The 56,827-nt window shown below is 70.1% G+C and carries 46 protein-coding genes, 3 rRNA genes and 5 pseudogenes (1 of these 54 cut by a window edge); 28 read left to right on the top strand and 26 right to left on the bottom strand.

The features are described 5' to 3' along the window. Positions 1–6 precede the first annotated feature (6 nt). Entirely contained in the window at positions 7–420 is a 414-nt protein-coding gene (locus N8I84_RS10215) for a VOC family protein (RefSeq protein ID WP_263229223.1), read from the bottom strand. Between the two features lie 453 nt (positions 421–873). Here N8I84_RS10215 and abc-f point away from each other — a divergent pair, with 453 nt between their 5' ends. The 3 genes from abc-f to N8I84_RS10200 all read left to right on the top strand — a co-directional run bounded on the left by abc-f (position 874) and on the right by N8I84_RS10200 (position 3,984). Further along, on the top strand, positions 874–2,472 hold the full coding sequence (gene abc-f / locus N8I84_RS10210) for a ribosomal protection-like ABC-F family protein (RefSeq protein WP_263229222.1): 1,599 nt from the start codon (positions 874–876) through the stop codon (positions 2,470–2,472). A 367-nt stretch (positions 2,473–2,839) separates the two neighbouring features. Then, positions 2,840–3,061 carry a helix-turn-helix domain-containing protein gene (locus N8I84_RS10205; protein ID WP_030578326.1) on the top strand — a complete coding sequence of 74 codons (222 nt, stop codon included), beginning with the start codon at positions 2,840–2,842 and terminating at the stop codon, positions 3,059–3,061. A 131-nt stretch (positions 3,062–3,192) separates the two neighbouring features. Further along, entirely contained in the window at positions 3,193–3,984 is a 792-nt protein-coding gene (locus tag N8I84_RS10200; RefSeq protein ID WP_263229221.1) for an enoyl-CoA hydratase/isomerase family protein, read from the top strand. A 188-nt stretch (positions 3,985–4,172) separates the two neighbouring features. On the opposite strand, the gene N8I84_RS10195 is transcribed toward N8I84_RS10200, so the two are convergent. Genes N8I84_RS10195 through N8I84_RS10175 form a run of 5 tightly spaced genes read right to left on the bottom strand, consistent with a single transcriptional unit; the run spans position 4,173 to position 9,227 of the window. Further along, positions 4,173–4,928, bottom strand: a complete 756-nt coding sequence (locus N8I84_RS10195) for an SDR family oxidoreductase (protein WP_263229220.1) — start codon at positions 4,926–4,928, stop codon at positions 4,173–4,175. 5 nt (positions 4,929–4,933) lie between these two features. Beyond that, positions 4,934–6,718: a glycoside hydrolase family 15 protein gene (locus N8I84_RS10190; RefSeq protein ID WP_263229219.1), complete on the bottom strand. Its 1,785-nt coding sequence runs from the start codon at positions 6,716–6,718 to the stop codon at positions 4,934–4,936. 33 nt (positions 6,719–6,751) lie between these two features. Further along, entirely contained in the window at positions 6,752–7,084 is a 333-nt protein-coding gene (locus tag N8I84_RS10185; protein WP_263229218.1) for a hypothetical protein, read from the bottom strand. Next, positions 7,081–7,668, bottom strand: coding sequence for a sigma-70 family RNA polymerase sigma factor (locus N8I84_RS10180; RefSeq protein ID WP_390898873.1), 588 nt, complete (start codon positions 7,666–7,668; stop codon positions 7,081–7,083). The genes N8I84_RS10185 and N8I84_RS10180 overlap by 4 nt, the downstream gene beginning before the upstream one ends. Further along, positions 7,665–9,227, bottom strand: a complete 1,563-nt coding sequence (locus N8I84_RS10175) for a sodium:solute symporter family protein (RefSeq protein WP_263229217.1) — start codon at positions 9,225–9,227, stop codon at positions 7,665–7,667. Before N8I84_RS10175 ends, N8I84_RS10180 begins: the two co-directional genes overlap by 4 nt. Positions 9,228–9,455: 228 nt before the next feature. On the opposite strand from N8I84_RS10175, the gene N8I84_RS10170 reads away from it, so the two are divergent. Next, positions 9,456–11,609 (top strand): carbon starvation CstA family protein, encoded by a 2,154-nt coding sequence (locus N8I84_RS10170; protein ID WP_263229216.1) that lies wholly within the window; start codon positions 9,456–9,458, stop codon positions 11,607–11,609. Beyond that, on the top strand, positions 11,606–11,794 hold the full coding sequence (locus tag N8I84_RS10165; RefSeq protein WP_263229215.1) for a YbdD/YjiX family protein: 189 nt from the start codon (positions 11,606–11,608) through the stop codon (positions 11,792–11,794). Before N8I84_RS10170 ends, N8I84_RS10165 begins: the two co-directional genes overlap by 4 nt. A 127-nt stretch (positions 11,795–11,921) precedes the next feature. On the opposite strand, the gene N8I84_RS10160 is transcribed toward N8I84_RS10165, so the two are convergent. The 3 genes from N8I84_RS10160 to N8I84_RS10150 all read right to left on the bottom strand — a co-directional run bounded on the left by N8I84_RS10160 (position 11,922) and on the right by N8I84_RS10150 (position 14,106). After that, the gene (locus N8I84_RS10160; protein WP_263229214.1) at positions 11,922–12,746 is read right to left on the bottom strand and encodes an SURF1 family cytochrome oxidase biogenesis protein; all 825 of its coding nucleotides are present in this window, start codon (positions 12,744–12,746) and stop codon (positions 11,922–11,924) included. A 47-nt stretch (positions 12,747–12,793) separates the two neighbouring features. Beyond that, the gene (locus N8I84_RS10155) at positions 12,794–13,027 is read right to left on the bottom strand and encodes a hypothetical protein (RefSeq protein WP_103845200.1); all 234 of its coding nucleotides are present in this window, start codon (positions 13,025–13,027) and stop codon (positions 12,794–12,796) included. A gap of 101 nt (positions 13,028–13,128) precedes the next feature. Continuing rightward, a complete protein-coding gene (locus tag N8I84_RS10150; protein ID WP_263229213.1) occupies positions 13,129–14,106 on the bottom strand; it encodes a DEDDh family exonuclease in 978 nt (325 codons plus the stop codon). Between the two features lie 192 nt (positions 14,107–14,298). Between N8I84_RS10150 and N8I84_RS10145 the strand changes: the two genes are divergently transcribed. Beyond that, positions 14,299–15,009, top strand: a complete 711-nt coding sequence (locus N8I84_RS10145) for a VIT1/CCC1 transporter family protein (protein WP_263229212.1) — start codon at positions 14,299–14,301, stop codon at positions 15,007–15,009. A gap of 39 nt (positions 15,010–15,048) precedes the next feature. Here N8I84_RS10145 and N8I84_RS10140 read toward each other — a convergent pair. From N8I84_RS10140 to N8I84_RS10130, 3 genes and pseudogenes are all read right to left on the bottom strand, one after another. Further along, positions 15,049–16,115, bottom strand: a pseudogene (locus N8I84_RS10140) (CopD family protein). 140 nt (positions 16,116–16,255) lie between these two features. Then, entirely contained in the window at positions 16,256–17,653 is a 1,398-nt protein-coding gene (locus N8I84_RS10135) for a CoA transferase (protein ID WP_263229211.1), read from the bottom strand. Positions 17,654–17,722: 69 nt separating this feature from the next. Further along, positions 17,723–19,252, bottom strand: a complete 1,530-nt coding sequence (locus tag N8I84_RS10130) for a S8 family serine peptidase (RefSeq protein WP_263229210.1) — start codon at positions 19,250–19,252, stop codon at positions 17,723–17,725. A 287-nt stretch (positions 19,253–19,539) separates the two neighbouring features. Between N8I84_RS10130 and N8I84_RS10125 the strand changes: the two genes are divergently transcribed. The 3 genes from N8I84_RS10125 to moaA all read left to right on the top strand — a co-directional run bounded on the left by N8I84_RS10125 (position 19,540) and on the right by moaA (position 22,673). Then, a complete protein-coding gene (locus tag N8I84_RS10125) occupies positions 19,540–19,896 on the top strand; it encodes a DUF485 domain-containing protein (protein WP_200423169.1) in 357 nt (118 codons plus the stop codon). Then, entirely contained in the window at positions 19,893–21,512 is a 1,620-nt protein-coding gene (locus tag N8I84_RS10120; RefSeq protein ID WP_263229209.1) for a solute symporter family protein, read from the top strand. Before N8I84_RS10125 ends, N8I84_RS10120 begins: the two co-directional genes overlap by 4 nt. 171 nt (positions 21,513–21,683) lie before the next feature. Beyond that, positions 21,684–22,673, top strand: coding sequence for a GTP 3',8-cyclase MoaA (gene moaA / locus N8I84_RS10115; RefSeq protein WP_263229208.1), 990 nt, complete (start codon positions 21,684–21,686; stop codon positions 22,671–22,673). Positions 22,674–22,774: 101 nt separating this feature from the next. Here the strand turns inward: moaA and N8I84_RS10110 are convergent, their stop codons facing one another. After that, positions 22,775–22,993 (bottom strand): hypothetical protein, encoded by a 219-nt coding sequence (locus N8I84_RS10110; RefSeq protein ID WP_263229207.1) that lies wholly within the window; start codon positions 22,991–22,993, stop codon positions 22,775–22,777. A gap of 213 nt (positions 22,994–23,206) precedes the next feature. After that, complete coding sequence (locus tag N8I84_RS10105) at positions 23,207–23,605, bottom strand: DUF3099 domain-containing protein (RefSeq protein ID WP_263229206.1); 399 nt, start codon at positions 23,603–23,605, stop codon at positions 23,207–23,209. 266 nt (positions 23,606–23,871) lie between these two features. On the opposite strand from N8I84_RS10105, the gene N8I84_RS10100 reads away from it, so the two are divergent. Next, positions 23,872–24,147, top strand: coding sequence for a GlsB/YeaQ/YmgE family stress response membrane protein (locus N8I84_RS10100; RefSeq protein WP_263229205.1), 276 nt, complete (start codon positions 23,872–23,874; stop codon positions 24,145–24,147). Between the two features lie 66 nt (positions 24,148–24,213). On the opposite strand, the gene N8I84_RS10095 is transcribed toward N8I84_RS10100, so the two are convergent. Next, positions 24,214–25,608 carry a TldD/PmbA family protein gene (locus tag N8I84_RS10095; protein ID WP_263229204.1) on the bottom strand — a complete coding sequence of 465 codons (1,395 nt, stop codon included), beginning with the start codon at positions 25,606–25,608 and terminating at the stop codon, positions 24,214–24,216. Further along, positions 25,605–27,167 (bottom strand): TldD/PmbA family protein, encoded by a 1,563-nt coding sequence (locus N8I84_RS10090; protein WP_390898872.1) that lies wholly within the window; start codon positions 27,165–27,167, stop codon positions 25,605–25,607. Before N8I84_RS10090 ends, N8I84_RS10095 begins: the two co-directional genes overlap by 4 nt. 219 nt (positions 27,168–27,386) lie before the next feature. On the opposite strand from N8I84_RS10090, the gene fabG reads away from it, so the two are divergent. From fabG to N8I84_RS10075, 3 genes are all read left to right on the top strand, one after another. Beyond that, on the top strand, positions 27,387–28,106 hold the full coding sequence (gene fabG, locus N8I84_RS10085) for a 3-oxoacyl-[acyl-carrier-protein] reductase (protein ID WP_200423161.1): 720 nt from the start codon (positions 27,387–27,389) through the stop codon (positions 28,104–28,106). Positions 28,107–28,111: 5 nt separating this feature from the next. Further along, positions 28,112–28,879, top strand: a complete 768-nt coding sequence (gene fabI / locus N8I84_RS10080) for an enoyl-ACP reductase FabI (RefSeq protein ID WP_200423160.1) — start codon at positions 28,112–28,114, stop codon at positions 28,877–28,879. 242 nt (positions 28,880–29,121) lie between these two features. After that, a complete protein-coding gene (locus N8I84_RS10075) occupies positions 29,122–29,490 on the top strand; it encodes a hypothetical protein (protein ID WP_263229202.1) in 369 nt (122 codons plus the stop codon). 7 nt (positions 29,491–29,497) lie between these two features. Here the strand turns inward: N8I84_RS10075 and N8I84_RS10070 are convergent, their stop codons facing one another. Next, positions 29,498–30,187 carry a FadR/GntR family transcriptional regulator gene (locus N8I84_RS10070; protein WP_263229201.1) on the bottom strand — a complete coding sequence of 230 codons (690 nt, stop codon included), beginning with the start codon at positions 30,185–30,187 and terminating at the stop codon, positions 29,498–29,500. An 85-nt stretch (positions 30,188–30,272) separates the two neighbouring features. Here N8I84_RS10070 and N8I84_RS10065 point away from each other — a divergent pair, with 85 nt between their 5' ends. The 4 genes from N8I84_RS10065 to N8I84_RS10050 all read left to right on the top strand — a co-directional run bounded on the left by N8I84_RS10065 (position 30,273) and on the right by N8I84_RS10050 (position 32,821). Then, positions 30,273–31,589, top strand: coding sequence for a CynX/NimT family MFS transporter (locus N8I84_RS10065; protein ID WP_263229200.1), 1,317 nt, complete (start codon positions 30,273–30,275; stop codon positions 31,587–31,589). A 53-nt stretch (positions 31,590–31,642) separates the two neighbouring features. Next, a complete protein-coding gene (locus N8I84_RS10060) occupies positions 31,643–31,759 on the top strand; it encodes an SGM_5486 family transporter-associated protein (RefSeq protein WP_263229199.1) in 117 nt (38 codons plus the stop codon). Positions 31,760–31,945: 186 nt separating this feature from the next. Next, on the top strand, positions 31,946–32,158 hold the full coding sequence (locus tag N8I84_RS10055; protein WP_263229198.1) for a hypothetical protein: 213 nt from the start codon (positions 31,946–31,948) through the stop codon (positions 32,156–32,158). A gap of 144 nt (positions 32,159–32,302) precedes the next feature. Further along, the gene (locus N8I84_RS10050) at positions 32,303–32,821 is read left to right on the top strand and encodes a SixA phosphatase family protein (RefSeq protein WP_263229197.1); all 519 of its coding nucleotides are present in this window, start codon (positions 32,303–32,305) and stop codon (positions 32,819–32,821) included. 85 nt (positions 32,822–32,906) lie between these two features. Here N8I84_RS10050 and serB read toward each other — a convergent pair whose 3' ends face one another. Then, entirely contained in the window at positions 32,907–34,118 is a 1,212-nt protein-coding gene (gene serB / locus N8I84_RS10045; protein WP_263229196.1) for a phosphoserine phosphatase SerB, read from the bottom strand. Between the two features lie 158 nt (positions 34,119–34,276). Further along, positions 34,277–36,154: a streptophobe family protein gene (locus N8I84_RS10040; protein ID WP_263234722.1), complete on the bottom strand. Its 1,878-nt coding sequence runs from the start codon at positions 36,152–36,154 to the stop codon at positions 34,277–34,279. 239 nt (positions 36,155–36,393) lie between these two features. Between N8I84_RS10040 and N8I84_RS10035 the strand changes: the two are divergent. Further along, a pseudogene (locus N8I84_RS10035) lies at positions 36,394–38,936 on the top strand (FHA domain-containing protein). Between the two features lie 106 nt (positions 38,937–39,042). On the opposite strand, the gene N8I84_RS10030 reads toward N8I84_RS10035, so the two are convergent. From N8I84_RS10030 to N8I84_RS10020, 3 genes and pseudogenes are all read right to left on the bottom strand, one after another. Next, complete coding sequence (locus N8I84_RS10030; RefSeq protein ID WP_263229195.1) at positions 39,043–39,777, bottom strand: transglycosylase SLT domain-containing protein; 735 nt, start codon at positions 39,775–39,777, stop codon at positions 39,043–39,045. Positions 39,778–40,084: 307 nt separating this feature from the next. Then, a pseudogene (locus N8I84_RS10025) lies at positions 40,085–41,214 on the bottom strand (S-adenosylmethionine:tRNA ribosyltransferase-isomerase); the annotation flags it as partial. Further along, a pseudogene (locus tag N8I84_RS10020) lies at positions 41,211–41,913 on the bottom strand (SDR family NAD(P)-dependent oxidoreductase). The pseudogenes N8I84_RS10025 and N8I84_RS10020, both read right to left, overlap by 4 nt. Positions 41,914–42,101: 188 nt before the next feature. Here N8I84_RS10020 and N8I84_RS10015 point away from each other — a divergent pair. The 3 genes from N8I84_RS10015 (at position 42,102) to N8I84_RS10005 (ending at position 44,240) form a co-directional block, all read left to right on the top strand. Further along, positions 42,102–43,247, top strand: a complete 1,146-nt coding sequence (locus N8I84_RS10015) for a GAF domain-containing sensor histidine kinase (RefSeq protein WP_263229194.1) — start codon at positions 42,102–42,104, stop codon at positions 43,245–43,247. Beyond that, a complete protein-coding gene (locus N8I84_RS10010) occupies positions 43,240–43,881 on the top strand; it encodes a response regulator (protein WP_263229193.1) in 642 nt (213 codons plus the stop codon). Before N8I84_RS10015 ends, N8I84_RS10010 begins: the two co-directional genes overlap by 8 nt. A gap of 116 nt (positions 43,882–43,997) precedes the next feature. Then, the gene (locus N8I84_RS10005; RefSeq protein WP_103844364.1) at positions 43,998–44,240 is read left to right on the top strand and encodes a chaplin; all 243 of its coding nucleotides are present in this window, start codon (positions 43,998–44,000) and stop codon (positions 44,238–44,240) included. A 597-nt stretch (positions 44,241–44,837) separates the two neighbouring features. Here the strand turns inward: N8I84_RS10005 and N8I84_RS10000 are convergent. Next, positions 44,838–45,620 (bottom strand): hypothetical protein, encoded by a 783-nt coding sequence (locus tag N8I84_RS10000; protein WP_263229192.1) that lies wholly within the window; start codon positions 45,618–45,620, stop codon positions 44,838–44,840. On the opposite strand from N8I84_RS10000, the pseudogene N8I84_RS09995 reads away from it, so the two are divergent. From N8I84_RS09995 to N8I84_RS09985, 3 genes and pseudogenes are all read left to right on the top strand, one after another. Further along, positions 45,584–46,303, top strand: a pseudogene (locus tag N8I84_RS09995) (ABC transporter ATP-binding protein); the annotation flags it as partial. The gene N8I84_RS10000 and the pseudogene N8I84_RS09995 overlap by 37 nt on opposite strands. Before the next feature lie 350 nt (positions 46,304–46,653). Then, on the top strand, positions 46,654–47,082 hold the full coding sequence (locus N8I84_RS09990) for an NfeD family protein (RefSeq protein WP_263229190.1): 429 nt from the start codon (positions 46,654–46,656) through the stop codon (positions 47,080–47,082). Positions 47,083–47,211: 129 nt separating this feature from the next. Next, on the top strand, positions 47,212–48,186 hold the full coding sequence (locus N8I84_RS09985) for an SPFH domain-containing protein (RefSeq protein WP_263229189.1): 975 nt from the start codon (positions 47,212–47,214) through the stop codon (positions 48,184–48,186). Between the two features lie 76 nt (positions 48,187–48,262). Here N8I84_RS09985 and N8I84_RS09980 read toward each other — a convergent pair whose 3' ends face one another. The 3 genes from N8I84_RS09980 to N8I84_RS09970 form a co-directional block, all read right to left on the bottom strand. Then, on the bottom strand, positions 48,263–48,769 hold the full coding sequence (locus N8I84_RS09980; RefSeq protein WP_263229188.1) for an HNH endonuclease: 507 nt from the start codon (positions 48,767–48,769) through the stop codon (positions 48,263–48,265). A 165-nt stretch (positions 48,770–48,934) separates the two neighbouring features. Continuing rightward, positions 48,935–49,474 carry a YbhB/YbcL family Raf kinase inhibitor-like protein gene (locus tag N8I84_RS09975; RefSeq protein ID WP_263229187.1) on the bottom strand — a complete coding sequence of 180 codons (540 nt, stop codon included), beginning with the start codon at positions 49,472–49,474 and terminating at the stop codon, positions 48,935–48,937. Between the two features lie 45 nt (positions 49,475–49,519). Beyond that, complete coding sequence (locus N8I84_RS09970; protein WP_263229186.1) at positions 49,520–50,302, bottom strand: sporulation protein; 783 nt, start codon at positions 50,300–50,302, stop codon at positions 49,520–49,522. A gap of 182 nt (positions 50,303–50,484) precedes the next feature. Here N8I84_RS09970 and N8I84_RS09965 point away from each other — a divergent pair, with 182 nt between their 5' ends. The 4 genes from N8I84_RS09965 to rrf form a co-directional block, all read left to right on the top strand. Beyond that, positions 50,485–51,135 (top strand): DNA-3-methyladenine glycosylase, encoded by a 651-nt coding sequence (locus tag N8I84_RS09965; RefSeq protein ID WP_263229185.1) that lies wholly within the window; start codon positions 50,485–50,487, stop codon positions 51,133–51,135. A 531-nt stretch (positions 51,136–51,666) separates the two neighbouring features. Continuing rightward, positions 51,667–53,192, top strand: a 16S ribosomal RNA gene (locus N8I84_RS09960). A gap of 310 nt (positions 53,193–53,502) precedes the next feature. After that, positions 53,503–56,621, top strand: a 23S ribosomal RNA gene (locus N8I84_RS09955). A gap of 103 nt (positions 56,622–56,724) precedes the next feature. Next, positions 56,725–56,827: ribosomal RNA gene (gene rrf / locus N8I84_RS09950) — 5S ribosomal RNA — on the top strand (it continues 14 nt past the right edge of the window). The 16S, 23S and 5S rRNA genes sit together here, the layout of an rRNA operon.

The following is a 56,827-nucleotide window of genomic DNA, read 5'->3' as shown; positions in this document are numbered from 1 at the left end:
AGGCCGTCAGGCGGCTGCCTCGGGGGCGTACGTGCCGAAACTCCAGATGTTGCCCTCGTCGTCCCGGGCCATGTAGTCCCGCGATCCGTAGTCCTGGTCCGTCGGGGGCATCAGGATCTCCGCGCCGTGCTCCACGGCCCGCTGGTGGTGTGCGTCGACGTCGTCCACCACGACGTACACCCCGCAGGGACCCGCCCCCCTCATCGCCTCGTCGAAGGGGCCGCCGCGGCCCTTCGAACCCAGCATCACCACGCCGTTGCCCTGCACCAGCTCGGCGTGCAGCACCGAGCCGTCCTCGCCCTCGTACACCGACAGCTCCGTGAAACCGAAGGCCTCCGTGAGCTGCCTGATCGCCGCCTTCGCGTCCGCGTACAGCAGCGTCGGGCAGATGCTCGGACGCCTGCCGTCCATGCCCGCCATCGCCGTCACTCCCTCCGGTGTCCGGCCCGAATCCCGGCCCGTCGCTCAGTCTGGCACCGGCCACTGACAACGCTGCTGACGACGGGAGTTCGACGACAGGGCCTGGCGCCGGGAGTGCCAGCCTGGCACCGCCCCACGGCACGACGCCCGGCCGTGGCCCGAACGGGGGACGCACCGGCCGCGTCGCGCCCCGGTGTGCCGTGCCCACGCGTATCCTCCGCCGCCGCGTAGTGAACGTCACACCACCGCCGTCACGCTGGCGCGAAGGACGGACGGCACAGCGCGGGACGCCGCGCACGGAAAAAGTGCTTGCACCGCCCCGTTAGACTGGGGCCCATGGCCATTCTCCTCGCGCATTAGACGGCGGGAACGTCCTCAGCCGCCCATCCCGCCGCCCTCCCCCGAGCTCTCGACTCCGTTCGAGCAGGGGACCCCCAGCCCAGGAGTCTGTCCGTGATCTCCGCCTCCGGCATCGAGCTGCGCGCCGGTGCCCGCATCCTCATCGAGAACGCCACCTTCCGCGTCACCAAGGGCGACCGCATCGGCCTCGTCGGCCGCAACGGCGCCGGGAAGACCACCCTCACCAAGGTCCTCGCGGGCGAGGGCATCCCCGCCGCGGGCACCGTCACGCGCTCCGGCGAGGTCGGCTACCTCCCGCAGGACCCGCGCACCGGCGACCTCGACGTCCTGGCCCGCGACCGCATCCTCTCCGCGCGCGGCCTCGACGTCCTGATCCGCAAGATGCGCGAGAACGAGCAGCGCATCGCCACCGGCAAGGGGTCCACCCGCGAGAAGGCCCTTCGGCAGTACGAGCGCCAGGAGACCGAGTTCCTCACCAAGGGCGGGTACTCCGCCGAGGCCGAGGCCGCCACCATCGCCGCCGCGCTCAACCTGCCCGACCGGGTGCTCGGCCAGCCCCTGCACACGCTCTCCGGCGGTCAGCGCCGCCGTATCGAGCTGGCCCGCATCCTGTTCTCCGACGCGGACACCCTGCTGCTCGACGAGCCGACCAACCACCTCGACGCGGACTCGATCATCTGGCTGCGGGACTACCTGAAGACCTACCGCGGCGGCTTCATCGTCATCTCGCACGACGTCGACCTGGTCGAGACGGTCGTCAACAAGGTGTTCTACCTGGACGCCAACCGCGCCCAGATCGACGTCTACAACATGGGCTGGAAGCTCTACCAGCAGCAGCGCGAGGCCGACGAGAAGCGCCGCAAGCGTGAGCGTGCCAACGCCGAGAAGAAGGCCGCCGCGCTCAACGCCCAGGCCGACAAGATGCGCGCCAAGGCCACCAAGACGGTCGCCGCGCAGAACATGGCCCGCCGCGCCGAGAAGCTGCTGGCCGGCCTGGACGAGGTCCGCCAGCAGGACAAGGTGGCCAAGCTCCGCTTCCCCGAGCCGGCCCCCTGCGGCAGGACCCCGCTGATGGCCGAGGGGCTGTCGAAGTCGTACGGCTCCCTGGAGATCTTCACCGACGTCGACCTGGCCATCGACAAGGGCTCCCGGGTCGTCATCCTGGGCCTCAACGGCGCGGGCAAGACCACCCTGCTGCGCCTGCTCGCGGGCGTCGAGCAGCCGGACACCGGCAAGGTCGTCCCCGGTCACGGCCTCAAGCTCGGCTACTACGCGCAGGAGCACGAGACCCTCGACCCCGACCGCACGGTGCTGGAGAACATGCGCTCCGCCGCGCCCGACATGGACCTGGTCGAGGTCCGCAAGGTGCTCGGCTCGTTCCTGTTCTCCGGCGACGACGTGGACAAGCCCGCCGCCGTTCTGTCCGGTGGTGAGAAGACCCGTCTCGCCCTCGCCACGCTCGTGGTGTCGTCCGCGAACGTGCTGCTGCTCGACGAGCCGACCAACAACCTCGACCCGGCCAGCCGCGAGGAGATCCTCGGCGCGCTGCGCACCTACAAGGGCGCGGTCGTGCTCGTCACCCACGACGAGGGCGCGGTGGAGGCGCTCCAGCCGGAGCGGATCATCCTGCTGCCGGACGGGGTCGAGGACCTGTGGGGCGCGGACTACGCCGACCTCGTCACGCTCGCCTGACCGCCCCGCGCCGGGCGGTCAGGGGCGCTTGATCGAACGGCTGATCCACTGCGTATGGATCATTCGGCCGATCCGTGATCCATCATCTGTGTGAGGTCTCCTCGTACCCGGGTGTGTCCTGCATCGATTCGACGGCCGAGCTGCTCCGTGGGGCGGGCTCGGCCGTCGCGCGTCGCTGACCTGGTGATTCCCCGATGAACCCGTTCGGGTGTACGGACACGACCGGGCGGAATCCCGGATTCCACTCGTGGGGATGCGCTCCTGTCGTCACAACCTTGTCGCACGGACCTTGCCGAATGGGTGGCCATCGCGCCCCGGAGGGGTGATCATGAGGAGACCAGAGCGCACTTCCCATGAGGAGGCACGGGTGGCCGAGACTCTGAAGAAGGGCAGCCGGGTGACCGGCGCCGCGCGCGACAAGCTCGCGGCAGACCTGAAGAAGAAGTACGACTCCGGTGCGAGCATCCGGGCGCTGGCCGAGGAGACCGGCCGCTCGTATGGCTTCGTCCACCGGATGCTCAGCGAGTCGGGCGTCACGCTCCGAGGGCGTGGCGGGGCGACGCGGGGCAAGAAGGCCCAGTCGGCCTGACGCCGGGCGGCCCATCGGCTTCGGTGGTGGCCACCCGGTCGGTCAGGCGACCGATCGGGTGGTTACTGTGCAGTCACTTAGGATGCCGTGCCACGGCATCCGCTGCTGACCGCACCCATCGGAGGCGCCCCATGGCTTCGCTCGACCCGGTACTCGACAAGGACGGCGTACGGCTCACCGTCGACGAGGCGATCGCCACGGTGACGCTGACCAACCCGGCCAAGCGCAACGCGCAGAGCCCCGCTCTGTGGCGGGCGCTGACGGAGGCCGGGCGGGCGCTGCCCGGTTCGGTCCGCGTGGTCGTGCTGCGTGCCGAGGGTCAGTCGTTCTCGGCCGGGCTGGACCGTCAGATGTTCACGCCCGAGGGGATCGAGGGCGAACCGACCTTCATCGACCTCGCGCGCAGCGGCGACGCGGAGCTGGACGCCACCATCGCCGGGTACCAGGAGGCGTTCACCTGGTGGCGGCAGAGCGACATCGTGTCGATCGCCGCTGTCCAGGGACATGCGATCGGAGCGGGGTTCCAGCTCGCCCTCGCTTGTGACCTGCGCGTCGTCGCCGACGACGTGCAGTTCGCCATGCGCGAGACGAGCCTGGGCCTGGTACCGGACCTCACCGGCACGCATCCGCTGGTGGGCCTGGTCGGCTATGCCCGCGCGCTGGAGATCTGCGCGACGGGCCGCTTCGTCGGGGCCGAGGAAGCAGTGACCACCGGACTCGCGAACATCGCCGTGTCGCACGACCAGCTCGACGAGACGGTACGGGACCTGGCGACCGCCCTGCTCGCGGCGCCCCGCGACGCCGTGATCGAGACCAAGGCGCTGCTGCGCGGCGCGCAGGAGCGGACCTACGAGGCCCAGCGCGCGGCGGAACGAGCCGCCCAGGCCCGGCGGCTGCGGGATCTTGCGGGCGTCGGCGAATAGACGTGCCTCGAACCAGGCCCGCGACGCGCGGGCCTGGCGACTCGGCCTGCCCGGATACGCCTGCGGCGCGTTCGGCATCGACCAGGGCGCCGTCGGTCGGCTGCGCGCGGGGTCCGGGGCGGCCCGAGGCCCGTGGACGGCTGCGTGGCCTCCGGCGCCGGCGCCCGAGCGCCGTGGGTCGGCCCTGCTCAGAAGCCGTGGAGCGCCCCGCCGTCCACCGGGAGCATGATGCCGGTCAGGTACGACGCCGCCGGGGACAGCAGGAACGCGGCCGTGCGGCCGAACTCGTCCGGGGTGCCGTAGCGGCGCAGCGGGATGCGGGACTCGTTGGCCGCGCGGGCCGCCTCCGGGTCGGGGGACAGGGCGTCCAGCTCGCGCACCCGGTCGGTGTCGATGCGGGCCGGGAGCAGGCCGACGACCCGGATGCCGCGCGGGCCCAGCTCGTCCGCGATGGACTTGGCGAAGCCCGCGAGCCCGGGGCGCAGCCCGTTGGAGATGGTCAGCCCCGGGATCGGCTCGTACACGGAACCGGACAGCACGAACCCGATGACGCCGCCCTCGGTCAGCTCCGCGGCGGCCCCGCGGGCCAGCCGCACCGCGCCCAGGAAGACCGACTCGAACGCCGCGGTCCACTGCTCGTCCGTGTTGTCGGCGACCCCTCCGGCCGGCGGCCCGCCGACGCTGATGAGGATGCCGTCGAAGCCGCCGAAGTGCTCACGGGCCGTCGCGATCAGCCGGGCCGCCGCCTGCGGGTCGGAGTTGTCGGCGGACACGCCCACGGCGTTCGCGCCCAGCTCCGCCGCCGCCGCCTCGGCCCGCTTCCCGTCGCGGCCGGTGATCACCACCTTCGCCCCGTCTGCGACGAGTTCCCGCGCGGCCGCGTTGCCCAGCCCGCGGGTCGCCCCGGTGACGACGTACACCCGGTCCTTCAGTCCAAGATCCATGGCCCCTATCCTGCCTTCTCGCCCCCGTCCAGGGCGAGGGCGGTCCCCACCAGGCCGAGATGGCTGAACGCCTGCGGGAAGTTGCCGAGCTGCCGGCCGGTCACCGGGTCGTACTCCTCGGCGAGCAGACCGACGTCGTTGCACAGCCCGACCAGCCGTTCGAACAACTCCCGGGCCTCGTCCGTGCGGCCGGTGAGGTGCAGGGCGTCCGCGAGCCAGAACGAGCACGCGAGGAACGCGCCCTCCTCGCCCGGCAGCGGGTCCACGTCCGTGTGCCCCAGGTCGTACCTGAGCAGGAGACCGTCGCAGGACAGCTCCGCGCGCACGGCGTCGATCGTTCCGGTCACCCGCGGGTCGTCCGGCGGCAGGAAGCCGACGAGCGGGATCTGCAGCAGCGAGGCGTCGAGCGCCCGTGAGCCGTAGTACTGGGTGAACGTGTTGCGGTCGGGGTCGTAGCCCCGCTCGCACACCTCCCGGTGCACCTCCTCCCGCATGGCCCGCCAGCCGTCGAGGTCGCCGTCGAGGTGCGGATGCTCCTCCAGGGTGCGGACGGCGCGGTCGGCGGCCACCCACGCCATCACCTTCGAGTACACGAAGTGGCGGCGCCGCCCGCGCACCTCCCACAGCCCCGCGTCCGGTTGCCGCCAGGCCGTCCGCAGGAACTCCAGCAGCGCGCACTGCACCCGCCACATGTGCGGCCGCACCGGCAGTCCCGCGCTGCGGGCCACCGACAGGGAGTCGATGACCTCGCCGTACACGTCCAGCTGGAACTGCTTCACCGCGTCGTTGCCGACCCGGACCGGCGCCGAGCCGTGGAAACCGGGCAGCCAGGGCAGCTCGTACTCGGGCAGCCGTCGCTCGCCCGAGATGCCGTACATGATCTGCAGGTCCGCCGGCTTGCCGGCGACCGCGCGCAGCAGCCAGTCGCGCCAGGCCTCGGCCTCCTCGTGGTAGCCGGCCGCCAGCAGGGCCTGGAGGGTGAGTGTGGAGTCGCGCAGCCAGCTGTAGCGGTAGTCCCAGTTGCGTACGCCGCCCAGGGACTCCGGCAGGGAGGTCGTGGGGGCCGCGACGATACCGCCGGTGGGCGCGTAGGTGAGCGCCTTCAGGGTGATCAGGGAGCGGACCACCACCTCCCGGTGCGGGCCGCGGTAACGGCACCGCGCCGCCCACGCGCGCCAGTCCTCGACACTGCTGTCCAGCGCCTCGAACGGGTCGACGAGGGCGGGGCGGGGCTCGTGCGAGGGATGCCAGGTCAGGACGAAGGCGACCCTGTCCCCCTTGCCCACCGTGAACTCGGAGTGGGTGGCGAAGTCCTCGCCCCAGATGCGCACGGGGGGCTCACTGCGCAACCACACCGAGTCCGGTCCTGCCACGGCCACCCGGTGACCGTCGCTCCGCCGCATCCACGGCACGATCGAGCCGTAGTCGAAACGCAGCCGGAGCTCACCGTGCACGGTGACCCGGCCGGCCAGGCCCTCGATGACGCGTACGACGTCGGGGGCGCGGTCGCGCTGGGGCATGAAGTCGGTGACGCGGACCGTGCCGTCCGGGGTGTCCCAGTCGGAGTCGAGGACGAGGGTGTCGGGGCGGTAGGCCCGGCGCGTGCACAGGCGGGCGCCCCTGGGCGCGATCCTCCAGTGGCCGTGCTCCTCGGTGCCGAGCAGCTTGGCGAAGCAGGCGGGCGAGTCGAAGCGGGGCAGGCACAGCCAGTCGATGGACCCGTCCCGGCCGACCAGGGCGGCGGTCTGTTCGTCGCCGATGAGTGCGTAGTCCTCGATCCGCGGATGCACGGGAAGCGGGTTCCCGATGGGCCGACGGGGCAATCAGGGGGTGGGCCGGGGGAGTGACGCCGCGTGGTGTGTGGCGCTGCCCGTGCTCGTGGCACCCGCGCCGGAGAAGATCACCCCCGGGTGCGACGGGGTCTGGTTGAGGACCCACAGGCCGATCAGCGTGGCCAGGGTGAAGACGACCGCGACCAGCACGGTGAGGACGAGCCGGCGTCGGCGCTCGCGGCGCAGCCACGTGCCGCGCGCCGTCCGGTAGGCGTCGGGGGCGGCGTGCACCCCGTCCGCCAGCGCGGCGAGGGCCTCGCGCAGCTCCCGCTCCGTACGGTCCGGACCGGTGCCACGCGACGGAGTCGCATCTCGATGCGTCATCGCCGGGCCTCCATCGCCTGGGTCAGGGCGGCGATGCCGCGCGCCGTGTGGGTCTTGACCGATCCGCAGGAGATCCCCATCGCCGCGGCGATCTCCTGCTCCTTCAGTCCGAGCCAGTGCCGCAGCACGAGCGCCTCCCGTTGCCGGGCGGGCAGCTGCTGGAGGGCGCGGATCAGCACCCGCTGGTCGTCGTGGAGGAGCGCGGTGCTCTCGGCGGAGGCGACGACCTCCTCCGTGGGCTTCTCCTCGTGCTTGCGGGCCACTTGGAGGTGGCGTATGCGCATCCGCGTCAGATTGCAGACGGTGGAGCGCAGGTACGCCTCCGCCGCCTCGGTGTCCTTCAGACGCCGCCACTTCCGGTAGATCTGGTAGTAGGCCTCGGCCACCACGTTCTCCGGGTCGTCGGCGCCCAGCAGCACCGCCAGGCGCAGCATCGAGGCGTAGTGCCGCTCGAACAGGCGGGCCACACCGGCCTCGCGCTCCAGCTCCGCCGGGTCGCTCACCGCGGGGGCGAGGGCCTCGGGCGGCCCGGCGGGCTGTGGCGCGGGGGCCAGCGTGACGGGGGTGTGCTGTCTGCGTCTCACGGGTTGTTCGCTCCCGTCTCGGGGCGCCGTCTGACGGTCAGGCGCGACGGCAGGTCGGTCGCGTCGGCGCCGCGCGGGACGCCGAGGCGTTCGAGGGCCGCGGTCCCCACCACGGCGACGATCAGGTTGAGGAGCAGGGCGGCGAGCCCCGCGTAGATCTCCAGCGGCGGTCGGCCGGTGGCGAAGGGCACGATCGAGGAGAACCCCTCCCGCACCACCAGGAAGGTGCCGGCCACCATGCCCGCGCCCCACCCGGCGAGCAGCGCCCGGGGGTGCAGCCGTCCGGTGAACAGGCCCACGGCCACCGCGGGGAAGATCTGCAGGATCCACACCCCGCCCAGCAGTTGGAGGTTGACGGCGTCCTGGTCGCGCAGCCCGAACACGAACGCCACCGCGCCCACCTTCGCGGTGAGCGACACCGCCCGCGCGATGCGCACCTGCCGCTTGGGCGTGGCCGTCGGATGCACGTACTCGACGTACACGTTGCGTACGAAACTCGTGGCGGCCGCGATCGACATCACCGAGGCGGGGACCAGTGCGCCCACCGTGATCGCGCCGAACACCAGTCCGGCCAGCGGCCCCGGCATCAGCCGGTCCACCAGCATCGGCACGGCCGCCTCGGCACCGCCCGCCGGCGCCCGCACCCCGGCCGCGAGGGCCGCGATGCCGAGGAAACCGAAGAGCGCGAGCAGCCCCGTCCAGGCGGGCAGCGCCACCGCGGTCTTGCGCAGGGTGCGCGGGCCGTCGGCGGCGAAACCGGCGGTGAGCACGTGCGGGTACATCAACAGGGCCAGCGCGGAGCCCAGGGCGAGGGTGGCGTAGGCGGGCTGCTGGGCAGGGGTGAGCAACAGCGCGGAGTGCGCCGTGTCCGTGCCGCTGAGGCGCCGGGCCGCGCCGTCGAAGACCGGGCCGGGACCGCCGAGCCGGTCGAGGACGAGCCAGGTGACGGCGGTGAGCGAGACGAACACGGCCACCGCCTTCAGTGCGGCGATCACGGTGGGCGCCCGCAGCCCGTGCCGGTAGGTCGCCACGGCGAGCCCCGCGAAGAGCGCCACCATCACCAGGTCGCCCGTGGCGCCCCGCGGATACACGCCCCCGGCCGTCAGCACGGCCCGTATGCCGAGCAGTTGCAGCGCGAGGTACGGCATCGTCGCCAGGATCCCGGTCAGCGCCACCACCAGGGCCAGCGGCGGCGAGCCGTACCGGCCGCGCACGAAGTCGGCTGCGGTGATGTAGCCGTGCCGGCGGGCCACGGTCCACAGGCGGCTCAGCAGGACGAAGGCGAGCGGACAGACGATCACCGTGTACGGCACCGCGAAGAAGGCGGGCGCGCCGTTGCCGTACGCCAGTCCGGGCACGGCGGTGAAGGTGTACGCGGTGTAGATCGTGCCGCCGAGCAGCATCCAGGTCCACACGGGGCCAAGGCTCCGGTCGGCCAGGGCCCAGCCCTCCAGGGAGGGCAGCCGGTCGTTCGGCCGCAGACGGCGCGCGGTGACGGCGAGCAGGGACGCTCCGCCGATCACGGCGAGGAACGTCGCGGTCATGGCGCCGTCGGCCATGGGTCACCGTCCTTGGTGTGCCTGTGCCCTCGCAGGAGAGTTGCGCGGACGGCCGGTTCGGAGGACAGGGAACCGAGAGGAAATCTTCCGGACATTCGCTGTCAACCGTCTCCGGCGGGTGGGCAACTCTTGCACGAACCGACAGCGAGCGGGAGAGCCGCGCGCACCGCGCACGTCCTGTCACGAGTGTCACGAATTCTCACACCACCCTCGAGGTGAGGAGCCGCCATGCCCGCATCACCCCTGGCCGAATCCGGACTCCGGGCGCCCGAGAAATCACGTACATCCCCCCGGGCGGTTCTCGTCTGGACCGCCGTCTCACTGCTCGGTGCCGTCGCCTGGGGCGTCCTCGCGCTCGCCCGCGGGGAGAAGATCTCCGCGGTCTGGCTGGTGGTGGCCGCGCTCGGCTCGTACGCCATCGCCTACCGCTTCTACTCCCGCTTCATCGCCCGCCGCGTACTGCGACCGGACGACCGCCGGGCCACCCCCGCCGAACGGCTGGAGGACGGCGTCGACTTCCACCCGACGGACCGCCGGGTGCTGCTCGGCCACCACTTCGCCGCGATCGCCGGCGCCGGGCCGCTGGTCGGTCCGGTGCTCGCGGCGCAGATGGGATACCTGCCCGGCACCCTGTGGATCGTGGCCGGGGTGATCTTCGCCGGGGCGGTGCAGGACATGGTCGTGCTGTTCCTGTCCATGCGGCGGGACGGAAAGTCGCTCGGGCAGATGGCCCGTGACGAGATCGGCCGGGCGGGCGGGGCCGCAGCCCTGATCGCGGTCTTCGCCATCATGATCATCCTGTTGGGTGTGCTGGCCCTGGTCGTGGTCAACGCGCTCGCCCACTCCCCGTGGGGCACCTTCTCCGTCGCCATGACCGTCCCCATCGCCCTGCTCATGGGCTTCTGGCTGCACCGCATCCGCCCCGGCCGGGTCGTGGAGACCAGCCTCATCGGCGTCGCGCTGCTGCTCCTGGCGATCGCCGGCGGCAGCTGGGTCCAGAACTCCTCCCTCGCCGGTGCCTTCACCCTGAGCCCGACGACCCTGGTCTTCTGCCTGATCGGCTACGGCTTCGTCGCCTCGGTGCTGCCGGTGTGGATGCTGCTCGCGCCGCGCGACTACCTGTCCACCTTCATGAAGATCGGCACCATCGGGCTGCTCGCGGTCGGCGTCGTGGTCGCCACGCCGGTGCTGCACGCGGACGCGGTCAGCAGGTTCGCGAGCTCCGGCGCGGGCCCGGTCTTCGCCGGGTCCCTGTTCCCGTTCCTGTTCATCACCATCGCCTGCGGCGCGCTGTCCGGTTTCCACGCGCTGGTCTCCTCCGGGACCACCCCGAAGCTGATCCGGAAGGAGTCCCAGGTCCGCATGATCGGCTACGGCGCCATGCTGATGGAGTCGTTCGTCGCGATCATGGCCCTGATCGCCGCCGCGACGCTGGAGCCGGGCCTCTACTACGCGATGAACGCGCCCGCGGGCCTCCTCGGCGCGACCGCCGAGTCGGCCTCGCACGCCGTGGCGGGCCTCGGCTTCACCATCACCCCCGACCAGCTGACCCAGGCCGCCAAGGCCGTCGAGGAGCAGACGCTGATCGCCCGCTCGGGCGGGGCGCCGACCCTCGCCGTCGGCATGTCGGAGATCTTCTCCGGGGTCCTGGGCGGCACCGCGATGAAGGCCTTCTGGTACCACTTCGCGATCATGTTCGAGGCGTTGTTCATCCTGACGACGGTCGACGCAGGTACCCGCGTGGGGCGTTTCATGCTCCAGGACATGCTCGGCAACGTGTGGAAGCCCGTCGGCCGGGTCACCTGGAAGCCGGGCATCTGGCTGTGCAGCGGTCTGGTCGTGGCCGCCTGGGGCTACTTCCTCTACACCGGCGCCACCGACCCGCTGGGCGGGATCAACCAGCTCTTCCCGCTCTTCGGCATCGCCAACCAGCTGCTCGCCGCCATCGCCCTCGCCGTCTGCACCACCGTCCTGATCAAGTCCGGGCGGCTGCGCTGGGCCTGGGTCACCGGCATTCCGCTGGCCTGGGTGGTCGCCGTGACCTTCACCGCGAGCTGGCAGAAGATCTTCTCCGGTGACCCGCGCGTCGGGTTCTTCGCCCAGCGGACCAAGTACGCCGACGCCCTCGACGCCGGCCAGGTCCTGCCGCCCGCCAAGAACGCCCACGACATGCACACCGTGGTCACCAACTCGACGGTCGACGGGGTGCTGATCGCGCTGTTCCTGCTGCTCGTCGCGGTCGTGATCGTCAACGCGGCGGTGGTGTGCGTGCGGGCCGTCCGCTCTCCCGGGGCACTGCCGACCGCCGAGGCCCCGTACGTGGAATCCCGCCTCGACGTGCCCGAGCAGGCCGCCGACGCACTGGTGGGAGCCCGGTCATGAACGCCCGGCAGTGGGCGGGAGCCGTGCGCTGGTACCTGCGCGAGCTGACCGGGGAGGCGGAGTACGACCGCTACTGCGAGCGCCGCCGCCGCCACCACCCCCTCGCTCCGGTGCCCACCCGCCGCGAGTACGAGGTGCTGCGCACACTGCACCGGGAGACCCACCCGCAGGGCCGCTGCTGCTGACACCGGCCGACGGACCGCGGGGCGGGCGCGCCGTCCCGACCTGACACCCGCGCGCCCGCCCCGCACGTTCTCCACCGGCGGGACCGCCCGGCCGACCCCTTGCGCACCCGAGCGGACCCGGCCGCGGTCACACCGTGGCCGGTGCCGGCTCCTCGCTCGTCTCCTGCGCCGCCTTCGCCCGCTCCCGGGCCTCGCGGCGGACCAGGATCACCCAGCCGAGGGGGACACCCGCCGCGAACAGCCACCACTGGACGGCGTACGGCAGGTTGATGTCGCCGAGCCCGATCCAGCTGCTGTCCTCCTTGGGCGACGGGATCAGTTCGGGGCTGCCGCCCTTCGGGGCAGGGGAGACCAGTTCGACGTAGCCGCCGAGCATCTCCTTGGCGGAGGTGTCGCCCGCGTCGCGCAGCAGAGCGCCGACCTGCTCGCTGTTGATCAGCATGATCTGGCGGTCGGGCAACCCCTTGAGGTTCTTGATGCCGCTCGCGGCCGTCGTCTCGTCCTGCATCAGCCGGCCGGTGACCGTGATCTCGCCCTGGGCGGGTGCCGGGATGTCCGGGAAGGCGGTCTGCGAGGCGGGGGAGTCGATCCAGCCGCGGTTGACCAGGAGCGTCCTGCCGTCGTTCAGCACGAAAGGAGTCACCACGTGGTAGCCGACGTCACCATTGGCGTTCGTACGACGGCGCACCACCAGTTCGTGCGCCGTGTCGAAGTGGCCCTTGGCGGTCACCCGGCGGTAGAGGTCCTCGTGCCGGATGGTCCCGCCCACCGAGGTGAGCGACTCGGCGGGCACGGGCGGCGCCGCCAGCGATTCGTTGATCAGCTTGTTCAGCGCCTGCCTGTGGTCGTGACGGTGCAGCTGCCAGAAACCCAGCCTGATCATCGTGGGGATGAGCAGGAGAGCCACGAGGGTGAGGATCACCCACTGCCGGGACAACAGGAAGCGGTACACCCCACGACGGTACATCTCGGACCGTGCCGCGCCCGCACGGGGGTGCCTCAGACCCGGTCGACGATCCCCACCTGCCCCTCCGCGCGGGCGCAGTGCGCGCCGCAGTACCAGTGGCCGTCGACGTCGACGCCCTGGCCGATGATCTGGACGCGACAGTGTTCGCAGATGGGCGCCATACGGTGGATGGCGCAGGCGAAACAGTCGAAGACGTGCACCGCGCCCTGCGCGTGCACCTCGAACGTCATGCCGTAGTCGTTCCCGCAGACCTCGCAACGTGCCATGCGCCACAGCGTGAGCCGTCGCCGCTGCGCGGGCGAGCGGGCGCCGGGCGAGTCGCGCGGCAATCACCCGTCCGTACGGGTCGCTCCGCCGACGGTACGCATCACTCCGGCGACGCCGGCTCCACGTCCCGCAGCAGCTGCCCGAACGCCGCCTCGTCGATCACCGGTGTCCCGTACTGCCGCGCCTTCACCGTCTTGGACGTGCCCGAGTCCGGGTCGTTGGTGACGAGCAGGCTGGTGAGCCGGGACAGGCTCGTCGCCACGTGCAGCCCCGCCTCGACGGCACGGTCCTCCAGCAGCTCCCGGTCGACCGAGGTGTCCCCGGAGAACGCCACCCGCATGCCCTGCTTGAGCCGTTTGCCTTCCTCGTACCGCCCCGGGTTGGGGTAGGGGCAGGAGGGGCGTCTGCGGGAGGGGCGCCAACTGCTCGGGCGGTAGCCCCCGGAGGACTGGCGGGGCACCGTGGGGGCGGCGGACCACTCCGTCAGCGGGCGGCACTCCAGCAGCGGCAGCCGTACGCCGCCCCGGGCGGCGGCGTGCAGACTCGGCCGGAACGCCTCGGCCAGCACCCGCGCGTCGTCCAGCGCGTGGTGCGCCCGCTGCTGGACCACCCCGAAGTGCGCGGCCAGCGTCTCCAGCTTGTGGTTGGCCAGCGGCAGGCGCAGTTCCTTCGACAGCGCGATGGTGCACAGCCGCTGACGGACCGGCGCCTCGCGCTCCGCGCGCGCGTACTCCCGGGCGATCATCTGCCAGTCGAAGACCGCGTTGTGCGCGACGAGCACGCGGCCGTCGAGCCGGGCCGCGAACTCCTCGGCGACGTCCTGGAACAGGGGCGCCCCTTCGAGGGCCTCGCTCGTCAGACCGTGGATCCACACCGGGCCCGGGTCGCGCTCCGGATTGACCATCGTGTACCAGTGGTCCTCGACCTCACCGCGCGCGTCCAGCCGGTAGACGGCGGCCGAGATGATCCGGTCGTCCCGGGCCAGGCCGGTGGTCTCCACGTCGACGACCGCGTACCCCTCCGGATACGCGGCCGGCCAGGCGGTCGGGGACGCTGCGGTCGTACGGTCTTCGAGCATGGTCACTGAGGATACGGGCCACGACTGACAGCCCCACGCCCCCACCCGCCACCCGCGTTCCTCCTGCGCCGGGCGCACAACCCTCAAGCGGTTCGGCATCAGTTGACGGAATCGTAGCTGAGGGCCCGTCACAGGAGCCGGTGGCGGGCGCGCCCGGGTGCCGTCCGACTCATGAGGTGCCATCCTCCCCGTGTGATGGAACCCACGCACGACGAGGCACACGGCGGCGCCCTCGGCGCGCGGCTGAACTGGCTGCGGGCGGCGGTGCTCGGCGCCAACGACGGCATCGTGTCCACGGCGGGCCTGGTGGTCGGCGTCGCCGGGGCGACGACGGACCGCGGCACGCTGCTGACGGCCGGCCTCGCCGGGCTGCTGGCCGGCTCCATGTCGATGGCGGCGGGCGAGTACGTGTCCGTGTCGACCCAACGGGACTCGGAGCAGGCGGCGCTGGCCCTGGAGAGGCGGGAACTGAGGGAGCAGCCGGAGGCCGAGCTCGAGGAACTGGCGGAGATACTGGAGCAGCGCGGCCTGTCCCCGGACGTGGCCCGCGAAGCAGCGGTGCAGTTGACGGCACGCGACGCCCTGCGCGCCCACGCGCGCGTGGAACTCGGCATCGACCCCGACGAGCTGACGAACCCCTGGCACGCGGCGTGGGCGAGCTTCCTGGCGTTCACGGTGGGGGCCCTGCTCCCCCTGCTGGCGATCGTGCTCCCACCGGCCGGCGTCCGCCTCCCGGTCACGGTGGCGTCCGTCCTGGCGGCCCTCGTCATCACCGGCTGGTCCAGCGCCCGCCTGGGCGCGGCGAAACCGGCCCGCGCCGTGGGGCGGAACGTGGTGGGCGGGGCGCTGGCGATGGGGGTCACCTATGCGGCGGGGGCCTTGCTGGGGGCGGCGGGTGTGTGACCGCGGGTGGTGCGGGGCACGTTCGCCGCAGCCGTCCGGTCATGACCAGCGGATCGGCACCGGCAGCGCCGTCAGCAGGCCCGACACCGCGACGACCAGGCCCAGCGCCACCACCTCCGCGCGGGCGGGGGCGCAGGCACTGAGCGGGTCGGCGGCGCGCCGCAGCCGCAGCCGCGCGACCAGGGCGAGCACGGCGACGACGGCCACGAGCAGCGCCTTGGCGAGCAGGGTCCGGCCGTAGGCGGTCGTGGTGAGCTGGTCGAGGATCGTGTCCGGTGGCATACGGCGCAGCGAACTCCACACCCCTGTCGCGGTGATCGCCGCCAGGAGGACGGCCGCCACGCGCGCGTAGAGGCCGAGCAACGCGATGCCGGCCCCGGGAGACGTACGCCAGCGCCGCAGCAGTCGCAGCGTGTGCAGCAGACCGCCCGCCCACAGTGCCGCGCAGGTGAGGTGAACGAGCGTCAGAACCGAGCCGGTCAGCGGGGAGTGCTCCGTGGTGGGGTGGGCGCGCAGTGCCTCGGCGACGGCCACCGCGGCCAGCGGGAACACCTGGAGGGACGGCCGGCGCGACAGGGCGCACAGCCCGGCCACGAGGAACGCGTCGGCCTCCAGCAGGGCCAGCACGCCGTCCCGGGTGCGGTACAGCCCGCCGACGTCGATCTGGGTCGGCCGGTCGGGGACCAGATTGCCGGTGGCGACGAACGAGGCGAGCCCCAGCGCCGCGACGAAACCCGCGCCCGCCGCGCACGGCGACCAGCTGCGCGGCGACTCGGCCAGGGCGCGCCCGGCACCCGGCGGGCCAGACGGGTGACGAACAGCTCGCCGCCGGACACGCACAGGGCCGCGAACAGCGCCGTACGCAGCAGTCCTATACCGCCTACGCCGGGCGCGGCCGCCTCACCCGTGCCGTGCAGCGCGGCCGAGGGGCCGAGCAGCGGTATCAGCGCGGCGGCCGTCACGAGGGCGAGCACGGCGACGGCCCGGCGAACCGAGGGACGGACGACGGGGGCGGCGACCGCGACAGGGGCGGCGACCGCGACGGGCGCGGACGTCGTGTCGGCGTCCGTCCCGTCGGGTTCGGCGCCGGGCCGTGTCGAGCTCACGTCACGATCCTCGCCAGTCGCCACAGAACCGGGCAATGGGAGCCATACAACTGAGGGAACGGCATTCCGCCCAGGGACACGATTCCGGCCACCCGACGCCTCAGTCCCCGAGGGCGTGCCCTGCCCCACCGCCCGATGCCTCAGCCCCCGAGCGGCGCCCCGTCCCACCGCGCGGGATCCTTTCCCCACCGCCCGGGCGGGCGCGCCCAGTCGACCGGGCCGCCCGCGAAACGGACCGGTGGCAGGGCGTGGCGCAGCCGGCCCAGCGCGCTGTCGGTCTCCGCCAGCCAGGAGGCCGGGCCGTCGTACGCCGCCTGCGCCGACCCCGTGTCCCGGGTGGTGCCGTCCGTCAGCCAGGCCGCCGTCCGCGCCAGCGCCAGCCGTACGGCCCGGGTCCCGCCCTCCTCGGTCTGCTCGGTCAGGGACCTCAGGACCGCCCCGGCCAGCAGATACCCCGTGCCGTGATCGAGGGCCTGCGCGGGCAGCGCGCCCGGCTGCTCGGCCGAACCCTCGGTCACCGCTATACCGGTGGCGACCTGGACCAGGCTGTCGAAGCCCCGCCGTTCGCCCCACGGCCCGTACGCGCCCCACGCCGACAACTGCGCCACGACCAGGCCGGGCCGGCGCTCGGCCAGCTGCTCAAAGGAGAGCCCGAACCGGTCGAGCGTGCCGGGCCGGTAGCCCGTGACGACCACGTCCGCCTCCGCCAGCAGTTCCTCGAAGGTCCGCCGGTCCGCGGCCGCCCGCAGGTCGAGCACCGCGGACCGCTTGCCGATGTCCATGTCGGCGTGCTGGTCGAGGAGTTCGGGCAGGTGCGGAGCGTCGATCCGCAGGACGTCCGCGCCGAGCAGCGCCAGGGTCCGGGTGGCCACCGGACCCGCGATGACCCGGGTGAGGTCCAGGACGCGGAGGCCCGCGGCGGGCAGTAGCGGTTCGCCGCCGAGCGGTACGACCGGGCGTACGGGCGCCTCGTCGAGACGTTCACGGCCCACCAGCGGGTGCGCGGCGATCGCACGCCCCTGTTCGTGCGCCGCCCACTCCCCGGGCGTGCGCAGCGCGACCGCGAGCCCACCGGCCGCGTACACACTCTCCTCCACCTCGAAGGAGGACCGCTCGGCGAGCGCGGCGGCCACGGTCTCCACGGACGTGTCCGCGGCCAGCCCCAGGGCGCCCAGCAGCCGCTTGCGGTGGTGCGGATAGTTCGCGTGCGTGCGCACCCAGCCGTCCGCCGTGCGCCAGAACCGCGAAAGCGGCGCGAAGTTGACCGGTTCGCGGCCGTCGACCAGCAACTGCCGCTCGCTGTGGAAGGCGGTGGCCACGGCCCCGTCGTCGACCCGCACCTCGGGCACGGCCGACAGCCCGGCCCGCCGGGCGCCCCACTCGGCGGCGGCCAGCGCGCACACCCCGACGCAGGCCCGGGCCACCTCCCGTACGGGAAGCCGCGAGGGCAGCGCGCCCTCCCGTACGACGGTCGAGATCCTCGGCAGCAGCGCGGGATCCCCGCCGAGTGCCGCCCACGCCACGTTCGTATCGGTCATGAGGGCACTATGCAGGGTGTACCGGATCAACATGGGAAGGGGGCCGGGCAGGACCCGGCCCCCTTCACGTCATTTCACCGCGCGCAGGGCGTTGACGACGCCGAAGCCGTAGAACCCGTTCACGCGCTTGCCGCCCACGCAGGTCGCGTCGACGACCCCGTCGCCGTCGCCGTCGTAGGGCTTGGTCGGGCAGCCCGGGTTGTCCGCCTGCGCCTTGAGGAGCGCCTGGAGCTGGGCCGGGGTCGCCCACGGGTGCGCGGACTTCAGCAGCGCGGCCACGCCCGCGACGTGCGGCGACGCCATCGACGTGCCCTGCAGGAAGCCGTACTGGTCGTTCGGCATCGTGGAGAGGATGCGCCCGTTCTTCGACGGCGTGTCCGGGATCTGGTACTTGTCTCCGCCGGGGCCCGCCACGTCGATCACGCCGTCGCCGTAACTGGAGTAGTACGACTTGGCGTTGGTGACACCCGTGGCGCTGACCGTCACGACGCCCGGCAGCTGGGTCGGCACGTCGAAGCACTCGTGCGGGTCGACCGTGCGGGTCACCGCGGTCGAGTCGTCGGGGCTGGAATCGTCGACCAGGGCGTGGGAGTCGAGGTCGTCGTTGGAATTGCCCGCCGAGGCGACGTTGAGGGTGCCCTTGCGCTGGGCGTACAGCTGGGCCCGGTTGACCGCGTCGACGATGGCCCGCTGGTCCGGGTCGTCCATGCAGTTGTACAGCCACGGGTCCACGTAGTAGCTGTTGTTCGTGATCTCGACGCCGTGGTCGGCGGCGAACACGAACGCGCACACGACGCTCTCGGGGTAGAAGAGCTCGTTGACCGGGTCGGCCACCTTGATGGCGGAGACCTTGACGTTGGGGGCGACACCGGCGACGCCGATGCCGTTGCGGGCCGCCGCGATCTCGCCCGCGACATGGGTGCCGTGGTAGTGCTCGGGCTTCGCCGGCCGCCATGCGCCGTACGTGGTGTCCGCCTTGCCGCCGACGCAGTTCGCGGACTGCGACGCGGAGAAGTTCGGCGCGAGGTCCGGGTGCGTGTCGTCGACACCGGTGTCGATGACGCCGACCGTGACGTTGCGGCTGCCCGGGTTGATCTTCGCGGCCTTGTCGGCGCCTATCGCGCGCAGGTCCCACTGGTCGGCCTCGAGGGGCTCGCTGCCGTCCGCGGTCGCCGAGGACTTCGTGATCTTCGCCGCTTCCGCCTTCGTCAGGTACTGCGCGGCGCCCTCGTCCGTCGTGCCGGCGGCCGTCAGCGGGGCGGTCCGGGTCGCGCCCGCGGACTGCACTCCGCGGACGGCGCGGAGGGTGCGGGCGAAGTCCGGATTGGCGGAGTGCGCGACGATCACGCCGATCTTGTCGTACGTCACCACGATCGTGCCGCCGGCCGCGGCTATCGCCTGCCGCACCGTCGACAGCGTGTGACGGTCCGTCCGGGTGTTGACGACGTACGCGAGTTCCTGCCCCTCGGCGGCCTGCGCGCCGGTGGCGGTGCGCGGGGCGGCCGATGCGGCACCCGGCAGGAAGCCCAGCGAGGCGGTGAGCGACAGCACGACCGGTACGGCGAGGGCGAGGCGGCGTCTCGAACGGCGATGAACCATGGGGTCTCCACATCATCCGGAAAACGTGAACCTGCCGGACACGGATGACGTGACCGGCAGGTACATGACGAGTGGTGCAGGGTGAAGCTATCCGTCGCCCCGGCCGGCCAGCAACAAGTTCAAGCGAAAGAAAAAAAGCGAGTTGAACCGGCCCCCGCGCTGCGCCGTGACCCAGGGCAGGGAGCCCGCACACGGCCGAGGGCCCCTGTCGGATCACATTCCGGAGCGCTACGGTCGCAATCGGTTACGTGATCGCCGTCACCCCACCCGCAACGCGAGGAGACACCGTGGCCACCGACGCACCTCCCCCCTCGAGGACCGAACACGTCCTGCCGTCCGCCGAGGAGTTCGGCGCGGTGCAGCAGAGCGCCGAATTCGCCGAACTGCGCCGCTCCCACCGCTCGTTCGCCTTCCCGCTGACCGTGGCGTTCATCGCCTGGTACCTGGCATACGTCCTGCTGTCGAACTACGCAGGCGATTTCATGGGCACCAAGCTCTTCGGCAACGTCAACGTCGCCCTGGTGCTCGGCCTCGCCCAGTTCCTCACCACGTTCCTGATCGCCTGGTGGTACGCGCGGCACGCCGCCGCCAAGCTCGACCCCAAGGCCGAGGCCATCAAGTCCCGGATGGAGGGCCGCGCATGAGCCCCGCACTCGTCCTGGCCGCCGGTGAGGCGAGCGAGCACCGGCCGCTGATCATCACCCTGTTCGCGGTGTTCGTCGCCGCGACCCTCGTCATCACCGTCTGGGCGGGCCGTCAGACCAGGGACGCCGCCGACTTCTACGCGGGCGGACGGCAGTTCACCGCCTTCCAGAACGGCCTCGCCGTGTCCGGCGACTACATGTCCGCGGCGTCCTTCCTCGGCATCGCGGGCGCCATCGCCCTCTTCGGCTACGACGGCTTCCTGTACTCCATCGGGTTCCTGGTCGCCTGGCTGGTCGCCCTGCTCCTGGTCGCCGAACCGCTGCGCAACTCCGGCCGCTACACCATGGGCGACGTCCTGGCCTACCGCATGCGCCAGCGCCCGGTCCGCACCGCCGCGGGCACCTCCACGATCGTCGTGTCGATCTTCTACCTGCTGGCACAGATGGCGGGCGCGGGCGTCCTCGTCTCACTGCTGCTCGGCATCACCAGCGACGGCGGCAAGATCGGCATCGTCGCCCTGGTCGGCCTGCTGATGATCGTGTACGTCACCATCGGCGGCATGAAGGGCACCACCTGGGTGCAGATGGTCAAGGCCGTGCTGCTGATCGCGGGTGCTCTGCTGCTGACCTTCCTGGTGCTGCTGAAGTTCCACTTCAACATCTCCGACCTGCTCGGCAAGGCCGCCGACAACAGCGGCAAGGGCTCCGCCTTCCTGGAGCCCGGCCTGAAGTACGGCGCCACCGGCACCACCAAGCTGGACTTCATCTCGCTCGGCATCGCTCTGGTCCTCGGCACCGCCGGACTGCCGCACATCCTGATCCGCTTCTACACCGTGCCCACCGCCAAGGCCGCCCGGAAGTCCGTGAACTGGGCGATCGGCCTCATCGGCGCCTTCTATCTGATGACGCTCGCCCTCGGCTTCGGTGCCGCCGCCCTGATCAAACCGGACGAGATCATCGCCTCCAACAAGGCGGGCAACACCGCCGCACCGCTGCTCGCCCTGCACCTGGGCGGGGTGGACTCCAGCTGGGGCGCGATCCTGCTGGCCACCATCTCCGCGGTCGCCTTCGCCACCATCCTCGCGGTCGTGGCCGGACTGACCCTGGCCTCCTCCTCGTCGTTCGCGCACGACATCTACGCCAACGTCATCAAGAAGGGCACCGCCACCGAGAAGCAGGAGGTGAGTGCGGCCCGCTGGGCGACGGTCGGCATCGGTGCCGTGTCCATCGTCCTCGGCGCCCTGGCCCGTGACCTGAACGTCGCCGGCCTGGTCGCCCTGGCCTTCGCGGTCGCCGCCTCCGCCAACCTGCCGACGATCCTGTACAGCCTGTTCTGGAAGCGGTTCACCACCTCCGGCGCCCTGTGGTCGATCTACGGCGGTCTGGTCACCGCCGTCGTCCTGGTGCTGTTCTCGCCGGTGGTCTCGGGGAAGCCGACGTCGATGTTCCCGGACGCCGACTTCCACTGGTTCCCGCTGGAGAACCCGGGCATCATCTCCATCCCGGTCGGCTTCCTGCTGGGCTGGCTGGGCACCCTCCTGTCGAAGGAGGAGCCCGACGCCGGCAAGTACGCCGAACTGGAGGTGCGGTCGCTGACCGGTGCCGGGGCGCACTGAGATCCGCTACTCGCCGACGGCCGCGTCGTCAGGATCGTAGGGTCCTACGACGCGGCCGCGTCGTCCCTCGTGGGAACGGGCCGCTGTCGTTGTCGGTGGCGTCACGTAGGCTCGCAGGTGATGGTGCGGGTGACGGACAATGTGTGATCCGCGACGAGGGAGGGGGCCCACGTGCTCATCGACACCTACGGCCGGATGGCCACCGACCTCAGGGTCTCGCTGACCGACCGGTGCAATCTGCGCTGCACGTACTGCATGCCCGAGGAGGGCCTGCAGTGGCTGTCCAAGCCCGATCTGCTCACGGACGACGAGATCGTCCGGCTGATCGACATCGCGGTCACCTCACTGGGCATCGAGGAGGTCCGCTTCACCGGCGGCGAGCCGCTGCTGCGCCCCGGTCTTGTCGGCATCGTGGAGCGGGTCGCGGCCCTTCGGCCCCGGCCCCAGATGTCCCTCACCACGAACGGCATCGGCCTCGGACGCACGGCGGCGGCCCTGAAGGCGGCGGGCCTGGACCGGGTGAACGTCTCGCTGGACACCCTGCGCCCGGACGTCTTCAAGACCCTCACCCGCCGGGACCGCCACAAGGACGTCCTCCACGGCCTGACGGCCGCCCGGGAGGCCGGCCTGACCCCGGTCAAGGTCAACGCGGTCCTCATGCCGGGCCTGAACGCCGACGAGGCCCCGGACCTGCTCGCCTGGGCGGTGGAGCACGACTACGAGCTGCGCTTCATCGAGCAGATGCCCCTGGACGCCCAGCACGGCTGGAAGCGCGAGGGCATGGTCACCGCCGGGGACATCCTCGCCTCGCTGCGCACCCGCTTCGAGCTGACCCCGGAGAGCACCGAGGAGCGCGGCTCGGCCCCGGCCGAACGCTGGCTGGTCGACGGCGGTCCGCACCGCGTCGGCGTCATCGCCTCCGTCACCCGCCCGTTCTGCGCGGCCTGCGACCGCACCCGCCTGACGGCCGACGGCCAGATACGCACCTGCCTGTTCGCCACCGAGGAGACCGACCTGCGCGGCGCACTCCGTTCCGGCGCTCCGGACGAGGAGATCGCCCGCATCTGGCGGCTCGCGATGTGGGGCAAGAAGGCGGGCGCCGGCCTGGACGACCCGTCCTTCGTCCAGCCGGACCGGCCGATGTCGGCGATCGGGGGCTAGGGTCTTTCGTTTGGATCAGGCCGGATCAAGGCCGGATCAGGGAGCGGGGCCCCGCGAGCCCGGCATGATCAAGCGAGAGGCCCCTAGGGCCGGCTGGGGTGTCAGGCGCCTTCGGGCGCTTCCCAGTCCTCCAGCTTGACGACGTCCTTCAGGAACCCCCGCACACCGAGGAACTGCGACAGATGCTCCCGGTGCTCCTCGCACGCCAGCCACGTCTTGCGGCGATCCGGCGTGTGGATCTTCGGGTTGTTCCACGCCAGCACCCACACGGCGTCGGCACGGCAGCCCTTGGCGGAGCAGATCGGGGTTTCGTCAGTCACAGCTTCGTCTCACAGCCACGGCAAACAAGGCGACGCCGAGCAGCCACGGGGGGAGCTGCCCGGCGTCGGTCTGTCGCTCCGACGGGGGATGCGGAGCGCGTACGAAGTATGTCATGGGTAACCCAGTACCCGGCACCGGAACAACATGATTGATCTGAGCTTTTCCTGAGCTTGGTGCAGGGTGCGATTCCGCTTGCCCGGCATCCGTCGTCGTCAGGTTCGCTCGCGTGGTTCGCTCGGGACTTCCGCCGCGGGCTCCGCCGTGGCGTCGTCCCGGCCGGATTCCTTCGAGGCGTCCGCCGCCGGCGGCGCGATCATCGGACGCACCGGGACGTTGATGAACGACGACGGCAGTGACGGCGCGTTCTCACGCCCGGCGTTCGCGATGACCACGGCGATGTAGGGCAGCGCGGCGCCGAGAACCAACGCGATGATCGCGACGGGCCGCTCCACGTTCCACAGGGTGGCCGCGAGGATCACCGACACCGTGCGGATGCTCATCGACACGACATAACGGCGCTGCCGGCCGCGCACGTCCGCCTCGAGCCCCTGCCGGGCGCCCGTGATCCGGAACACCTGGGCGTTGCTGCCACCGCCGCTCCGCTTCCGCATCACACTGCACCACCCGCCTGTCCCGGACTCTCCCCGGCCCGTACCTGCCCCGTAGCCGGTCAGGACCCGAGCCCGAACACTCACCACGTTACGCCGCGCCCCGGCCGCCATCGAGACCGGGGCGCCTCCTGCCTGCGTGAACGCGCAGCGCACCCCGCGTACGGGTGATCCCGGCGTGCGCCGTACGGCGGGCGGTCCGAGACTGGGCGTACTGCTCACGTCCCACGTCGAGCCGTACAACAGTGCGAGGAGTCGAGGAGGCAGCCATGGGCTGGTTGTGGGCGATCATCGTCGGATTCGTGCTGGGGCTGCTGGCCAAGCTCATCCTGCCGGGCAGGCAGCACAGTCCCCTGTGGCTGACCACCATCCTGGGCACGATCGGCGGCCTCGTCGGGAACGCCGTCGCCCGCGCCATCGGCATCGCCGCAACCCCGGGCATCGACTGGGGCCGCCACGGCCTCCAGCTCGCTGCGGCGGTCCTCCTCGTGTTCATCGGCGAGATGGCGTACATGACGCGCAGGGGCAGCAGACAGCGGGCCTGACGTACGGCGAAGGGACGGGCCCACCACGGGACCGCCCCTTCCTGCTGCCCTGCGTGCCGCAGGCGGTCACACGCCCTGGCTGACCGAGCTCATGTTGAAGTCCGGCACCCGAAGCGGCGGCATCGCGGCCCGGGTGAACCAGTCGCTCCACTCGCGCGGCAGAGTCTTCTCCGTGCGGCCGGCCTCGGTGGCCCGGCCCAGCAGGCCGACCGGGGACTCGTTGAACCGGAAGTTGTTGACCTCGCCGACGACCTCGCCGTTCTCGACCAGGTAGACACCGTCCCGGGTCAGGCCGGTGAGCAGCAGGGTCGCCGGATCGACCTCACGGATGTACCACAGGCAGGTCAGCAGCAGCCCGCGCTCGGTGTCGGAGACCATCTCCTCCAAGGAGCGTTCGGAGCCCCCGTCCAGGATCAGGTTCCCGATCGCGGGCGCGAGCGGCAGACCGGTCAGGGCCGCCGTGTGCCGGGTGGTCGTCAAGTGCTTCAGCTCGCCGTCGCCGATCCACTCGGTGGACTGCACCGGCAGCCCGTTGTCGAACACCGACATGTCGTCGCCTGAGGCGTGCGCGACCACGAAGGGCGGTGTCTCCAGCCCGGGCTCGTTCGGATCGCTGCGCAGGGTCAGCGGCAGCTCGGAGAGCTTCTCGCCGACACGGGTGCCGCCGCCGGGCTTGCTGAAGACCGTCCGGCCCTCGGCCGCGTCCCGGGCCGACGCCGACCACAGCTGGTAGATCAGCAGGTCCGCGACCGCCGTCGGGGGCAGCAGCGTCTCGTAGCGGCCCGCGGGCAGCTCGATCCTGCGCTCCGCCCACGCCAGCCGCTGGGCCAGCTCCGCGTCCAGCGCGGCCGGGTCGACGTCCTTGAAGTCGCGGGTCGAACGCCCCGCCCATGCCGAACGGGTGCGGTCCGGGGACTTCGCGTTCAGCTCCAGCGTGCCGTTGGGCTGGTCGTGGCGCAGGCGCAGCCCGGTGGACGTGCCCAGGTACGTCGACACGAGCTCGTGGTTGGCGAAGCCGTACAGCTCGCGCCCGCCCGCACGGGCTCGGGCGAACGACTCGCCGAGCGCCGGCGCGAAGTCCGTGAAGACGGCGGAGGAGGTCTCGGCGGGCGCGTCCGTGAAGTCCGGCGACTCGGCGACGCCCGTGACCAGCGGCTGTGCGTCCTCGGCGGCCCGGCGCGCGCGCGCGGCGGCCTCCGCGGCCCGGACCAGCGGCTCCAGCTCGTCCGCGGTGACCGCGGAGCGGGAGACGACCCCGGAGGCCGTGCCCTCCTTGCCGTCGACGGTCGCGACGACGGTGAGGGTGCGCCCGCGCGTGACACCGTTGGTGGTGAGCGCGTTGCCCGCCCACCGCAGATTGGCGGTGGAGTGCTCGTCGGCGATGACGACGCACCCGTCCGCGCGGGACAGCTCGAGAGCACGCTCGACGATCTCGTGCGGCTTGTTCGTACGGGCGCTCATCGACCGGCCTCCTGCGTGGTGTTAAGGATGTTGACGCCCCTGAAGAGAGCGGACGGGCAGCCGTGCGAGACGGACGCGACCTGGCCGGGCTGGGCCTTGCCGCAGTTGAAGGCGCCGCCGAGTACGTACGTCTGGGGGCCGCCGACGGCCGCCATGGAGCCCCAGAAGTCCGTCGTCGTGGCCTGGTAGGCGACATCCCGCAGCTGACCGGTGATCCGCCCGTTCTCGATCCTGAAGAACCGCTGCCCGGTGAACTGGAAGTTGTAGCGCTGCATGTCGATGGACCAGGAGCGGTCCCCGACGACGTAGATGCCCCGGTCCACACCCCCGATGAGATCCTCCGTCGACAGCCCGGCCGGGTCCGGCTGCAGCGACACGTTGGCCATGCGCTGCACCGGCACGTGCGCGGGGGAGTCGGCGTACGCGCACCCGTTGGACCGCTCGAAGCCGGTGAGCCTCGCGATGCGCCGGTCCAGCTGGTAGCCGACCAGCGTCCCGTCCTTGACCAGGTCCCAGGACTGGGCCGCCACGCCCTCGTCGTCGTACCCGATCGTCGCGAGCCCGTGCTCGGCGGTGCGGTCGCCGGTGACGTTCATCAGCTCGGAGCCGTACCTGAGCTTGCCGAGCTGGTCGAAGGTGGCGAAGGAGGTGCCGGCGTACGCGGCCTCGTAGCCGAGGGCCCGGTCCAGTTCGGTGGCGTGCCCGATGGACTCGTGGATGGTCAGCCACAGGTTGGACGGGTCGACGACCAGGTCGTACACCCCGGCCTCGACGCTCGGCGCGCGCATCTTCTCGGCGAGCAGCCCCGGGATCTGTTCCAGCTCCGCGTCCCAGTCCCAGCCGGTGCCCGTCAGGTACTCCCACCCGCGCCCGACCGGCGGCGCGAGGGTGCGCATGGAGTCGAACTCACCGGTGGACTCGTCCACCGACACGGCCGTCAGCTGCGGATGCAGCCGCACCCGCTGCTGGGTCGTCACGGTCCCGGCGGTGTCGGCATAGAACTTGTTCTCGTGCACGGTGAGCAGGGAGGCGTCCACGTGGTTGACGCCGTCGGCCGCGAGCAGCCGCCCGCTCCACTCGGCGAGCAGACCCGTCTTCTGCTCGTCGGGCACCGTGAAGGGATCGATCTCGTACGACGAGACCCACGTCTTCTCGGAGTGCACCGGCTCGTCCGCGAGTTCCACCTGCTCGTCCGACCCCGCCGCCTTGATCACCTGCGCCGACAGCTTGGCCATCGCCACCGCCTGCGACGCGACCTTGGCGGCGGCGTCCTGGGTCAGATCGACACCCGAGGCGAAGCCCCAGGTCCCGCCGTGCACGACCCGCACCGCGTACCCCAGGTCGGTGGTGTCCGAGGACCCGGCGGGCTTGCCGTCCCTGAGCCGCCAGGCGGCACTGCGCACCCGCTCGAGCCGGAAGTCGGCGTGCTCGGCCCCGAGCGACCGCGCGCGTGCCAGCGCGGCGTCGGCCAGGGCCCGCAGCGGCAGTGCCGTGAAGGCTTCGTCGATGGAATGAGGCACGGAGGTCTCCCTGCTGTCGTGGCCTGTCGGTCCGATCATGTCGCGCGGGCGGGGGCGGGGACCACACCTTTGCCTCCGGTGGCCGGACCCACCCGCCCGCGACCGTTCCCACGGCGGACGCTTCTGTAGGGACCCGACAGTGAGTCCCCTACGCCACTGTCGGTGCCCGATTGTCCGCGCGGCCGGGCGGACCGATAGGTTTTCGACGTAGGCGCCTGTCCTGCAGGGGTTCCAGACCGCTAACGAAAGGGTGATCCGTTGAGCCGCTCGGTTCTCGTCACTGGAGGCAACCGGGGCATCGGCCTCGCCATCGCCCGAGCGTTCGCCGACGCCGGCGACAAGGTCGCGATCACGTACCGCTCGGGTGAGCCGCCGGCCGCCCTGAAGGAATTGGGCTGCCTCGCGGTCAAGTGCGACATCACCGACACCGAGCAGGTGGAGCAGGCCTACAAGGAGATCGAGGCCCAGCACGGCCCGGTCGAGATCCTCGTCGCCAACGCCGGCGTCACCAAGGACCAGCTCCTGATGCGCATGTCCGAGGAGGACTTCACCTCGGTCATCGACACCAACCTCACCGGCACCTTCCGCGTCGTCAAGCGCGCCAACCGCGGCATGCTGCGCGCCAAGAAGGGCCGCGTGGTGCTGATCTCCTCGGTCGTCGGACTGCTCGGCTCGGCGGGGCAGGCCAACTACGCCGCCTCGAAGGCCGCCCTGGTCGGCTTCGCGCGCTCCCTCGCCCGTGAACTCGGCTCGCGCAACATCACCTTCAACGTCGTCGCGCCCGGCTTCGTCGACACCGACATGACCAAGGTGCTCACCGACGAGCAGCGCCAGAACATCGTGTCGCAGGTGCCGCTCGGCCGGTACGCGCAGCCCGAGGAGATCGCCGCGACGGTGCGGTTCCTCGCCTCCGACGACGCCTCGTACATCACTGGAGCCGTCATCCCCGTTGACGGCGGACTGGGAATGGGTCACTGATCACCATGAGCGGAATTCTCGAGGGCAAGCGCGTCCTGATCACCGGTGTGCTGACGGAGGCCTCCATCGCCTTCCACACCGCCAAGCTCGCCCAGGAGCAGGGCGCCGAGATCATCCTGACCGCGTTCCCGCGGCCCACGCTGACCGAGCGCGTCGCCAAGAAGCTCCCGAAGCCCACCAAGGTCGTCGAGCTCGACGTGACCAATGACGAGCACCTCGGCCGCCTCGCCGACATCGTCGGCGAGGAGCTCGGCGGCCTCGACGGCGTCGTGCACTCCATCGGCTTCGCGCCCCAGGACGCGCTCGGCGGCAACTTCCTCAACACGCCGTTCGAGTCGGTGGCCACCGCCATGCACGTCTCGGCGTTCTCCCTGAAGTCGCTCACCATGGCCTGCCTGCCGCTGATGCAGAACGGCGGCTCGGTCGTCGGCCTCACCTTCGACGCCCAGTACGCCTGGCCGCAGTACGACTGGATGGGCCCGGCCAAGGCGGCCCTGGAGGCCACCAACCGCTACATGGCGCGCGACCTGGGCAAGCAGAACATCCGCTGCAACCTCATCTCCGCGGGCCCGCTCGGCTCCATGGCCGCCAAGTCCATCCCGGGCTTCGGTGAGCTGGCCTCCGTGTGGGACAGCCGCTCGCCCCTGGAGTGGGACCTCAAGGACCCCGAGCCGGCCGGCCGCGGCATCGTCGCCCTGCTGAGCGACTGGTTCCCGAAGACCACCGGCGAGATCATCCACGTGGACGGCGGACTGCACGCCATCGGCGCCTGAACAGGCCCGCGTGTACGCCGTAGGGCACGAGAAAGCGTCCTCTCGGCCCGCGTGAGCGATTGCGCAATCGCTTACGCGCCCGCATCGCCCGGTCGTACCAGGCCGACGCCCCGTTCCCCGCTGCGCGCGGGGAGCGGGGCGTCGCCCGTTCGGAGTACCTGACCGGGCGTGCCGGGCCGTCCGGGACCCAGGCTGGGAGCAACGCACCGCCCCGCACGCCGCACGGCCGAGGAGGTTCCCTTGTGCGCTTGTCCCACCGCTTCGCCCCGGCCTTCCTCTCGCTCGCCCTGGTGACGGTCCTGCCCTACGACGCCATGCCGCCGCACGGGAAGCACACCGCGTCGCACGCGCGCGAGGACGCCGGAAAGTCCGCCGACCCGGCGCCCTTCGGCTCCGAGTGCCGGGTCCTTGTCACCGGCGCGCATGTCGTCGCGTACTGCCACAACCCCTATCCGGGCACCGATCACGTGAGCCTGCACATCGAGTGCGCCCAGTGGTGGGACATCGACACCGACACCGCCCCGGCCGAGGCGGGGCCCGCGATGACCGTACGGCTGACCGGGCGGTGCTGGGAGGCGGTGCGCTCGGCGTGGGTCACCCACCGGAGATGAGTGGGCCTCAGCGGCCGACGGACTCCGGGCGTCCCGGACCGCACATCCGGGGATAGCTCGCCGCCGCCGTGCCCGCCGTGTCGGCGTCGCCCGCGCGGATCGCGTCCACCAGCGCCGTGTGGTCCATGTACGCCTCCGGTGTGAGGTCCTCGCCGACGTCGCCGCGCAGCCAGTCCCGCAGCACCTCGCCCAGGTCCGCGTACATGGCGGTCAACACGTCGTTGTGCGACGCGGCCACCACGGCCAGGTGGAAGGTCGCGTCGGCGGTCACGAACGCCTCCGCGTCCCCGGACTCCCACGCCTCCGTACGGCGCACGAGGAGGGCGTCCAACTGCTTGAGGTCCCGCTCGGTGCGCCGCTCGGCCGCCAGCCGGGCGGCGCTCGACTCCAGGGTGCGACGCACCTCGGCGATGTGGTCCGGGTCGGCGCCGGCGAAGCGGCGGTGCATCACGCCCGCCAGCTCGCTGGTCGCCACCACGTAGGTGCCGGAGCCCTGGCGGATGTCCAGCAGGCCGTTGTGCGCGAGCGCGCGGACGGCCTCGCGGACCGTGTTGCGTGCGACCCCCAGCTGCTCGACCAGTTCCGGCTCGGTGGGGATGCGCGAGCCCACCGGCCATTCACCCGAGGTGATCTGGTTCCGCAGCTCGGCGATGACCTGCTCGGACAGCGCGGATCGGCGGGGGTGGCTCAGCGGCATGACCGTCCTTCGTGCGGGCCCGAAGCGAGACCGGATGATCGGGAGCGTAACGCAGCCCCTGCAACCATAATCATCCTATGATTCTATGATAGCGTGCATGGCATCCGAAGAGACCGGAACGACGACGTCCGCACCGATACGCGTTTCTCGGGGGAGGCGGGTCGATGCCGGGGTCCCCGCCACGCGCGCGTGGCGGACGCGTCTGCTGGTCGTCGGCATCGTCCTCAGCGCCCTCAACCTGCGGCCCGCCATCACCAGCCTCGGCGCCCTCCTGGAAGAGGTGCGCGACGGGCTCGGCATGAGCGGCAGCGTCGCGGGCCTGCTCACCTCCGTGCCGCCGCTCTGCTTCGCCGCCTTCGGCGTCATGGCGCCACGACTCGCCCGCCGCTTCGGGCCGGGCGCCGTGGTGTGCGCCGGAATGGCCGCGATCACCGCCGGCCTGCTGATCCGCCCGTACGCCGGGAACACCGCCGGCTTCCTGGCCGCGAGCGCGCTCGCCCTGATGGGCATCGCGGTCAGCAACGTCCTGATGCCCGTGATCGTCAAGCGCTGGTTCCCGGACCGGGTGGGCTCGATGACGGGCCTGTACTCCATGGCGCTCGCCCTGGGCACCTCCGTCGCGGCAGCGCTCACGGTGCCCATGACCGACGCGCTGGGCGGACGGTGGCAGTCCGGGCTTGCCGTGTGGGCGGCGCCGGCGGCGGCGGCCGTCCTGCCGTGGATTCCGTTCGTCCGCACGCGCGGTGCCGGTTCCGCGGACAGCGACACCGCCTCCGCGGACAGTGACGCCGCCTCCGCGCGCGTGGAGCCCGACGGGCTGCGGATCACCCGTAGCCGTACCGCTTGGGCGCTGGCCGTCTTCTTCGGGCTCCAGGCCACGGCGGCCTACATCACGATGGGCTGGATGGCGCAGATCTTCCGCGACGCCGGGGTGTCCGCCGGCACAGCCGGTGTGCTGTTGGCCGTCACCATGGTCATGGGCGTGCCCCTCGCTTTCGTCATCCCGCGGCTGGCCGCCCGGCTGCCGCACCAGGGCCCGATCGTGATCGCGCTCGGTGTCTGCGGGCTGGCCGGATACGCGGGCCTGTACTGGGCCCCGGCGGGCGGGGCCTGGGCGTGGGCGGTGCTGCTCGGCGTCTCCAACTGCTCCTTCCCCCTCGCGCTCACCATGGTGGGGATGCGGGCCCGCACCGGCGCGGGCGTGGCCAAGCTGTCGGCGTTCGCGCAGAGCACCGGGTATCTCCTGTCGATCCCGGGGCCGCTGCTGGTCGGCGTCCTCTACCAGCACAGCGGCGGCTGGGGCCGGCCGCTCGCGCTCATGGCCGGGCTCATGCTCCCGCAGATCGCGGTGGGCGTCCTGGCAGGACGCGACCGGATCGTGGAGGACGAGGCGACGCTCTGAGCGACGGCCGCCCCGCCGCGGCCCGGGCGGGGGAGGGGTGCGAAACTGGGCGTATGCCCGTGCTCGAACCGAATCCCCGGAACGGCCAGAAGAAGATGCTGCTCGTCTTCGGCGCGTTCTTCGCCATCTTCGCGATCATCGCCGTCATCGCCACGATCGCCTCACCGTGACGATCGCCTCACCGTTCCCGCACCGGTGACGGCCCATGGTGGTGCTGGCCCCACCATCCCCTAGGGGGCCAGTGTCAGGGTCAAGTGGGTGGATCACCGGATGGGTTGAGGGCCGCCGCGTCCGTACCTTCGAGATGTGGTCGCGAGTGCGGCCCATGGACCACTCGAGGACCCACGGAGGCAGCCATGTCGGCCCGTACGCACACCCGGCCCCGCCCGGCGACCACGGGCGGCGTCGACATCCGGCTTCCGTGGTGGGCCCTCGCCCTGCCCACGCTCGCCTTCATCGCCCTGCTGGCGCTGGTACTCAACCCGGCGGACGCGAGCGCCGGCGGCGACCCCGCCCTCAGCCACCTCCTCGAGCGCGTCCAGCACGCGGTGACCCACCACGCGCAGTGACCCGGCCTGATCGAGTCGTGACACCGCCCGGTGCACGCGGTGGGCTTCCCGCGGACCCGGTGGTGAGGAGGCCGGTGAGCAGGCAGATCGCGGCGCTGCCAACTCCCTGCGCCCGTTGGCCTGTTTCGTGCGAAGCTGGGACTCATGAGCTCCGCAGATCCCCGCAGGATTGTTCTGTTCCGGCATGCGAAGGCCGACTGGCCGCAGGTTCCCGACCACGAGCGTCCGCTCGCCGACCGGGGCCGCCAGGACGCGGCCGCCGCCGGACTCAAGCTGGCCGAGACCGGCATCCCCTTCGACCTGGCCCTGTGCTCCACCGCCGTCCGCACCCGCGAGACCTGGAAGCTCGCCGTCCAGGAGCTGCCGTATCGGCCGAAAACCGTCTATGAGGAGCGGCTCTACGAGGCCTCGCCCGGCGAACTGATCGCCGTGCTCAACGAAACCGCCGACGACGTGCGGAACGTGGTCCTGATCGGTCACAACCCCGGCATCCAGGGCCTCGCCGACGTCCTGTCCGGTGCGACCGAGGGCGATGCCCGCGAGCGGATGAGCCGACGCGGCTTCCCGGCCGCCGCCTTCGCCGTGCTGTCCTTCGACGGCTCCTGGAAGGCGCTGGAACCGGGCACGGCCGCCCTGCTCGACTACTGGGCGCCCAGCGAGTAAGAGCTCCGAAGAGCTCCGAACCCCGCGGCATCGCGACGGGGCCCGGCACCGCACGGTGCCGGGCCCCGGTCGCGATCGGAGGCCGTCAGAGACCGTCGTCGTGCGCGTCCGCCGCCTCGACCTCTTCGCGGGTGACACCGAGCAGGTACAGGACGGTGTCCAGGAAGGGGAAGTTCACAGCGGTGTGCGCGGCCTCGCGGACGACGGGCTTGGCGTTGAAGGCGACGCCCAGACCCGCCGCGTTCAGCATGTCGAGATCGTTGGCCCCGTCACCGATCGCCACGGTCTGCGCCAGCGGCACCCCCGCCTCGGCGGCGAACCGGCGCAGCAGCCGCGCCTTGCCCGCGCGGTCCACGATCTCCCCGACGACCTTGCCGGTCAGCTTCCCGTCGACGATCTCCAGGGTGTTGGCCTGCGCGAAATCGAGCCCGAGCCGCTCCTTGAGGTCGTCCGTGACCTGGGTGAAGCCGCCCGAGACGACGCCCACTTGGAAGCCGAGTCGTTTCAGCGTACGGATCAGGGTGCGCGCGCCCGGAGTGAGCCGCACCTCCGCGCGCACCTTGTCCACCACCGACGCGTCGAGCCCCTTCAGCAGCGCCACGCGCGCGTGCAGCGACTGCTCGAAGTCCAGCTCGCCTCGCATGGCGGCCGCCGTCACCTCGGCGACCTCCGCCTCGCAGCCGGCGTGCGCGGCGAACAGTTCGATGACCTCGTCCTGGATGAGCGTGGAGTCCACGTCCATCACGACCAGTCGCTGGGCGCGCCGGTGCAGCCCGGCCGCGACGACGGCGACGTCGACACCGAGTGCCGCGGCATCGGTCACCAGGGCGGTGCGCAGCGGCTCGGTCTCCACGCCGGACACGGCGAACTCGACCGCGGTCACCGGGTACTTGGCGAGCCGGAAGATACGGTCGATGTTGCCGCCGGCGGCCGCGATGCGGGCGGCGATCGCGGCCGTGGCGTGGGCGGTGAGCGGATGGCCGAGAACGGTGACGAGGGAGCGGCCGAGGCCGCGCGGACGGTTGTCGCCGATGCCGGAGATGATCTCCGCCTGCATCTTCATCGACTCCGCCCAGGTGTGGACGGTGGACCGCAGATCGCCCTCTAGCCCGGACGGGGGCACGGTCACCAGGGCGCAGAGCACCATCCGGCCCCGGGTGACGACCTGCTCGATGTCGACCACGTCGACGTGGAAGGCGGCCAGGGTGTCGAACAGGCCCGCGGTCAGGCCGGGCCGGTCCTTGCCGAAGATCTTGACAAGGAGAGTGGGGGCGTCGGAGGTCTGCACAGCGCTCATGGTGCTTCCACCGTATCCGGCGCCCCGTGCGCACCGCCTGCCTGGTCCGCCCAGCGGACGGGGAACACTGGGTTGCGCACAGATGGCGTACGTGTTACCCGGCCTCGAAAGCGCAGGCCGGCCACGGGCACGGTCGGCCGACGTGGGCCTCCGCCTCGTCACCGCCGCCCGCGGGGCCGGTCGGGCGGTGGTGGCGGAGGCGGGGGAGGCGGCGGGGGCGGCCACCGGTTGGAGGACGCCGGAGTCCTGCGGGCCGGCCGTCGCGGCGGCTCGATCGGCTGGACCACGGTGGGCGCGCCATAGACATCGGTGGCAGGGGACGGCGCCCCTTTCGAGGGCGGGCCGTCGGGCGGGGCATCTTCGACGGGGGCGCTCCCGCCCTGTGTGCCGTCAGGCGGCGCGCTCCGAGGCGGCGTGGCTCCGGCCGGGGCACCACCACCCCGTCCGCCGCCCTGCGGGGCGCTGCCCGGCCGCGCGTCCTCCGGCTCGCGCGGTCCTTCCGGCAGCCGTAGGTAGGGGTTCGTGTCCGGGTTCGGCGGACGGTACGGCCTGCCCGGGGTGTAGGGACCCGATGACTGCGCGACCGGCGCGTACCGCGGAGGCTCCGGCAGTCCCGCGTCACCCCGTGCCAGTGGCGCCGCCCGGCTCCCCGCCGCCCCCGTCCCGTACGCCAGCAGTGCCCCGGCGGCCCCCGCTGCCGCACCCCACACCGCACCCAGCAGGAGTGCCATGCCCAGCTGCCCGTGCAACTCGATCGCCGCGCCGAACGCGTCGAGACCGAGCACCGAGAGCGAGGCGTCCACCGACACCCCCGCCAGACCGACCAGCAGCAGCAGTGCCGGTGCCGTCACGATCCCGAGCCGCAGCGCGCACTGCACTGCGAAGCCGAGCGGACCCGCATCCCGTACGACCGCACCGGAGGCACCGGGGCCAGGCGCCGCATCCCGGGCTCGTACGAGTGGCGTACGCGCCGCCGTCAGCACGCCCGCGAAGAGCATCATGAGTGCCGCGGCGACGGCCAGCAGCCACACCCTGCCGTCCAGCTCGGCCAGGCGCCCCAAGGTGACGCGCTGGTCCGTCCCCACGCTCAGCAGCCGGTCCAGCGGGTCGGGGAGCAGGTTCGCCAGTCCGCCGCCGGCCCTGCCGTCCCACGGCACGAACAGTCCGACCGGCACACCCAGCCACACACCGTTGGGCGCGCCGAGCAGTGCGGCCCCGACGATCCGCGCCGGACGGTCGTCGCCCATCGCCGCCAACGCCGCGGCCGCGAGCCCGGCGACCACCGCGACCAGCAACACCGTCACCAGCGCGGACGCGGCCGGACGCACCACCCGGTGCACCGCCTCCCAGCCGCGCGGCAGCGGTGTGCGCCGGGACGCGAGCAGCGCGATCACCAGGACACCGGCCGCCCATACGGCGCCCCCCAGCAGCGTGGGCACCGTGTCGACGGTGAAGCCGACGGCGGCCCGAGCCTGGATCAGGTCGCCGACCCGGTCCGGCAGCAGCCCCCCGACGTCCCCCAGGCCGGGGATGTCGAGGCCGCCGCCCCCGCCCGGCAGGCCGTCGAGCCCGAGCGCGCCCCCGTCGATGGTGATGACGTCATGGCCGGCCCATGCCAGACCGCCCGACATCACGACGAACAGCACGACCACCGCACCCGCGCGCACGAGGAGTTCGGACAGGCCGACCACAACTCCCGCCGTGCGCAAGGACCGCAGGAAGAACCAGCACAGCAGGAGCGCACCCACCAGGCTCACACCGAGTGGCGTGATATCGATGGCGGTGACCGCGTCCGCGCCTTTCAGCCCGAACGCCGACACGTTCCCGGACGGCGTCACCGTCCCGTTCGCCCCAAGAGCCACCACCGCCGCGGTCATCGGCCCGAGCGAGCCCGCCGCGTCCGCACGGAGCAGATGCAGACCGAGCGCCGCCGTCCCCGCCATCCCGATCAACGCCCAGCTCACGGAGGCGATCGCGGACAGCAGGACGTCCGCCCACGGCAACCTCCCACCGTCCCGCACGGCCTCGATGCCCATGGTCAGCCCCCGATCCACGCCGAGGCAATCCACCGCGGATGTCCCCCCTCGCGCGGATTACCACTCTCCGACCGGGTTTCCGCCCCGTCAACGGCGCGCGTACCAGTGCGTCTACGCCCCCTCCGCCAGGCCCGAGTTTCGGTCAGAGGGCCGCGCCTGAAATAGTTCCCCACGATGTTCGACATCCCTAGACTCCCCGTGATGGGGGCAATTCGGGGGACAACTCACTGGGGCATGGAGTGCCTGAACTCGTACTGGAATTGAACGGACGCAACTGGAAGCTCGACGCGTCCAGGACGTACACCCTGGGACGTGATCCGCAGGGGGACATCGTGCTCACGGACGCCAGGGTCTCCTGGCGCCACGCCACGATCAGCTTCAACGGCCGCGGTTGGGTCATCGAGGACCACGGCAGCACCAACGGCACGTTCGTGCAGGGGCAGCGGATCCACCAGGTGGAGATCGGCCCCGGTTCGGCCGTGCACCTGGGCAACGCCACCGACGGACCGCGCCTGGCCCTGTCCGGCACCCCGGCCGCCGTCGCCGCACCGCAGGCCCAGCCCCAGCAGCAGCCGTACGCGGCCCAGGCCGCCGCCCCGGCTGGGCCCAGCAGGCACAGCAACCGCAGGCACAGCAACCGCAGGCACCGCAGCCGCAGGCGCCCCAGCCCGCCTGGCAGCAGCCGCAGCAGGCGGCTGTGCAGATCCCGCAGCAGCAGAGCCCCGGCGGTGGCGCGGGGGCGCCGCCGGTCTACGGCGACCGCAGCCCGACCACGTTCCACCAGCTCGCCCTCGGCCGGGTGATGCGCATCGGCCGCGCGCTCGAGAACGACCTGGTCGTCTCCGACCTCCAGGTCTCCCGCCATCACGCCGAGTTCCACGCCACACCCGACGGCCGCTTCGAGATCCGTGACCTGGGCTCGCACAACGGCACGTTCGTCAACGGCATGCCCATCGGCAAGGGCGGTTCGGCGCTGATCGGCCCGAACGACATCGTCGGCGTCGGCCACTCGACGTTCCGTCTGGTCGGCGACCGGCTCGAGGAGTTCGTCGACACCGGTGAGATCTCCTTCTCCGCCCGCCACCTCACGGTCACGGTCGACGGTGGCAAGCAGATCCTCAAGGACGTCTCCTTCGGTGTCCCGGAGAAGTCGCTCATCGCTGTCATCGGCCCCTCGGGCTCCGGCAAGTCCACGCTGCTGAAGGCGCTCACCGGCTACCGCCCCGCCAACCAGGGCGACGTGCTCTACGACAACCGGAACCTGTACAAGCAGTTCGCCGAGCTGCGCCAGCGCATCGGCCTGGTCCCGCAGGACGACATCCTGCACAAGGAGCTGAGCGTCAAGAAGGCCCTCAAGTACGCGGCCAAGCTGCGCTTCCCGGCCGACACCACGGCCGCCGAGCGCCAGGACCGCATCGACGAGGTGCTGCGCGAACTGAAGCTGGACGTCCACAAGGACAAGAAGGTCACCTCCCTGTCCGGCGGTCAGCGCAAGCGCGTCTCGGTGGCCCTCGAACTGCTCACCAAGCCGTCGCTGATCTTCCTGGACGAGCCGACCTCCGGTCTCGACCCGGGCATGGACCGGGACGTCATGCAGCTGCTGCGCGGCCTCGCCGACGACGGCCGCACCGTCCTCGTCGTCACCCACTCGGTGGCCGAACTGGCGCTGTGCGACAAGCTGCTCGTGATGGCACCGGGCGGCTCCGTCGCCTACTTCGGCCCGCCGGAGGAGGCACTGAACTTCTTCGGCTACGAAACCTGGGCTGATGTCTTCTCCGCCTTCGAGAACTACCGGGACTACGACTGGGCGGGCCGTTGGAAGGGCTCGGAGCACTACCGGTTGTACGCCGCGGACATCGACGCCGTCGCCCCGCAGTCGGTGCACATGCCGCCGCCGCAGGCGATCAAGCCGGCCAAGCCGCAGGGCTGGCTGTCCCAGTTCGGCACCCTGATCCGGCGGTACGTCGCGGTCATCGCCTCCGACAAGGGCTTCCTGGCGCTGACGGTGATCCTCCCGGCGGTGCTCGGCGCGGTGAGCCTGCTCATCGACCACAACAGAGGCCTGCTGGTCAACCCGGTCAATCCCAGGACCGGCATCCACGTCCCGAACGGCACGGCCACCACGGTCCTGCTGATACTCGCGGTCGGCGCGTGCTTCGCGGGCGCCGCCAACTCCGTCCGTGAGCTGATCAAGGAACGGGTCATCTACGAGCGGGAACGCGCCACCGGCCTGTCCCGTTCCGCGTACCTGATGTCCAAGGTGTTCGTGCTCGGCGTCATCACCGTGCTGCAGGGCCTCATGGTCGGCCTGATCGGCTTCTCCAGCCGGGAGATCCCCGCACAGGGCGTCGTCCTCGGCAACGCCACGCTGTTCGAGCTGTGCCTGCCGATCATGGCACTGGGCTTCAGCTCGATGATGTTCGGTCTGGTCATCTCCGCCCTGGTGAAGACCGCGGAGAAGACCATGCCGCTGCTGGTCATGTTCGCGATCATCCAGGTCGTCTTCACCGGCTGCCTCTTCACCCTGCACGGCACGCTCGGCGTGAACGAGTTCTCGTACCTGATGCCGTCCCGCTGGGCGGTCGCCGCCGCCGGTGCGACGCTGGACTTCAACAACATCGCGCCGAACACGGACGACCCGACGAGCACGGACCCGCTGTGGAACCACACCGCCGGGGTCTGGACCCTCGACATGATCGCCCTCATCGTCCTGGGCGTGGTCTGCGGCTTCCTGGTGGCCCGCTTCCTGCGCCGCCACGAGCCGGAGGTGATGCGCAAGTAACCGGTCCGCACGACCGGTACGACGCGGAAGGGCGGCACCCTGCGGGGTACCGCCCTTTGGCTCCATGTGACCGCACGCGACTGGTGCGACCGAGGTCCGCGCAGCCTCAGTACGCGCTGTTGACGTTGTCCATCGAGCCGTACCGGTGCGCCGCGTAGTTGGCGGCGGCAGTGATGTTGGCGACCGGGTCGTAGATGTTCCACGAGGTGCCGGGCACGTGGTACGAGCGGAAGGTCGGGTCGATGACCTGGAGCAGCCCCTTGGAGGGGATGCCGTTGCGGGCGTTGATGTCCCAGTTGTTGATCGCCGACGGGTTGCCGGACGACTCCCGCATGATGTTGCGGTACAGCCCGTTGTACGAACCCGGAATCCCGTTCTGCCGCATGATGTCGAGGGACTGGCGGATCCAGCCGTCCAGGTTGTTGGCGTAGGTCTTCGTGGCGACCGGCTGCGCCGCGGGACGCTGCGCGGAGCGGTTCGCGGCCTGCTGCTGCGCCGGGCGCTGCTTGGCGGCCTGCTGGGCCTTCTGGGCCTGCTGGGCCTTCTGCTGGACCTGCTTCTTCACGGCGTCCTGGGCGGCCTTCTGCTTCGCGGCGATGGCCTCGGCCTTCAGGCCCGCGGCGGCCATCTGGTCGGTGACGGCGACCTTGAGGGTCTTGACCGGCTGGTTGCCGACCGACACCGGGGCCGACGCGACGGTCGCTTCATGCGCGGGGGTCTGCGCCTCGCTCGGCACGGCGGTGAACGCGAGGGCCGCGGCACCGAGAGTGGCCGTACCGGCGATGGCGAGCTTGTGGGTCTGGGTGAGCGCACGAGCGCGACCGAGAATGTTCTTGGGCATTGCTGATTGACCTCTTCGAATTGCGCGGAGGTCGCTCTGGCGCCGGCGGAAGAACAGGCGTTTCCAGCACAAGCGCCGCGGGTACGAGACCGCGGCGCCGAGCGACGGAAGCAATTCTTAGCGGCCGCAAAATCGCTGGGCAAAGGTGTGACGTACTATCCCGGATAGTGGCCCGAGGAACGGCAAAACGGGACAGATCCACCCTCCTACCCGCTCACAAGCTCCTTCTCAGTCTCCTAAGCTCCTTCGTACGTGACGTACCTCCTATGCGCGGCCTCACATTCCACTCGCGCCGGTCTAACCGCGAGTTGCTGGAGCAATGCACTGTGTGAGGGGGTTTCGGCGGCGCAGGATGAGATGGGTGTCACCGAATTCGTGCCAGAGATACCGCCCGGCCAGCGCCTGCTCGTATCCGCGCTCGATCGCCTCCCGCCCCGCGACCGCCTCCAGCATCAGCAGGTGAGAGGCCTCCGGCTCGTGCAGACCGGTCAGCAGCCCGTCCACCACCCGCACCCCGCGTTCGGGCGTCACCACGAGATCGGTCCAGCCCTCCCGCGCCCGTACGACACCGCCCACGCCCACCGCCGACTCCACGGCCCGGACGGCCGTCGTACCGACCGCGATCACCCGGCCGCCCACCCGTCCCCCACCACCGCCCTTCCAAGGAAGCGCTTCACGCCTTGCCTGATTCGCCTTGACGGCGTTGATCAGCCACGCCGACGTCTCCGGCACCGCGAAACGCTCCGGATACGGCGGCTCGTGCGCCTCCGCCGACGCCACCCCGGTGTGCAGGGTGACCGGAGCGAACTGCACGCCCCGGCTCACCAGCTCCGCCACCATCCGCGCGGTGAAGGGCCGCGCCGCGCTCGGCATCTCGGCGCTGCCCGCGCCATCCGGGGACGGCAGCGCGAACACCGTCTGGTACGCGGAGAGCGGTTGGTCCCTGTCCGTATAGGAGTAACGAATGGGCCGCCCGTGCCCGCCCAGCAGCCCGGACACGTCCGCATGCGACACACGGGCCCACCACAGACGGCCGCTCCGCCCCGACAAGGGCTCTTCCAGAACCAGCCGTATGCCCTCCGGGAGGCTCACCTCTGTGCCCGCGGGTCCTCCCGCACGCGCGCGCGTGGTGCCCTCGCCGTCCGGATCCCGCAGCTCGACGGCCCACCGTCCGTCGTCCCCGCGCGTCGAGAAGTGCACCACCACGCGCGTGTGCCCGATCAGCCCGTCCACCGCGGCCGCCAGCGTCGGCGAGGTGTTCACCACGAGCAGGTCCCCGGCCCGCAGCAGCCGCGGCAGCTCGGTGAACGCGCGGTGCATGACCTCGGTGCCACGCGAGACCAGCAGCCGCACCGAGTCCCGGTCCCGGCCCGGGCCCCGCTGCTCGGCCGGAACACGCGCCGACAGCTCCTGAGGAATCCTCAGCGCCGTGCTCACCGTGCCTCCAGCAGGGACGGCGCAGCGTAGCGACCGCTCGCCGGACGCTCGTCCAGCAGCCGCAGGAACGCGGGCACCACGCTTTCCGGCGCCGGCCGCGCACCGGCGTCGTCCGGTACGGCCGCCGCGTACAGGTCCGTCGCCATGTCCCCGGGATCGACCGCCCACACCCGCAGCCCCGGCTCCTCCGCGCCGAGCACCGCCGCCAGATGGTCCAGCGCCGAGCGCCGCCTTGGACGCCCCGTACCCGCCCCACGTCTCGTACGCCTCGGCCGCCGCGTCCGAGCTGACCGCGATCACCGTGCCCGCGGCCGACGCCCGCAGCAGCGGCAGCGCCTCCTGCACCAGGCCCAGCGCGGCGACCGCGTTCACCTCCAGCGCCCGCCGCAGCCCGTCCAGGGCCAACGACTCCAACCGTACGAGCGGCTCCGCGCCGAGCGCGCTCGCGTTGTGCACCAGCAGATCGAGGCCGCCCAGCTTCCGGGCCGCCGCCACCAGGTCCGCGCGGTGCGCGGCGTCCGTGACGTCCCCCGGCAGGGCCTCCACGCGGGTCCCGAGCCCGGCCAGCACCTGCGCCGTCTCCACCAGGACGGGCGCGGTCCTGGCGTCCAGCACCAGATCCCAGCCGCGCCGCGCCAGCGCCGCGCCGAGCGCCCGCCCCAGCCCCTTCGAAGCCCCTGTGATGATCGCAACCGGCATGATGACCGCCCCCTTGGTTCCGTGACCGCCGGTGCTCGGCAGTGGCCTCACCGTAGGAACGGCATCCGCCCGGCCGCCTCGGACGCGGGCCGCAGAGAACCCGGGCCCTTGGCCCTAGGGCCGGCGGACCAGGCACGGCCGCCACTCGTCGGATACGCACTGTCACACCTCACCGGTACGGTGACGTCATGAGCCATGGACCCCGGTCGGGCCTGTACGCGGTCAGCACCGCGCTGCTGGCCATGAGCAGGCACCTCGAGGTGCGCGACGTCCTGAAGACGATCGTCGCCTCGGCCCGCGAGCTGCTCGACGCGGAGTACGCGGCGCTCGGCGTCCCGGACGACCACGGCGGCTTCGCCCAGTTCGTCGTGGACGGCGTCTCCGACGAGCAGTGGAAGGCCATCGGCCCGCTACCACGCCAGCACGGCATCCTCGCCGCGATGCTGCACGAGGCGAAGCCGGAGCGGCTCGCCGACGTCCGCGAGGACCCCCGCTTCGAGGGCTGGCCGAGCGCCCACCCCGAGATGTCCGACTTCCTGGGCCTGCCCATCCGCGACGGCGACGAGATCATCGGCGCGCTGTTCCTCGCGAACAAGAAGTGCCCGAAACCGGAGGGCGGCTGCGGCTTCACCGAGGACGACGAGGAACTGCTGTCGATCCTCGCCCAGCACGCCGCGATCGCCCTCACCAACGCCCGGCTGTACGAGCGCAGCCGCGAGCTGACCATCGCCGAGGAGCGCTCACGGCTGGCGCACGAACTGCACGATGCGGTCAGCCAGAAGCTCTTCTCCCTGCGCCTGACCGCCCAGGCGGCGGCCGCCCTGGTCGACCGCGACCCCGGACGGGCCAAGGGCGAGCTGCAGCAGGTGGCGGCGCTCGCCGCGGAGGCCGTCGACGAACTGCGCGCCGCCGTCGTCGAGTTGCGCCCGGCGGCTCTCGACGAGGACGGCCTGATCGCCACCCTGCGCACCCAGGTCCAGGTCCTGGACCGGGCCCACACCGCACGCGTGACCTTCTCCACCCGTGGCGTACGGGCCCTGCCGGCCGCCCAGGAGGAGGCACTGCTGCGCGTCGCCCAGGAGGCCCTGCACAACGCGCTGCGGCACTCGGGGGCCGAGCGGGTCGACGTCACCCTGGAGAAGCGCGGCCCGGGCGCCGTGCTGCGCGTCATGGACGACGGCAGTGGATTCGACCCCCGGGCGATACGCCGGGCGGGGCGCCACCTCGGCCTGGTCTCCATGCGCGACCGGGCGAGCGGGGTCGGCGGCGCGCTGACCGTGGAATCGGAGCCCGGGAAGGGCACCACGATCGAGATGGAGGTCCCTGGTGGCTGACGCAATCAAGGTGCTGCTCGTCGACGACCACCAGGTGGTCCGCCGCGGACTGCGCACCTTCCTGGAGGTACAGGACGACATCGAGGTCGTGGGAGAGGCCTCCGACGGCGCCGAGGGGGTCGCCCGCGCCCAGGAACTGCACCCGGACGTGGTTCTCATGGACGTCAAGATGCCGGGGATGGACGGCATCGAAGCGCTGCGCAAGCTCCGCGAACTCGACAACCCCGCGCGCGTGCTGATCGTCACCAGCTTCACCGAGCAGCGCACGGTGGTGCCCGCACTGCGCGCGGGCGCCGCCGGGTACGTGTACAAGGACGTGGACCCCGACGCGCTCGCCGGAGCCATCCGCTCGGTGAACGCGGGCCACATCCTCCTCCAGCCGGAGGTCGCGGGAGCACTGCTGTCCCAGGAGGAGGCGGGCGCGAGCCAGGGCAGAGCGGGATCACTCACCGAGCGGGAACGGGAGGTGCTGGCCCTGATCGCGGACGGCCGCTCCAACCGCGAGATCGCCCGTGCCCTGGTGCTGTCCGAGAAGACGGTCAAGACCCACGTCTCGAACATCCTGATGAAGCTGGACCTGGCCGACCGTACGCAGGCGGCGCTGTGGGCGGTACGGCACGGCGTTAACGGCTGAGCGGATCTTCATACCGTCGGGTGTATGTCACCCGGGTGGCGCACCCTCAGTGGATCTCGGCCGTTCTCCAAGGCGTGCTGCGGACCTGCCGCAGTGATCGCAAGGAGGACTCGGAAGTGAAGAACCTGAAGAAGGCCGCAGCCGTGACGATGGTGGCCGGCGGTCTGCTCGCCGCCGGCACGGGCATGGCCTCCGCCCACTCGGCGCACGCCGACGGCAAGGCGGTGGGCTCCCCGGGCGTCATCTCCGGCAACGTCATCCAGGCCCCGGTCCACGTCCCGGTGAACGTGGTCGGCAACACGGTCAACGTGATCGGCGCCCTGAACCCGGCCTTCGGCAACCTGGGCCTCAACCACTGAGCCCTGAGGCCCGACACCTGCCTCCCCGGCCTCCCGGACACACGTCCGGGAGGCCGATGTGTCCTCTGCTCGCAGCCGAGGCCAGGCGATTTTCTGGGGGCGCGGCCCCGAGGGACGGTGACCTGACCTGGGGCAGCAAGGAACCGTCGTCGTCACGCCTCTTGCCCGCCCCCTTTGGCCGAGGGCAGGCGATGTCAGCCTGTCCGGCGTTTGAGGACGAGTCCGTTCAGGCCGAGGGGAGTCTGGGGGCGCGGCCCCGAGGGACGGTGACCTGACCTGGGGCAGCAAGGAACCGTCGTCGTCACGCCTCTTGCCCGCCCCCTTTGGCCGAGGGCAGGCGATGTCAGCCTGTCCGGCGTTTGAGGACGAGTCCGTTCAGGCCGAGGGGAGTCTGGGGGCGCGGCCCCGAGGGACGGTGACCTGACCTGGGGCAGCAAGGAACCGCTGTCGTCACGCCTCTTGCCCGCCCCCTTTGGCCGAGGCCGGGCGATGTCAGCCCGTCCGGCGTTTGAGGACGAGGCCGTTCAGGCCGAGGGGAGTCTGGGTCGCAGCCCCAGGGACGGCCACCCCACCCCCGGGCAGCGACCAACTCGGCGGTCACCCCCGCTCCCGCTGCTCCACAACGGAGTTGTACGCCGCGACCTGCGCCCGCCGGGCCGTCCGCTCCACCGGCCGCAGCGCCTGCGCGCGCGCCGCCATCTCCGAGGCGCTCACCGCCCCGCCGTGCCCGTTCTCGTGCGCCAGCGACAGCAGCAAAGCCACCCGCTGGGCCATCTCCAGCACTCGCACCGCCCGCGGCGGATACCCCGGCGCCAGCACCTCCCGGCCCGCCTCGGCCCGCGCCCGGTACGCGTCGATCGCCGCCTCCGCCGCCGGCCCCGACCCCGCCACGTCCAGCCGCGACAACACCCCCGTCGCCTCGCGCAGCGCCTCCGCCAGCTCCCGCTCGGCCTCCCCGAGCGACGGCACATCGGCGGGCGGCGCCTCCCGCACGGGCAGACACTGCCAGACGACCTCCACATGCAGATCGCCCTCCGGCCCCGCCTCGGCCACCGAAGGCACCAGCCCGAAGGCGGCCCCGTAGCAGACCACCGCCTCCTCGGCGTCCAGCGCCCGCGCATTGAACTCCGGCGGCCCGCTCAACCCCAGCGGATGCCCCGGCGCGGGCAGCGCCACCCGCAGCCCGGTCACCCCGAGCGTGCGCAGCCGCCCCAGCGCGAGCGTGAGACCGACGGGCGCCGACTCACCCGGCAGCCCCTCCACCCGGTGCACCGCATCCTCCCCGACGATGGCGGACGCGGCGTCGTCCGGCGAAACAAGTCCGGCCAAAAGGGCATTTCCCCATGCGGCCAGCCGTCCTGAGCGTGGTTCCGAGAGCATGCCCCCACCCTAAGGAGCCGACCTATGGAATAGGCCGGGTGACCGGTGGCGTAGATTTCTTGGGGGGCTGCGCCCACCGGCGTGGCGGACCGCGCCCACAGGCGTACGCGAGAGCCGACACAGGCCACACTGCAAGGGGAGACAACGCGCTCATGAGCGATGTTCTGGAGCTTCAGGACGTATCCGTGGTCCGCGAGGGCCGGGCTCTGGTGGACCAGGTCTCCTGGTCGGTCAAGGAAGGCGAGCGCTGGGTCATCCTCGGCCCCAACGGCGCCGGCAAGACCACCCTCCTGAACGTCGCCTCCAGCTACCTCTACCCCAGCAAGGGCACCGCCACCATCCTCGGCGAGACCCTCGGCAAGCCCGGCACCGACGTCTTCGAACTGCGCCCCCGCATCGGCATGGCCGGCATCGCCATGGCCGACAAGCTCCCCAAGCGCCAGACCGTCCTGCAGACCGTGCTGACCGCCGCGTACGGCATGACCGCCGGCTGGCAGGAGGAGTACGAGGACGTCGACGAGCAGCGCGCCCGCGCCTTCCTCGACCGCCTCGGCATGAGCGACTACCTCGACCGCAAGTTCGGCACCCTCTCCGAGGGCGAGCGCAAGCGCACCCTCATCGCCCGCGCCCTGATGTCCGACCCCGAGCTGCTGCTCCTGGACGAGCCCGCCGCCGGCCTCGACCTCGGCGGCCGCGAGGACCTCGTACGCCGCCTCGGCCGCCTCGCTCGCGACCCGATCGCCCCGTCCATGATCATGGTCACGCACCACGTCGAGGAGATCGCCCCCGGCTTCACCCACGTCCTGATGATCCGCCAGGGCAAGGTGCTCGCCGCCGGCCCGCTGGAGCTCGAGCTGACCTCGCGCAACCTCTCGCTCTGCTTCGGCCTCCCGCTCGTCGTCGAGCAGGTCGGCGAGCGCTGGACGGCCGTGGGCCTGCCCCTGTCCTGACCCGCGCAAACCTCGGTAAGAAGCCGCCTACGCCGCACTCTGCGCCCTGTCCGCGGTCGTGCCGGCGGTCCTACCATGACCGTGTGGACATCGACGCGTGGGTGTGGTGGCTGATCGGCGCGGCAGCGCTCGGCATCGGACTCGTGATCACCGCGATGCCGGAGCTCGGGATGCTGGCGGTGGGCGCCATCGCGGCGGCGGTGATCGACGGTCTCGGCGGCGACGCGGTCTTCCAGGTCGCCGTGTTCGCCGTCGTCTCGGTCGCGCTCATCGCCGTGGTCCGGCCCATCGCGGCCCGGCACAGCGCCCAGCGACCCCAACTCGCCACAGGCATCGAGGCCTTGAAGGGCAGGCAGGCCGTCGTCCTCGAGCGGGTCGACGCGAGCGGCGGCCGCATCAAGCTCGCCGGTGAGGTCTGGTCGGCCCGACCGCTCAACGGCGAACTCGCCTACGACGTGGGCCAGGAAGTCGACGTCGTGGACATCGACGGGGCCACGGCGATCATCATGTGACCTCGAAGGACGCAACTGCGCCGAACAGCCCACGAGGTACGCGACGGTCTGTCACACTCGACCAGCAAGATCTTCAACAACCGTAAGATCCCACAGGCGCCGAGGCGGAGAAGGAAGCAGGGAATCACGATGGGACCGGTCGTCATCGTCCTGATCATTCTGGTGGTGTTGGTCTTCATCGCCCTGATCAAGACGATCCAGGTCATCCCCCAGGCGAGCGCGGCCATCGTCGAGCGCTTCGGCCGCTACACACGGACACTGAACGCGGGCCTGAACATCGTGGTCCCGTTCATCGACTCCATCCGCAACCGCATCGACCTGCGCGAACAGGTCGTACCGTTCCCACCGCAGCCGGTGATCACCCAGGACAACCTGGTCGTCAACATCGACACCGTCATCTACTACCAGGTGACCGACGCCCGGGCCGCCACCTACGAGGTCGCCAGCTACATCCAGGCCATCGAGCAGCTCACCGTCACCACCCTGCGCAACATCATCGGTGGCATGGACCTCGAGCGCACCCTGACCTCCCGTGAGGAGATCAACGCGGCCCTGCGCGGCGTCCTCGACGAGGCCACCGGCAAGTGGGGCATCCGCGTCAACCGCGTCGAGCTGAAGGCGATCGAGCCCCCGACCTCCATCCAGGACTCGATGGAGAAGCAGATGCGTGCCGACCGCGACAAGCGCGCCGCGATCCTCACCGCCGAAGGTACGCGCCAGGCCGCCATCCTCACCGCGGAGGGCGAGAAGCAGTCCGCGATCCTCAAGGCCGAGGGTGAGGCCAAGGCCGCCGCGCTGCGCGCCGAGGGCGAGGCCCAGGCCGTTCGTACGGTCTTCGAGGCGATCCACGCCGGTGACCCGGACCAGAAGCTGCTGTCCTACCAGTACCTGCAGATGCTCCCGAAGATCGCCGAAGGCGACGCCAACAAGCTCTGGATCGTCCCCAGCGAGATCGGTGACGCCCTCAAGGGCCTGTCCGGCGCCATGGGCAACTTCGGCCCTCTGGCAGGCGGTTCGGGTGGCAACGGCGGCTCCTCCGGCTCGTCCTCCACCAACAGCGGCGGCACGAACACCGAACGCCGCGAGAAGCCTTCCATCGACTGACACGGCGTCACGGTCCTCACACGAGCTGGGGCCCGCCTTCCCGGAAGGCGGGCCCCAGCTCACGTCTCTGAACGGCTTACGCCGCGCTCTGCGACAGCCACTCCGGCAGCGCCTCCAAGTCGTCCTGACCGAGGGCCAGCAGCATCGCGTCGGCCGGCGTCGGCTCGAACGGCTGCCGCAGCAGCCTCATCCCTGCCTCCTCCGGAGTCCGGTTCGCCTTGCGGTGGTTGTCCTCGGCACACGCGGCGACCGTGTTGAGCCAGGTGTCGCCACCACCCTGCGACCGCGGCAGCACGTGGTCCACGGTCGTCGCCCGCCTCCCGCAGTAGGCACACCTGTGCCGGTCCCGCACGAGGACACCCCGCCTCGACCATGGGGCTTGTCTTCGGAACGGCACCCGTACGTATCTGCAGAGCCTGATGACCCGGGGCGCCGGTATGTCCACATCGGCGCCCCGCATCCGGAGTTCGGGGTGGGCCTGCTCGACGACGGCCTTGGCCTGCAGCACCAGAACGACGGCTCGGTTCAGCGTCACCGTCGACAGCGGCTCGAAGCTCGCGTTCAGCACCAGCGTGTCACGCATCCAGCCCACCTCCTGTGTGCACCTGCCCACCCCGTGGCGGGCTGGATCAACTCTGGCCGGGCACGCCGAGATGGACAACGCAATAAAAAATGCCCGCCTCTGATCACTTCCAAGACCAGAGGCGGGCAAACGTTCAATGAACGTCAGTTTTACGGGGGCCCGAGTTCAGCCCTCGGCCGGATTCTCGTACTCACCGATGAGCTGCGCGCGCGCCAGCGTGTGGAACCGCAGGTTGAAACCGACCACGGCAGGAGAGGCGTCCGAGTCCGGACCGAGCTTCTCCCGGTCCACGGCGTACACCGTGAACACATACCGGTGCGGCCCGTCCCCGGGCGGCGGCGCGGCACCGCCGAAGTCCTTCGTCCCGTAGTCGTTGCGCGCGTGCACCGCGCCCTCGGGCAGCCCTTCGAACTTCCCGCCGCCCGCGCCCGCCGGCAGCTCGGTGGCCGAGGCCGGGATGTCGAACAGGACCCAGTGCCAGAACCCGCTCCCCGTCGGGGCGTCGGGGTCGTAGCAGGTCACGGCGAAGCTCTTGGTCTCCGGCGGGAAACCTTCCCAGCGCAACTGGGGCGAGGTGTTCCCGGCCGAGTGGACCTGAGCGTCCTTGAGCCTGACACCCGGCTCGACGTCCTCGCTCGTCACCGTGAACGACGGCACGGGCGGATGGAAGTCATGCGGCAGCGGCGGCCTCTTGAGCTCGGTCACCTCGGTACCTCCAAGTCAGTGGATCAACCGATTCCAGTTCCGAGCCTAGAACCAGCTGCGCTTGCTGCCGACCTCCGACAGCCACTGATGGAGGTATGCGGCCCAGTCGGTGCCCTGGAAGTCGTTCAGGCCGACCTTGAAGGCCCGGTACGAGTCGCTGCCCTCACTGAACAGCCCCGGCTTCTTGTCCATCTCCAGGATGACGTCCATCTCGTACCCGTCGGCGACGAAGCTCAACTCGACCTGGTTGAGACCGCGGTACTGAGACGGCGGGAAGAACTCGATCTCCTGGTAGAACGGCAGCGTCTGCCGCGTACCCCGGATGTGCCCGCGCTCCATGTCCGCGGTCTTGAAGCGGAAGCCCAGCTGGATGAACGCGTCCAGGATCGCCTTCTGCGCGGGCAGCGGATGCACGTTGATCGGATCCAGGTCGGTCGAGTCCACGGCCCGCGCGATCTCCAGCTCGGTCGTCACCCCGATGTGCATCCCGCGCAGCGCCTGCCCGTCGATCATGGTGACGGGGGTCTCCCAGGGAATCTCCAGCCCGAACGGCACGGCGTGCACTGCGCCCGCCTGGAGCTCGAAGGCACCACCGAGCCGGACCTTCGTGAACTCGATGTTCTGCCGGTACTCCTCGTCGCCGCTCTCGACCTCGACCTTGGCCTGCAGACCGACGTTCAGGCCCTCGATCGCCTGGTTGACGGACCCGCCCTGGATCCGCACCTCGCCCTGGACGACACCGCCCGGCACGACATTGACCTCGGTCAGCACCGTCTCGACCGACGCGCCGCCGGCTCCCAGGCTCGCGAGCAGCCGCTTGAACCCCATGAAATGTTCCCTCCCGGGCAACGTCTTGACCCGTAGCCCCGTATATCCGTCCGATCCGTGGATCCGTAGACACGCGATACGGCCAGGAGCCGGTTCCGCGCCCCTACTCTCCCAACCCTTCCAAGGACGAGGTCCCTCGACCACCCTTGGGCACACACCCGTCTGGACTACGCTCGTACGACATGATCGCGACCCCCGACCGTACGCCCCTCCCCAGGGAGTTCTTCGACCGGCCTGTACTCGAGGTCGCGCCCGACCTCCTGGGGCGCATCCTCGTCCGCACCACACCGGACGGTCCGATCGCGCTGCGCCTCACGGAGGTGGAGGCGTACGACGGCCCGAACGACCCCGGCTCCCACGCCTATCGCGGCCGCACACCCCGCAACGACGTGATGTTCGGTCCCCCCGGTCATGTGTACGTCTACTTCACCTACGGCATGTGGCACTGCATGAACCTGGTGTGCGGACCCGTCGGCAGGGCGAGTGCCGTGCTGCTCCGCGCCGGCGAGATCATCGAGGGCGCCGAGCTCGCTCGGAAGCGTCGACTCTCGGCCCGGAACGACAAAGAACTAGCCAAAGGCCCCGCCCGCCTGGCCACGGCCCTGGGAGTGGACCGCGCCCTGGACGGCACGGACGCCTGCACCACGGGCGAAACCCCACTGCGCATCCTGACCGGCACGCCGGTGCCCCCTGACCAGGTACGAAGCGGCCCGCGCACCGGCGTCGCCGGCGTCGCCGGCGACGGAGCCGTCCATCCGTGGCGCTTCTGGGTCGCCAACGACCCGACGGTGAGCCCCTATCGGGCGCACACGCCCCGACGGCGCCGAAGTTGACGCGTCCCTGGAGGATGCGTAATGTATCCCGAGCCGCTGGAACGGTTACGGCGTTCAGCCAGCAGCCGAAGCGGCCAACCCACTACCTGCGACTCCCTCTCAGAGGGCGGATTTCGGTGTGCCCGCATGCCTGGAATTCGAACTCGGAGACTCGATTATGAGTTACGACGGGAATCGGCTAACGTAGTGAATGTCGAAAGGCCGGGGCCGAAAAGCCCGGACCCAAGACAATCCCGCCGGCCGGGAATCGGATCGAGAAAAGATCTGATAGAGTCGGAAACACCGAAGGGAAGCGCCCGGAGGAAAGCCGAGAGAGCAAGTCTCTCCGGTGAGTACAAAGGAAGCGTCCGTTCCTTGAGAACTCAACAGCGTGCCAAAAGTCAACGCCAGATATGTTGATACCCCGTCTACCGGATCCTTCCGGTGACGAGGTTCCTTTGAAAAACACACAGCGAGGACGCTGTGAACCGAGGGGATTATTCCTCCTCTTGGTTCCGCTCTCGTGGTGTTGATCCCGATCACGGGAAAACATTCACGGAGAGTTTGATCCTGGCTCAGGACGAACGCTGGCGGCGTGCTTAACACATGCAAGTCGAACGATGAAGCCCTTCGGGGTGGATTAGTGGCGAACGGGTGAGTAACACGTGGGCAATCTGCCCTGCACTCTGGGACAAGCCCTGGAAACGGGGTCTAATACCGGATACGACACGCTCAGGCATCTGATGCGTGTGGAAAGCTCCGGCGGTGCAGGATGAGCCCGCGGCCTATCAGCTTGTTGGTGAGGTAACGGCTCACCAAGGCGACGACGGGTAGCCGGCCTGAGAGGGCGACCGGCCACACTGGGACTGAGACACGGCCCAGACTCCTACGGGAGGCAGCAGTGGGGAATATTGCACAATGGGCGAAAGCCTGATGCAGCGACGCCGCGTGAGGGATGACGGCCTTCGGGTTGTAAACCTCTTTCAGCAGGGAAGAAGCGCAAGTGACGGTACCTGCAGAAGAAGCGCCGGCTAACTACGTGCCAGCAGCCGCGGTAATACGTAGGGCGCAAGCGTTGTCCGGAATTATTGGGCGTAAAGAGCTCGTAGGCGGCTTGTCACGTCGGGTGTGAAAGCCCGGGGCTTAACCCCGGGTCTGCATTCGATACGGGCTAGCTAGAGTTCGGTAGGGGAGATCGGAATTCCTGGTGTAGCGGTGAAATGCGCAGATATCAGGAGGAACACCGGTGGCGAAGGCGGATCTCTGGGCCGATACTGACGCTGAGGAGCGAAAGCGTGGGGAGCGAACAGGATTAGATACCCTGGTAGTCCACGCCGTAAACGGTGGGCACTAGGTGTGGGCGACATTCCACGTCGTCCGTGCCGCAGCTAACGCATTAAGTGCCCCGCCTGGGGAGTACGGCCGCAAGGCTAAAACTCAAAGGAATTGACGGGGGCCCGCACAAGCGGCGGAGCATGTGGCTTAATTCGACGCAACGCGAAGAACCTTACCAAGGCTTGACATACACCGGAAAGCATTAGAGATAGTGCCCCCCTTGTGGTCGGTGTACAGGTGGTGCATGGCTGTCGTCAGCTCGTGTCGTGAGATGTTGGGTTAAGTCCCGCAACGAGCGCAACCCTTGTCCCGTGTTGCCAGCAGGCCCTTGTGGTGCTGGGGACTCACGGGAGACCGCCGGGGTCAACTCGGAGGAAGGTGGGGACGACGTCAAGTCATCATGCCCCTTATGTCTTGGGCTGCACACGTGCTACAATGGCCGGTACAAAGAGCTGCGATACCGTGAGGTGGAGCGAATCTCAAAAAGCCGGTCTCAGTTCGGATTGGGGTCTGCAACTCGACCCCATGAAGTCGGAGTCGCTAGTAATCGCAGATCAGCAGTGCTGCGGTGAATACGTTCCCGGGCCTTGTACACACCGCCCGTCACGTCACGAAAGTCGGTAACACCCGAAGCCGGTGGCCCAACCCCTTGTGGGAGGGAGCTGTCGAAGGTGGGACTGGCGATTGGGACGAAGTCGTAACAAGGTAGCCGTACCGGAAGGTGCGGCTGGATCACCTCCTTTCTAAGGAGCACTTCTCACTAGCTTCGGCTGGTCAGGGGCCAGTACATCGGCGAACGTCTGATGCTGGTTGCTCATGGGTGGAACGTTGACTACTCGGCATGATTCAGGATGGATCAGGCGCTAGTACTGCCTCTCGGGGCGTGGAACGCTGATCTGGTCGGCTGATCGTGTCGGGCACGCTGTTGGGTGTCTGAGGGTGCGGCCGTTTGGTCGTCCTTCGATGCCGGCCCCAGTGAACTTGCTGTTTTTCGGCAGGGTGATGGGTGGTTGGTCGTTGTTTGAGAACTGCACAGTGGACGCGAGCATCTGTGGCCAAGTTTTTAAGGGCGCACGGTGGATGCCTTGGCACCAGGAACCGATGAAGGACGTGGGAGGCCGCGATAGTCCCCGGGGAGTCGTCAACCAGGCTTTGATCCGGGGGTTTCCGAATGGGGAAACCCGGCAGTCGTCATGGGCTGTCACCCACTGCTGAACACATAGGCAGTGTGGAGGGAACGCGGGGAAGTGAAACATCTCAGTACCCGCAGGAAGAGAAAACAACCGTGATTCCGGGAGTAGTGGCGAGCGAAACTGGATGAGGCTAAACCTCAAGCGTGTGAGACCCGGCAGGGGTTGCGTTTGGGGGTTGTGGGATCTCTCTTCTACGGTCTGCCGGCCGTAGGGCGAGTCAGAAACCGTTGATGTAGACGAAGGACATGCGAAAGGTCCGGCGTAGAGGGTAAGACCCCCGTAGTCGAAATGTCAGCGGCTTGCTTGAGAGACACCCAAGTAGCACGGGGCCCGAGAAATCCCGTGTGAATCTGGCGGGACCACCCGCTAAGCCTAAATATTCCCTGGTGACCGATAGCGGATAGTACCGTGAGGGAATGGTGAAAAGTACCCCGGGAGGGGAGTGAAATAGTACCTGAAACCGTGTGCCTACAAGCCGTGGGAGCGTCGGACATCAGCTTGCTGGTGTCTCGTGACTGCGTGCCTTTTGAAGAATGAGCCTGCGAGTTTGCGGTGTGTTGCGAGGTTAACCCGTGTGGGGTAGCCGTAGCGAAAGCGAGTCCGAATAGGGCGCTGGAGTAGCACGCTCAAGACCCGAAGCGGAGTGATCTAGCCATGGGCAGGTTGAAGCGGAGGTAAGACTTCGTGGAGGACCGAACCCACCAGGGTTGAAAACCTGGGGGATGACCTGTGGTTAGGGGTGAAAGGCCAATCAAACTCCGTGATAGCTGGTTCTCCCCGAAATGCATTTAGGTGCAGCGTCGTGTGTTTCTTGCCGGAGGTAGAGCACTGGATAGGCGATGGGCCCTACCGGGTTACTGACCTTAGCCAAACTCCGAATGCCGGTAAGTGAGAGCGCGGCAGTGAGACTGTGGGGGATAAGCTCCATGGTCGAGAGGAAACAGCCCAGAGCATCGACTAAGGCCCCTAAGCGTACGCTAAGTGGGAAAGGATGTGGAGTCGCACAGACAACCAGGAGGTTGGCTTAGAAGCAGCCACCCTTGAAAGAGTGCGTAATAGCTCACTGGTCTAGTGATTCCGCGCCGACAATGTAGCGGGGCTCAAGCGTACCGCCGAAGTCGTGTCATTGCAGCATGTACTCCCAACGGAGGCTGTGATGGGTAGGGGAGCGTCGTCTGCCGGGTGAAGCAGCGCCGGAAGGTAGTTGTGGACGGTTGACGAGTGAGAATGCAGGCATGAGTAGCGATTCACACGTGAGAAACGTGTGCGCCGATTGACTAAGGGTTCCTGGGTCAAGCTGATCTGCCCAGGGTAAGTCGGGACCTAAGGCGAGGCCGACAGGCGTAGTCGATGGATAACCGGTTGATATTCCGGTACCCGCTGTGAAGCGTCAAACATCGAGCATCGTGATGCTAAGGCCGTGAAGCCGCCCTGATCTCTTCGGAGTTGAGGGGAGTGGTGGAGCCGCCGGACCAAGCGGTTAGTAGGTGAGTGATGGGGTGACGCAGGAAGGTAGTCCATCCCGGGCGGTGGTTGTCCCGGGGTAAGGGTGTAGGCCGGTGTGTAGGCAAATCCGCACACCTTGTGGCTGAGACCTGATGCCGAGCCGATTGTGGTGAAGTGGATGATCCTATGCTGTCGAGAAAAGCCTCTAGCGAGTTTCATGGCGGCCCGTACCCTAAACCGACTCAGGTGGTCAGGTAGAGAATACCGAGGCGTTCGGGTGAACTATGGTTAAGGAATTCGGCAAAATGCCCCCGTAACTTCGGGAGAAGGGGGCCACGTCTGGTGAGGGAACTTGCTTCCTGAGCTGGGGGTGGCCGCAGAGACCAGCGAGAAGCGACTGTTTACTAAAAACACAGGTCCGTGCGAAGCCGTAAGGCGATGTATACGGACTGACGCCTGCCCGGTGCTGGAACGTTAAGGGGACCGGTTAGCTCACTTTCGGGTGGGCGAAGCTGAGAACTTAAGCGCCAGTAAACGGCGGTGGTAACTATAACCATCCTAAGGTAGCGAAATTCCTTGTCGGGTAAGTTCCGACCTGCACGAATGGCGTAACGACTTCTCGACTGTCTCAACCATAGGCCCGGTGAAATTGCACTACGAGTAAAGATGCTCGTTTCGCGCAGCAGGACGGAAAGACCCCGGGACCTTTACTACAGTTTGATATTGGTGTTCGGTTCGGCTTGTGTAGGATAGCTGGGAGACTGTGAAGCCTGGACGCCAGTTCGGGTGGAGTCGTCGTTGAAATACCAGTCTGGTCGTGCTGGATGTCTAACCCGGGTCCGTGATCCGGATCGGGGACAGTGTCTGATGGGTAGTTTAACTGGGGCGGTTGCCTCCTAAAGGGTAACGGAGGCGCCCAAAGGTTCCCTCAGCCTGGTTGGCAATCAGGTGTTGAGTGTAAGTGCACAAGGGAGCTTGACTGTGAGACCGACGGGTCGAGCAGGGACGAAAGTCGGGACTAGTGATCCGGCGGTGGCTTGTGGAAGCGCCGTCGCTCAACGGATAAAAGGTACCCCGGGGATAACAGGCTGATCTTCCCCAAGAGTCCATATCGACGGGATGGTTTGGCACCTCGATGTCGGCTCGTCGCATCCTGGGGCTGGAGTCGGTCCCAAGGGTTGGGCTGTTCGCCCATTAAAGCGGTACGCGAGCTGGGTTTAGAACGTCGTGAGACAGTTCGGTCCCTATCCGCTGTGCGCGTAGGAGTCTTGAGAAGGGCTGTCCCTAGTACGAGAGGACCGGGACGGACGAACCTCTGGTGTGCCAGTTGTTCTGCCAAGGGCATGGCTGGTTGGCTACGTTCGGGAGGGATAACCGCTGAAAGCATCTAAGCGGGAAGCCTGCTTCGAGATGAGGACTCCCACCCACTTGATGGGGTAAGGCTCCCAGTAGACGACTGGGTTGATAGGCCAGGTCTGGAAGCCCGGTAACGGGTGGAGGTGACTGGTACTAATAGGCCGAGGGCTTGTCCTCAGTTGCTCGCGTCCACTGTCAGTTCTGAGGCAACGAACGGTTGCCGGCTTTGAGTAGAACAGACAACTGAAGAGTGTGCTTGTTCGCTCGAAACCATTAGGGTTTCGGTGGCCATAGCGTGAGGGAAACGCCCGGTTACATTCCGAACCCGGAAGCTAAGCCTTACAGCGCCGATGGTACTGCAGGGGGGACCCTGTGGGAGAGTA

Origin of the sequence: Streptomyces cynarae, from assembly GCF_025642135.1 — a bacterium.
GTDB lineage: Bacteria > Actinomycetota > Actinomycetes > Streptomycetales > Streptomycetaceae > Streptomyces > Streptomyces cynarae.
The sequence above is the reverse complement of the archived record's forward strand: the minus strand, read 5'-3'. Positions and strand labels throughout refer to the sequence as shown.

What these genes read in the sequence shown, in the direction of transcription:
- serB (WP_263229196.1), bottom strand. Translation starts at nt 34,118, where the DNA reads ATGAGCGCTGTGCAGACCTCCGACGCCCCCACTCTCCTTGTCAAGATC.
- N8I84_RS10170 (WP_263229216.1), top strand. Translation starts at nt 9,456, where the DNA reads ATGCCCGCATCACCCCTGGCCGAATCCGGACTCCGGGCGCCCGAGAAA.
- N8I84_RS10135 (WP_263229211.1), bottom strand. Translation starts at nt 17,653, where the DNA reads ATGACCGATACGAACGTGGCGTGGGCGGCACTCGGCGGGGATCCCGCG.
- N8I84_RS10040 (WP_263234722.1), bottom strand. Translation starts at nt 36,154, where the DNA reads ATGGGCATCGAGGCCGTGCGGGACGGTGGGAGGTTGCCGTGGGCGGAC.
- N8I84_RS09985 (WP_263229189.1), top strand. Translation starts at nt 47,212, where the DNA reads ATGGGACCGGTCGTCATCGTCCTGATCATTCTGGTGGTGTTGGTCTTC.
- N8I84_RS09970 (WP_263229186.1), bottom strand. Translation starts at nt 50,302, where the DNA reads ATGGGGTTCAAGCGGCTGCTCGCGAGCCTGGGAGCCGGCGGCGCGTCG.
- N8I84_RS10155 (WP_103845200.1), bottom strand. Translation starts at nt 13,027, where the DNA reads ATGGCACGTTGCGAGGTCTGCGGGAACGACTACGGCATGACGTTCGAG.
- N8I84_RS10195 (WP_263229220.1), bottom strand. Translation starts at nt 4,928, where the DNA reads ATGGATCTTGGACTGAAGGACCGGGTGTACGTCGTCACCGGGGCGACC.
- N8I84_RS10050 (WP_263229197.1), top strand. Translation starts at nt 32,303, where the DNA reads ATGAGCTCCGCAGATCCCCGCAGGATTGTTCTGTTCCGGCATGCGAAG.
- N8I84_RS10015 (WP_263229194.1), top strand. Translation starts at nt 42,102, where the DNA reads ATGAGCCATGGACCCCGGTCGGGCCTGTACGCGGTCAGCACCGCGCTG.
- N8I84_RS10150 (WP_263229213.1), bottom strand. Translation starts at nt 14,106, where the DNA reads ATGCTCGAAGACCGTACGACCGCAGCGTCCCCGACCGCCTGGCCGGCC.
- N8I84_RS10120 (WP_263229209.1), top strand. Translation starts at nt 19,893, where the DNA reads ATGAGCCCCGCACTCGTCCTGGCCGCCGGTGAGGCGAGCGAGCACCGG.
- N8I84_RS10105 (WP_263229206.1), bottom strand. Translation starts at nt 23,605, where the DNA reads ATGCGGAAGCGGAGCGGCGGTGGCAGCAACGCCCAGGTGTTCCGGATC.
- N8I84_RS10215 (WP_263229223.1), bottom strand. Translation starts at nt 420, where the DNA reads ATGGCGGGCATGGACGGCAGGCGTCCGAGCATCTGCCCGACGCTGCTG.
- N8I84_RS10030 (WP_263229195.1), bottom strand. Translation starts at nt 39,777, where the DNA reads ATGCCCAAGAACATTCTCGGTCGCGCTCGTGCGCTCACCCAGACCCAC.
- N8I84_RS10175 (WP_263229217.1), bottom strand. Translation starts at nt 9,227, where the DNA reads ATGGCCGACGGCGCCATGACCGCGACGTTCCTCGCCGTGATCGGCGGA.
- N8I84_RS10070 (WP_263229201.1), bottom strand. Translation starts at nt 30,187, where the DNA reads ATGCCGCTGAGCCACCCCCGCCGATCCGCGCTGTCCGAGCAGGTCATC.
- N8I84_RS10130 (WP_263229210.1), bottom strand. Translation starts at nt 19,252, where the DNA reads ATGGTTCATCGCCGTTCGAGACGCCGCCTCGCCCTCGCCGTACCGGTC.
- N8I84_RS09980 (WP_263229188.1), bottom strand. Translation starts at nt 48,769, where the DNA reads ATGCGTGACACGCTGGTGCTGAACGCGAGCTTCGAGCCGCTGTCGACG.
- N8I84_RS10095 (WP_263229204.1), bottom strand. Translation starts at nt 25,608, where the DNA reads ATGAGCGCCCGTACGAACAAGCCGCACGAGATCGTCGAGCGTGCTCTC.
- N8I84_RS09965 (WP_263229185.1), top strand. Translation starts at nt 50,485, where the DNA reads ATGATCGCGACCCCCGACCGTACGCCCCTCCCCAGGGAGTTCTTCGAC.
- N8I84_RS10185 (WP_263229218.1), bottom strand. Translation starts at nt 7,084, where the DNA reads ATGACGCATCGAGATGCGACTCCGTCGCGTGGCACCGGTCCGGACCGT.
- N8I84_RS10165 (WP_263229215.1), top strand. Translation starts at nt 11,606, where the DNA reads ATGAACGCCCGGCAGTGGGCGGGAGCCGTGCGCTGGTACCTGCGCGAG.
- N8I84_RS10060 (WP_263229199.1), top strand. Translation starts at nt 31,643, where the DNA reads ATGCCCGTGCTCGAACCGAATCCCCGGAACGGCCAGAAGAAGATGCTG.
- N8I84_RS10100 (WP_263229205.1), top strand. Translation starts at nt 23,872, where the DNA reads ATGGGCTGGTTGTGGGCGATCATCGTCGGATTCGTGCTGGGGCTGCTG.
- fabI (WP_200423160.1), top strand. Translation starts at nt 28,112, where the DNA reads ATGAGCGGAATTCTCGAGGGCAAGCGCGTCCTGATCACCGGTGTGCTG.
- N8I84_RS10065 (WP_263229200.1), top strand. Translation starts at nt 30,273, where the DNA reads ATGATAGCGTGCATGGCATCCGAAGAGACCGGAACGACGACGTCCGCA.
- N8I84_RS10055 (WP_263229198.1), top strand. Translation starts at nt 31,946, where the DNA reads ATGTCGGCCCGTACGCACACCCGGCCCCGCCCGGCGACCACGGGCGGC.
- N8I84_RS10200 (WP_263229221.1), top strand. Translation starts at nt 3,193, where the DNA reads ATGGCTTCGCTCGACCCGGTACTCGACAAGGACGGCGTACGGCTCACC.
- N8I84_RS10090 (WP_390898872.1), bottom strand. Translation starts at nt 27,167, where the DNA reads ATGATCGGACCGACAGGCCACGACAGCAGGGAGACCTCCGTGCCTCAT.
- N8I84_RS10000 (WP_263229192.1), bottom strand. Translation starts at nt 45,620, where the DNA reads ATGCTCTCGGAACCACGCTCAGGACGGCTGGCCGCATGGGGAAATGCC.